The organism is Pseudolabrys sp. Root1462 (assembly GCF_001426945.1).
Taxonomy (GTDB): Bacteria; Pseudomonadota; Alphaproteobacteria; order Rhizobiales; family Xanthobacteraceae; genus Pseudolabrys.
Genome location: NZ_LMFS01000001.1, coordinates 3259004 through 3316674 on the forward strand (window position 1 = coordinate 3259004; position 57671 = coordinate 3316674).

Sequence of the window (57671 nt, forward strand, 5' to 3'; positions counted from 1 at the left end):
GTCATTGCCGGATCGGATTGCGGCTACGGCACCTGGGTCGGACAGGCCGCGGTCGATCCGCAGGTGGTGTTTGCCAAGCTCGCCGCGATGGCGGAAGGCGCGCGGCTGGCGTCGAAGCAGTTCTGGTGACCATTTTTCAGGCGCATGATCTTTCCGAAGACCGATATCCGGTTTTCGGGATCCTGCGTCAGGCCGCAGGGGGAGCGTCATCGCTCATCGCGTCGTTCTTGCGCCAGCGCTTGTAGAATTGCGGCGCGAAGATGAGGAGCGCGATCACCGCCAGCATGGCCAGCGCATAGCGGATGTTGTTGCTTTCGCCTGACAGGGCCTGACGACCGGCATGACCGATCCAAGTATAGGCCACCGTTGATGGCGCCATGAAGATGAGTGTCGCCAGCAGGTAGTGCCAGAACGGAATGCGTGTCAGGCCCAGCATGTAATTGACGATGGTGTAGGGCAGCACCGGCACCAGCCGAACGAAGGCGACGAACTGCCAGCCATCCTGTTCGACGTTGCGCATGACCTTCTGCACGCGCGGGCCGGCGCGCTGCCGCACCCACTCGGCGGCGAGATAGCGCGCGACGAGAAAAGCCAACGCCGCACCGATCGTGCCACCCGCGAGATTGATCAGGCTGCCGGAAACGGGCCCGAACAGCGCGCCGCCGGCGACATCGAAGATGCCGCCCGGTACGCCGGCAATCGTCGCAATGCCGTAAAGCAGGATAAAGCCGACCGGCGCCCAATCGCCTAGGGCCGCGACGCGCGCCTGAATCGCATCGATGCTCGCAACGCCGTCAAACAGCCAATAGAGGAACACGGCCGCCGCGACGATGAGCACGACGATCAAGGCCAAAAACAGCCGTCGGTGATGAGGTGTCATTGGCCTGAGCTTGGGTTCATGAAGATTCAGCGAAGATGCGGCACGACCTACCACAGCCAATTTCAGCGGGTCAATAACACCCTGAATTATAAGTCTTATTCGTGACAGTTCGTACGTCGTCGCGGCCTAATTCTCCTCGATCTGCCGGTCGGCCTCGCTGGAAAGCGACACCTCGGTGAAGTCGAGTTCTTCCTGAATGACAATAAATGCATCGCTGCCGATGCGGCCGGTTCTGCGCATCTCGTCGAGCATTTCACGTTGATGCCGGATCGCCTCGAGCCCGAGGCGATGCTTGTCCTTCAAGATGCTGTCGTCGCCGGCCTGGACGGCGCGAAGCCTGGCCCCGAGCGAATAGCGCCAGTGATCGACGACGGTGCCCGACTGCCCTTCGAGTTGCTCCAGAGCCTTCGACGCCAATGTGGCGCGCGCCTCGTTGATTTCGGCGCGCAAACCGTCTTCGCCTTCGAGCTTGAGAAGCCGGACCAGGGGACCAAGCGTGAGCCCCTGAATGACCAAAGTCGCGAGCACGACCGCGAAGGCCGCGAGCACGATCAGGTCCCGCTGTGGAAACGTGGCCGGCAGCGCGAACGCGGTCGCCAGCGTGACCAGACCTCGCATGCCGGCCCAGCCGATGAGAATGCTCTGGCGCACGGGCACGGGGTCGCTCGCACCGCGAAGCCGGCGGCGGCGATATGAAAGCCAACTGTAGGCAACGGCCCACACCATGCGAACGACGACGACGCAGACGACCACCGCACCGGCGAACCACGCGGCTTCCTTGAGGCGATCGGGCGACATGCCGCCGACGATGCTGCGCGCCTGAAAGCCCATCAGCAGGAAGGCGAGCACGTTCAGCAGAAACACCGCAGCGCTCCACACCGCGAAACTGTGAATGCGCATGCGCGGCGGCGTCGTCAGATTCGCCGTGCGCGCGAGAGTCATGGCGAAGGCGACGAGGCACAGCACCGGGGAAATGCCGAGATGCTCGGCGATGGTCCAGATGCCGAAGGTGGTGACGAATTCGAGCAGGTTGCCACCCAGCGTACCGCTGAAAAGCGGCATGATTCGGCGGGCGAGAAGCGCCATACCAAACCCGAACAGAATGCCGAGCGGCGCTGCCGACAGAACGCGCAGCGCCACTTCGCCGCTCGTTGCATCGCGCGTGTGAAAGCTGAGCGCCGCGCCGAACAGGATCAGCGCCGTGGCGTCGTTCAGCAGGCTTTCGCCTTTCAAGACGATGATCGAGCGGCGCGGCATGCTGACGCTGCGCAGCACCGCGGTGGCCGCCGCGGCATCCGGCGGCGCCACGATCGCGCCCAGCGCAACCGCCGCGTAGATCGGCAGGCCCGCCATGGCGTAGCCGAGCCAGGCAACCGCCGCCGCCGTCAGCAGGACCGCGACAACGGCAAGCGCAAACAGCGGCCGCCAGAAGCGCTTGATGTCGCTCAGCGGAAAATCATAGGCGGCATCGACCAAGGCCGGCGCGATGAACAAAGCGAGCGCCATTTGCGGATCGAGCCCGATGGTGGGCGCGCCGGGCAACATTCCAAGCAGTACGCCGGCGGCGGCGAGCATCGTCGGATAAGGAATGGACAACCGGCGCGACACCCGCAGCAGCGCAATCGCGATGGCGAGCAGCAGGAGAAGGCTCTCGAAGAACGTCATGACGCGGATCCCGAAACGCCGGTCGCAGCGATGGTCGGATCGCCGCCCGGCTGATGGCAGTATATCGCCGGCATCGGCATGCGGGCCTGTCCCGCGAGACGCGTGACGGCTTCCAGATCGAGAAGGACGCCAGACCGCTTGCGGCGCCGGCCGCGGGTCAGGCTTTGGACATTCGGGGAGATGGTGGGCGCGACAGGGATCGAACCTGTGACCCCTACCATGTCAAGGTAGTGCTCTCCCGCTGAGCTACGCGCCCTTTAGAGGCAGTGGTCTTATCGGCTCCGCCGCGGGGTGGCAAGTGGTCAGAACTGGCCAGGCGGGGACCGAAAGTCGGCTGGAACGGCCCTTTGGGGCCGCTCAGGCCGCCAGCATCTTGTGGACCTCGTTGACGAGGTCGCGCAGGTGCACCGGCTTGGACAGCACCTTGGCCTGCTTGGGCGCCGTCGAATCGGCGTTCAGGGCCACGGCGGCAAAACCGGTGATGAACATGATCTTGATATCCGGGTCGAGTTCCGCAGCGCGGCGGGCAAGCTCGATGCCGTCCATTTCCGGCATGACGATGTCGGTCAGCAACAGCTCGAACGGTTCCTCGCGCAGGCGCTGATAAGCCGACAGGCCGTTGTCGTAAGAGGTGACCTCGAAGCCGGCGTTTTGCAGCGCCTTGACCAGAAAGCGCCGCATATCGGTGTCATCTTCGGCCAACAGGATTTTCGACATTGCCCTTCACGTGCCTCGCACCCGCCGGCTCAAGGTAAAGCCGATCCCAGACGCCATAAGACTTGTCCCGGGTAAATAACGGGTGAACCCAAAGCTTCGCTTGGCTTTATCCGTCCGCCCATGGACAATAGATCGTAACAGGCCTGATACCTCCTGAAAGGGCAAAAACACGCCCGAATCGAGGCCCTTCCGGGGTACCGCAGCCCGCCGGTCCACTGACGCCAGATCATTTGGAAATGCCGATCGCCCATGAGTGATTTCCGCCCCGGAGCCGACCACCAGGACCTCGATCCGCCCTTCGATATCGTCGAGCCGGAGACCATCCGCGCACCGGTTTTGTTCAACTCGCCGCACTCGGGCTCGACCTATCCGCATCCGTTCCTGCAAATGTCGCAGCTCGAGATCGGCACGTTGCGGCGCTCGGAAGATTCCTTCGTCGATGAATTGTTCGCCGGTGTGGTGCGGCAGGGCTACCCGCTGATGCACGCGCATTTCCCGCGCTGCTTCGTCGACGTCAACCGCGAGCCTTACGAACTTGACCCGCGCATGTTCGACGGCCGCCTGCCCTCGTTCGCCAACACCCGCTCGATGCGGGTGGCCGGCGGGCTCGGCACCATCGCCCGGGTCGTCGGCGATGCCCAGGAAATCTACGGCCGCCGCATTCCGGTGGACGATGCGCTGACCCGCATCGAGAGCCTGTACAAGCCGTATCACCGCGCGCTGCGCCGCCTGTTCTCCAAACTGCACCGCGATTTCGGCGCCGCCATGCTGATCGACTGCCACTCGATGCCCTCGACCGCGGGCCACCGCGACGAACGGCCCCGGCCGGAATTCGTGATCGGCGACCGCTACGGCACGAGCTGCACCGGCGCGGTCAGCGAGGTGGTCGAGCAGACCTTGCGCGGCATGGGCTACACGGTGAGCCGCAACAAGCCCTACGCCGGCGGCTTCATCACCGAGCATTACGGCAACCCGGCCGCCGGCCTGCATGCCATCCAGGTCGAGATCAACCGCGCGCTGTATATGGACGAGCGCCGCTATCAGAAGACCGCCGGCTTCGACCGGCTGGCCGCGGATCTCGAGGCGCTGGCGGTGCAGCTCGGCGAAATCCCGCTGGACGAGCTGCAACCCTACCGCTCGGCCGCCGAATAACCCACACGCTATGTGAAAGGGTGCCGGCGCTTCCGGGGCCCAAAAAGAAAAAGGGCCGCTCGCGAAGCAAGCGGCCCAAGTCTAGGGAGGAAACGCCCAAGGAGGGCAACGGTATCGCTACCGCATTGCGGTAAGATACGCCGCAGCGCACAAAATGCAAGATCTACAGGCCAATTTCCCATGCAATAGCGCATAACTGGATGTCGGATTCGCAGATTATTCTTTCGGCCATGCGCAAATGTTGCAACTGAGGCCGCCGCACCGCAACAAGATGTCGCCGCTGCCGCACGGTGCGAAATTTCCGATAAACGCGCTGGCGTGGCGACAAAAGCGCGCTATCAGGCTGCGGCAATCGCTATTCGGGGCGTCATGACAGCAATCGATTTCACTTCTTTCGTCGACCGGCTGGCTGCGGTGTCCGGCGAGACCATCATGCCGTTCTTCCGCTCCGCGCTGACGGTGGAGAACAAAAAGGCGGGCGGCTTCGACCCGGTCACCGCCGCCGACCGCGCGGCCGAAGAAGCGATGCGGCAACTCATCCGCAAGACCTTTCCCGAGCACGGCATCCTCGGCGAGGAATACGGCTCGCAGGACACCGACGCGGAGTATGTCTGGGTGCTCGACCCGATCGACGGCACCAAGTCGTTCATTTCCGGCATGGTGGCTTGGGGCACGCTGATAGGATTGATGCGCTTCGGCGAGCCGGTCTACGGCATGATGCATCAGCCCTTCACGCGCGAACTCTTTTCCGGCGACTCCGGCGCCGCGCTGTATCGCGGTCCGACCGGCAACCGCGACCTCCGCGTCCGCGCTTGCGATGCCTTAAGCGACGCGCTGCTGTTCACCACCAGCCCGCTGCTTATGAATGAGGCCGACCGCGCCCGTTTTCGCAATGTCGAGAACAAGGCCAAGCTGTCGCGCTATGGTGGCGACTGTTACGCCTACTGCATGCTGGCCGCGGGACAGATCGATCTGATCGTTGAGACGGAGCTCAAGCCGTACGACATCGTCGCGCTGATCCCTATCATCCACGGCGCAGGCGGCATCATCACCACGTGGGAGGGTGCTCCGGCCCAGGGTGGCGGCCGCGTCGTCGTCGCCGGCGACAAGCGAGTCCATCAGCAGGCGCTGGACCTGCTCAATCGCGGGTGATCCGAACCCCACGCGCCGCCGTATTGAACCTATGGCCGCGCAGACAAGGTTCCCTCGCCTGAAGACCGCCGATCGGAAGCGGTCATTGATCCTCACTCTCATCGCAGCGGCGTCGATTGCGGGCTGTACCTCGTCTGCCGCGACGGCGGCCGGCAGCGAAATTTTCGGGACCTGGCTGCGAGACGACGGCAATGCCCGCGTGCGCGTTGCACCTTGCGGCGAGTCGATCTGCGCCACCAATCTCTGGATTCGCGATCCGAAGCGGCAAGGCGAAAAGATCGGCGATCGTCTCGAATTCAATATCAAGCGCGACGGCAGCGGCTGGCGCGGCAAGGCCTACGATCCGCAACGCAAACTGAATTTCTCGGCAACGTTGTCGGCTGCGGGCGACGCGATGACGACGGAAGGATGCATCGCGGTCGGGCTGATCTGCCGCACGACGAGATGGCAGCGATTACCGCCGGCAACGGCAGCTCAATAGCGCGGCGTGCCCGGCACGAAAGCGTCGAAGGCGGCCCAAAACTGCGCACGGAACTGGTCCTGCTCCTGCAAAATCTCGTGCCGCGCGCCCGGCAGGATGAGATGCCGGCCGGCGAGAAGATACATGCCAAAGTCCTCGATCGCCGGCGTCCACACCACCTGATCGTAGCCCGCGGCGACCAACAGCAGCGGCTGACGGATATGCGCCGGATAGGATGGCTCGCGGAATTGCCGCATCTGCCGCAGCGCCGAATCCGCCCAGGCGATGGTCGGGGCGCCGAGCGCAAGGTCCGGTTCTTCGACGAGGATCGCGGCATTGCGCGCGAAGCGCACGGGATCGGACGTCAGCACATTGCCGATGAAATCTTCCGGCCCGGCCGGTTCGTGCTGGCTGCCCGGCACGTAGCCCGAGCCGCGGCCCATCAAGCGCATGAAGCGCGCCACCGGGCCCACCATGCCGGAAAAACGGCTTGGCGGGAGCGCCAGCATCGGCGCCGACAGCACCACACGTTCGAACCAGCGGCGGCCGTCATGACAGGCGCGGATGGCGATTGCGCCGCCCATCGAATGACCGAGCACGAAGTAAGGTGGCGGGCAGTCCGGCAACACCACCTGTTCCATGATGGTGTCGAGATCCATTGCATACTGCGAGAAATTGCGAACATAGCCCTTGCGTCGGTCGGACAGGGCGCGATCGGACAGGCCCTGCCCGCGCCAGTCGAACGTCGCAACGGCGAAGCCGCGCGCGCGCAGGTCCCGCACCGTTTCAAAATACTTTTCGATGAACTCGGCGCGGCCCTGAAGAATGACGACCGTGCCCTTACGTCCCGGCGGCGGCTCCCAACGACCGAAACGCAGCGAGACTCCGTCCGGCGTTTTGACGACGCCGGCGAGACCGTTCTCGGGCACCGGATTGGCGGGGATGGAAACAAATTTCATGAGGGCTCAAAGGACGCAGAAGCGAATGGCGGCGTTATATCCGTCATCAGCGGGCTTGTCCCCGCTGATCCCTGCGGGACGCGCGCGCCGCCGCGCATTAGCATGGCCTCGTCAGAACGTGGAAGAATCCGTTCTTCCCCGCGGCCTCAACGCTCCATATAAAAAATCCATTATTTTACAGACAGTTGCGGGATGGCGCCGGCCCTATTGCAGGCTCGGAAAGCGCCACCCATATCAGTGAAGCCCAGGCCACTGACGGCTGCGCACGGGGTCACGGTCCGGCCAATCGGCGGACCGCCCGATAGGACTAAACCAAGTCGCTCACAGGAGGACTTAGCTATGCGTACTTTCGATCTCTCTCCCCTTTACCGTTCGACCGTCGGCTTCGACCGGCTTTTCTCGCTGCTCGACGGCCCTGACGCCGCCCCGGGCTATCCGCCCTACAACATCGAGCGTACCGGCGAGAACGATTATCGCGTGACTGTCGCGGTGGCCGGCTTCGGCGAGAACGAGCTTTCGATCGAATCGAAAGAGAACACCCTGACCATCAAGGGCGCCAAGCAGGCGCAGACTGGATCCAGCGGCGAAGTGCTTTATCAGGGCATCGCGGCCCGGGCCTTCGAGCGCGTATTCCAGCTTGCCGACTATGTGACGGTGAAGAACGCTGCCCTTGAGAACGGTCTGCTGCACGTCGATCTCGTGCGCGAGATTCCCGAGGCCAAGAAACCGCGGCAAATTCCGATCGGCAACGCGCAAGCGAAACCCCAAGTGGTCGAGAACAAGGTCGCTGCCTAACGGCAACGGCTGACCTCCAGAATGCAGAAAGCGCCCCGGATGCCCCGGGGCGCTTTTTTGTTGGCAATCGACGGGCGCTTACGATTTCGGCTCCGGCGGCGCGAGGCGCGGGTCGCCGGGCGGCGGCAGGTAATCGTCGCTTACATCCGTGGACGCGCTGGCAGTGGAGTCCGAAGCGGAGGTTGAAGCGGTGGCAGCGTCCTGCGGGGTCGCAGGCGCAGCGGGCTCGGGCGACGGCAAACCGAAACGCGGCGTCGGGCGGATGGGTGTCGGTCCGTCATGAATCGAAGAGATCGGTGGCGGCGGCGGCGCGCTGAGCAGCGCGCGACGCGGCCCCAACGGTTCGGCCGGCGGCGGCCGCGGCGGTTCCGGCACCGATACGCTGAACGGCCGGCGCCGTGGCTCCTGGTGCACGCTCGCTCGCGCGACGGCCTTTGCCTGCGTTTTATATGGCGATTTCGGTCGCTGCTGGCTTTCGGTCCTGGATATCCGCTTCACCGCACCGCGCGGCGGCTCAGCTTGCACGGCATCGTCGTCGAAATCCTCCGGCGCATCGTCACGCAGGCTGGCCCGGCTGTCACGCAGATCGTCGCCAGGCTGCGGCACATGAATGATGCGAGGGCCGCGAGCGTAATAGGGAATGCCGGAGCCGTCAGCGAACACCAGCGTGCTGGCGCTCGACAGCGCCGCAATCAGAAGCGCGCGGGTCAGCGCCTTGGCCAATCAACGCCCCTTCCATCGGCGCGCGAGATGATCCAACGACATCGCGCCCGGACCCTGCGTCACCAGGACGAGGAGCAGTGCCGCCCAATAGAACTGGACGCTCGCCAGCGGATCGGCGGCGACGAAGCCGAGAATCATGGCAGTGATGACGAGCAGGCCGAGCGCGGCAAAGCGCGTGCCGAGGCCAATGACGAGCATGATTGGCAGGACGAATTCGGCGAAGCTGACCGCATAAGCGGCGATGGCCGGCGGCACCGGCAGCAGCGGATATTGCGTGGTGAAGGCGCTAAACGTCTCGGGCCGCACCTGCATCGGCACGATGACCGAGAAGTCGAAGCCCGTGACGTAATACTTGGTCAGTTCGGCGACCTTCACCGGCAACCACAGGCCGTCAACCTTGCTCTGGCCGTCGACGAAAAATACGCGGGCCATCATCAGGCGCAGCAGCAACGCGACCGCCGAATAGGGAACAAACGAACAGGCGCCAACGAAACTGTTCACCAGCATGGTGAGGATGGGGCGCTGCGAGTGCCGCGCGCGCTCGTCCGCGCGGCGGGCGATGGCCGCACTGGCGGCGAGCCCGGCGGCGACCGCGGGCGACTGGCGCACGATGGCGGCCTGCGGAAGGTCCATCGGCGGCGGCGCCATGGAAATCAGCCGGTCGGCGAGCCGCTCCATCGCGGCGGCGCCGCCGGCGCGATCGGCGAGAGCCGTGGTCTTCGCGTTGCCGAGGGACATCGGGCACCTCCAAAATCGGTGGGGACACCATATCGAGGCGCGGGAAACGCGCCGCTGTTTCCCGTTTTCACCATTAAACGGTTAATCGGCTTGGGCTTTTGACAGCTCGGCGCAACGCCATTGCGCAAATTGGCTCGGCCGTGGTCTTGTTCTTGCTCGGGTGAAACCCGGCGCCGCAACAAAACACCAGAGTCGAACGATTCCGACGTGGACCGGTCTTGTGCGGCAGGGCAAAATTTGGCATGGTCTATTAGGACAGCAATGCTGTCCTAATGGTGCCGCTGCGGTGCCTGCTTGGTGAAGCGGGGCAGGCACGGCGGGCGCCCAAACGGGAGCGGCCGCCGGGTCCAAGACCGGGCTCGCGCCTTCTTAAGATCGGTACGCTTTGCCTGCGGGCCCTTGAAGGCTGCAACCGTGCAGCTTGAAACTAGGTGTCGCGGACAAGCCAAACTGTGTTTGCGAAGTGCGCCGGAACGAACCGGCGGGGCAGGACGAAGATGAGCAAGGGCACGAAGAACGCGAAGTTTGGCGGAAGCAAGGTGGAAACACCGTTGCGCGACAAAACGTCGTTCGCCGACAAACCCTTCGTCGGCTCAACGGTCGATCCCGGCGTGCCGGAGGCGATGGGACTCTATGATCCCGCGCGCGACAAGGATTCCTGCGGTGTCGGCTTCGTCGCCAACATCAAGGGCGTGAAGTCGCACGCCATCATCGAAGACGGCCTCAAGATCCTGTGCAACCTCGAGCACCGCGGCGCCACCGGGGCCGACCCGCGCATGGGCGACGGCGCCGGCATCCTGGTGCAGATCCCGCATAAGTTCTTTGCCAAGGAAGCCAAGAAGCTTGGCTTCACGCTGCCGGCGCCCGGTCAATACGCCGTCGGCCAGCTGTTCATGCCGCACGAGTCGAACTGGCAACAGATCATCCGCGACATCTATGAGGACGTGATCGACCGCGAAGGCCTCACCCTGCTCGGCTGGCGCGACGTGCCGAAGGACAATGCTTCGCTCGGTGAATCGGTGAAGCCGACCGAGCCCGTGCACATGCAGGTGTTCATCGGCCAGGGCGGCAAGAAGCTCACCGAAGGCGAGTTCGAGCGCAAGCTGTATATCCTGCGCAAGTCGATCTCGAATGCCATCTATCGCCGGAGAGAGCGGCGCACGTCGAGCTATTACCCGGTGTCGATCTCGTGCCGCACCGTCGTGTACAAGGGCATGTTCCTCGCCGACCAGCTCGGCAGCTACTATCCCGACCTGCACGACCCGGATTTCGAGTCGGCGATCGCGCTGGTGCATCAGCGCTTTTCGACCAACACCTTCCCGACCTGGTCGCTGGCGCACCCCTACCGCTATCTGGCGCACAACGGCGAAATCAACACGCTGCGCGGCAACGTCAACTGGATGGCGGCGCGTCAGGCCTCCGTGTCGTCGCCGCTGTTCGGCAACGACATCAAGCGGCTGTGGCCGATTTCCTACGAAGGCCAGTCCGACACCGCCTGCTTCGACAACGCGCTCGAATTCCTGGTGCAGGGCGGCTACTCGCTCGCGCATGCCATGATGATGATGGTGCCGGAAGCCTGGGCGGGTAACCCGCTGATGGATGAAGAGCGCCGCGCCTTCTACGAATACAATGCCGCGTTGATGGAGCCGTGGGACGGCCCGGCCGCGCTCGCCTTCACCGACGGCCGCCAGATCGGCGCCACGCTCGACCGCAACGGCCTGCGCCCCGCACGCTATTTCCTCACCCGCGACGGCCGCATCATCATGGCGTCCGAAATGGGCGTGCTGCCGATTCCGGAAAAGGACATCGTCAAGAAGTGGCGCCTGCAGCCGGGCAAGATGCTGCTCGTCGATCTCGAGCAGGGCCGCCTCATTCCCGACGAGGAGCTGAAGTCGTCGCTGGCCAAGAGCCATCCCTATCGCGAGTGGCTCGACCGCACGCAGATCGTGCTCGAGGAACTGCCGGGCGCCTCCAGCGGCGCGCCGAAGTCGAACCTGTCGCTGCTCGATCGCCAGCAGATGTTCGGCTACACCCAGGAAGACATCAAGCTGCTGATGACGCCAATGGGCACCACCGGCGAGGAAGCCATCGGCTCGATGGGCAACGACACGCCGATCTCGGCGCTGTCCGACAAGCCGAAGCCCCTGTTCACCTATTTCAAGCAGAACTTCGCGCAGGTCACCAACCCGCCGATCGACCCGATCCGCGAAGAGCTGGTGATGAGCCTCGTCTCGATCATCGGCCCGCGGCCGAACATCCTCGACCATGAGGGCATGTCGAACACGCAGCGTCTCGAGGTGCGCCAGCCGATCCTGAGCAACAGCGATCTGGAAAAGATCCGCTCGATCTCGGAGATGACCGGCGATCACTTCAAGTCGCTGACCTTCGACATCACCTATCCGGCCGATCACGGCCCGGAAGGCATGGACTGGGCGGTCGATGAGCTGTGCGTGCGCGCCGAGGAAGAGGTCAACGGCGGCTGCAACATCCTCATCTTGTCGGACCGCAAGGCCTCGGCCGAGCGCATGCCGATCCCGGTGCTGCTCGCCTGCGCCGCCGTGCATCATCACCTGATCCGCAAGGGCCTGCGCACCTCGGTCGGACTGGTGCTGGAAACCGCCGAGCCGCGCGAAGTGCATCACTTCGCCTGCCTCGCCGGTTACGGTGCCGAAGCGATCAACCCCTATCTCGCCTTCGAGACGCTCACGGCGATGAAGGAACACCTGCCGCAGAAGCTCGACGACTACGAGATCGTCAAGCGCTACATCAAGGCGATCGACAAGGGCCTGCTCAAGGTCATGTCCAAGATGGGCATCTCGACCTACCAGTCCTATTGCGGCGCGCAGATATTCGACGCCGTCGGCCTGAAGAAGGAATTTGTCGACAAGTACTTCACCGGCACCCACACGCAGATCGAAGGCGTCGGCATGCCGGAAATCGCCGAAGAGACCGTGCGCCGCCACCGCGCCGCGTTCTCCGACGCGCCGATCTACCGCACCATGCTCGACGTCGGCGGCGACTATGCCGTGCGCGTGCGTGGCGAGGATCACGTCTGGACCGCCGAGACGGTGAAAGAACTGCAGCATGCCGTGCGCGGCAACTCGCAGGAGCACTACCGCGCCTTCGCCAAGGTCGTGAACGATCAGAACGAGCGGCTGCTCACCATCCGCGGCCTGTTCACCATCAAGTCGGCGGAGGCCGATGGCCGCAAGCCGGTGTCGATCGACGAGGTCGAGCCGGCCAAGGACATCGTCAAGCGCTTCTCGACCGGCGCCATGTCGTTCGGCTCGATTTCGCGCGAGGCGCACACCACGCTTGCCATTGCGATGAACCGCATCGGCGGCAAGTCGAACACTGGGGAAGGCGGCGAGGAATCCGACCGCTTTAAGCCGCTGCCGAACGGCGACTCGATGCGCTCGGCCATCAAGCAGGTGGCGTCGGGCCGTTTCGGCGTGACTACCGAATATCTGGTCAACTCCGACCTGATGCAGATCAAGATGGCGCAAGGCGCCAAGCCCGGCGAAGGCGGCCAGCTGCCCGGTCACAAGGTCGACAAGGTGATCGCCAAGGTGCGCCACTCGACGCCGGGCGTCGGCCTGATCTCGCCGCCGCCGCATCACGACATCTATTCGATCGAAGATCTGGCGCAGCTCATCTTCGACCTCAAGAACGTCAACCCGTCGGGCGACGTTTCCGTGAAGCTGGTCTCAGAAATCGGCGTCGGCACCGTCGCCGCCGGCGTCTCCAAGGCGCGCGCCGATCACGTCACCATTTCGGGCTACGAAGGCGGCACCGGCGCGTCCCCCCTCACCTCGCTCAAGCACGCGGGTAGCCCATGGGAAATCGGCCTCGCCGAAACCCACCAGACGCTGGTCGCCAACCGGCTGCGCTCGCGCATCGCGGTGCAGGTCGACGGCGGCCTGCGCACCGGCCGTGACGTCGTCATCGGCGCGCTGCTGGGCGCCGATGAGTTCGGCTTCGCCACCGCGCCGCTGATCGCGGCCGGCTGCATCATGATGCGCAAGTGTCATCTCAACACCTGCCCGGTCGGCGTTGCGACGCAGGACCCGGTGTTGCGCGCCCGCTTCAAGGGCCAGCCCGAACACGTGATCAACTACTTCTTCTTCGTCGCCGAGGAAGTGCGCGAGATCATGGCCGAGCTCGGCTATCGCAAGATCGACGAGATGGTCGGCCAGATGCAGATGCTCGACCAGCGCCGTCTGGTCGCGCACTGGAAGGCCAAGGGCCTCGACTTCTCCAAGCTGTTCCTGAAGCCGAAGGCCGACGCCAAGACGCCGGTCTATCACTGCGAGAAGCAGGACCACCATCTAGAGAACGTGCTCGACCGCAAGCTGATCGCGGAGTCGCAGGCCGCGCTCGACCGCGGTGCGCCGGTGCGTCTGCAGACGGCGATCAACTCGACCAACCGCTCGGTCGGCGCCATGCTGTCCGGCGAAGTCGCCAAGCGTTACGGCCATGACGGCCTGCCCGACGGCACCATTCACGTGCGTCTGACCGGCACGGCCGGCCAGGCCTTCGGCGCCTGGCTCGCCAAGGGCGTGACCTTCGAACTGGAAGGCGACGCCAACGACTATGTTGGCAAAGGCCTGTCGGGCGGCCGCATCATCATTCGGCCGTCGACCGACTCCGGCGTCGTGCCGGAAGAAGCGATCATCGTCGGCAACACGGTGATGTATGGTGCCATCGCGGGCGAATGCTACTTCCGCGGCGTGGCCGGCGAACGCTTCGCCGTGCGCAACTCCGGCGCCACCGTTGTTGTCGAAGGCACCGGCGACCACGGCTGCGAATATATGACCGGCGGTATTGTCGTCGTACTCGGCCAGACCGGACGCAACTTCGCGGCCGGCATGTCGGGCGGCATCGCCTATGTGCTCGATGAGGACAGCACGTTCCAGAGCCGCTGCAACATGGCGATGGTGTCGCTCGAGCCCGTTCCCGATGAAGAAGCGATTGCCGAAAAGGAATTCGGCATGCAGAACGATCTGGAATCGCACGGCCGCGTCGACGTCATGGCGGATCTCACCACGATGGATGCCGAGCGGCTGAAGAAGCTGATCTCGGACCACGCGCGCTACACCAATTCGGCACGCGCCAAGGCGATCCTCGCCGACTGGCCGCGTTATCGTCCTCTGTTCAAGAAAGTGATGCCGGTCGAATACGCCCGCGCGCTCGCTGAGATGGCAAAGGAAAAGGCCGCGACCATGCAGGCGGCGGAGTAAGATGGGCAAGATTACCGGTTTTCTCGAATTCGAACGTCACGATCGCACGTACGCTCCGGCTGAGGAGCGTATCAAACACTATCGTGAATTCGTGCTGCCGCTTCCCGAGAAGGAAGTGCGTGAGCAGGCGGCGCGCTGCATGGATTGCGGCGTGCCCTATTGCCACGGCACTAGCCGCATCACCGGCCAGCCGACCGGTTGCCCGGTGAACAACCAGATTCCGGACTGGAACGATCTGGTTTATCGCGGCGACTGGGACGATGCCGCGCGCAACCTGCACTCGACCAACAATTTCCCGGAAGTGACGGGCCGCGTCTGCCCGGCGCCGTGCGAAGCGTCCTGCACGCTCAACATCGAAGACACGCCGGTCACCATCAAGACCATCGAGTGCGAGATCGCCGACCGCGCCATCGCGCAAGGCCTCAAGCCCGAGACGCCTGCGCACAAGACCGGCAAGAAGGTCGCCGTCGTCGGTTCCGGTCCGGCCGGCATGGCCTGTGCGCAGCAACTCGCGCGCGCCGGTCACGATGTGCACGTCTTTGAACGCTGGGCCAAGGCCGGCGGGCTGATGCGTTACGGCATCCCGGATTTCAAGATGGAGAAGGTCCACGTCGATCGCCGTGTCACCCAGATGCAGGCGGAAGGAGTCACCTTCCACTATGGCATCCATGTCGGCGTCGATCTGCCCGTCGAGAAGCTGACCGCCGAATATGACGCGGTGGTGCTGGCCGGCGGTTCGGAAAAGCCGCGTGACCTGCCGATCCCGGGTCGCGAGCTCAAGGGCATTCACTTCGCGATGGACTTCCTGCCGCAGCAGAACCGTCGCGTCTCGAGCGAGCCGCTGGGTTCGGTCGAGCCGATTCTGGCGACAGGTAAAAAGGTTGTTGTCATCGGCGGCGGCGACACCGGTTCGGACTGCATCGGCACCTCGATCCGCCAGGGCGCGGTCTCGGTGATCAATTTCGAGATCATGCCGGCGCCGCCCGAGAAGGAAAACAAGGTTCTGACCTGGCCGAACTGGCCGCTGAAGATGCGGACCTCGTCGAGCCATCTGGAAGGCGCCAAGCGCGACTTCGCCGTTGGCACGCTGAAGTTCACTGGCGAAAATGGCCAGGTGAAGAAGCTGCACTGCGCGCGTCTCGACGACAAGTTCAAGCCGGTGCCGGGTTCGGAGTTCGAGATCGAAGCCGATCTGGTGCTGCTGGCCATGGGCTTCGTGCATCCGGTGCATGACGGCATGCTGAAGACGCTCGACGTCGCGCTCGATCCGCGCGGCAATGTCAGCGCCGATACGCTCGGCTATCTCACCTCGGTGCCGAAGGTGTTCGCCGCCGGCGACATGCGTCGCGGCCAGTCGCTGGTCGTGTGGGCGATCCGCGAAGGCCGCCAGTGCGCGCATTCGGTCGACAAGTTCCTGATGGGCTCGACCACCCTACCGCGCTGAGCGGTGCACAACCGGAACAACAAAAAGCCCCGCGAATGCGGGGCTTTTATTTCAGGGCGTGACGCGTGCGGACCCTTACCGCATGAAGCCGAACGGGCCGTTGCGGCCGAACAGGCCGTCATCGCCGCGGCGCGGCGGCGGCTGTTGCGCGATGCCCTGCGGCGGGCGAGGCGCGCGTGGATCGGCGGCCTGCGGTTGACGCGGCTGCGGACGGACCTCAGCGGCGCGCGGCTTCGGCTCAGGCTTCGCCTCGACTGGCTTGGCTTCGGACGATGGTTCAGGCCTCGCAACCGAAATCGGCGCGGCCTCGGGCTTCGCCGCGACCGGCGGTGGTGCGGCCACGACTGGAGGGGAGACCGCGGGCGTCGCCGGCGCTGAGAGAGAAGTTTGCGGCGAGATCGCAGCGGCGGGTTTGGCGGCCGGCGCTTCAACTTTCGGGCGCTCGCTGCCGGGCGGCCAGATGAAATCGTCAGCCCTGCCAGGTGCCGGCGAAATCGCATCGCCTTTCATCAGGACGGCGGTTGCCGAAGCGTCGGCACGTCCGCCGCCGCTGCCGGCGAGTTCGTCATTGTTGCCGCTGATCGTCGTCAAGGGCACGACCGGACCGGCGAGCGGCCGTACCGCCGACTTGCCGTCCGCCGGCATCGCCGGGGTCGGTCCCATTGGCAGCGCGATCGGACCGCGGTTCGCCATCGTGCGGCGGATCTCGCGCTCGACGTAATGCGCCAGTTTGCGCGCCCCATATTTGGTGAAATAGACGCCGTCGGCCGAGCGCAGGCGACGCATCTGGCCTTCATAATCCGGGCCAAAGGTTGTGAACTTGCCGCCTTCGTCGACGAAGCCGTCCCAGACATCGACATACACCGCTCCGGCTTTTTCGGCCCGCGCGCGATAAAGATCGTTGAGGTAGCTCACATCCGCGGTCGACTTGGTGCCGCGGATCGACGGCAGGCCGACCCAGAATACGGGCACACCCTTGCTCTTCAGCGCGGCGATCGTCTCGTCGATGCGGTGCGAATAGACTTTCGCCCATTCGTCCGTGCGGAACTCGATCACGGCGTTACCGCCCCGCTTGTCCGAACGCTTCGGCTCCGGCGCAATGATCGCCTGTTCAGTGTCGGTCTTGGCCTGATCGGTTTGAGCCTGATTGCCTTTGGCCTGATCCGCATTGGGCTGCGCCGATTTGGCAGCATCAGTCTTGGCAGCGTCCGTCTTTGCGGCGTCAGCCTTAGCAGCCTCGGTCTTGGCGGCGTCAGCCTTGGCCTGCTGTTCGGCTTCCTTGGCGACATCCTTCTCGCGCAGGTTCTGGCGATCGCCGACACCAATCATCATCACCACATAGCTCGCCTTTTCGTTGGCGAGCAGATCACGCGCGACGTGCCACCAGTCGAGATCGTTCTTGGCGTCGTAGCGCAGCAGACCGGAGTACGGCTTGTTCTTGCGGACGATCCCGATCTCCGGCGCGTCGGCGAATGCGTCTTCGAGACCGTAAGCGAGCCAATCGGCCATGCTGTCGCCAAGCACGACGATGTTCGTCGTCGGCTCTTGGTCGGGCTTGCTGTCCTTGCGCGCGGCAGGCGCCCGCGACGTTTCGGCCGGCGCCTCTCGTTGCTGATACTGGTGTTGGTATGGATTCGGAATCTCGCGCTCCTCGCGCGAGCGGCCGCCGCCGAAAAGGTTGTCGAAGAAACCGCCGCTGCGCTGGCGCGGCCGGGACAACGACGGATAGCGTTGATCGAAGAATTGCGCCGCCGCCGGGGTCACCGGGGCGAAAGCCGGAACGCCAAAGGTCGCACATTCGGCCAGGACCAGAACGGCCAGCCCGAAACGCCAGTGCTTCAGCCCACTTTTGCGCGCCATGGTGCGGTCCAACGCCGGTATCGGGGCCCTTCGGCCGGCCCCGGAGCATGGGTCAATAGCACGCCAAAAATGTCAACTCGAAGGTCTGGGGCTGGTTAGCGGCCGGTCCGCAGCCGCTCCAGCATGCCGGCCGACGCGAAGCCGTCCGGGACGCGGCCGATCCGGATCTGGAAATCCCGCAGCGCGTCGCGCGTCTTCGGGCCCATGCGGCCATCCGGCTCGCCGACGTCGAAGCCGTGCTGGGAAAGCAGTTGTTGCAGTTCCAGCCGCTCGGCCCGGCTCAGTACCCGCTCATAGCGAGGCCAGTCCTGGACGAACGGCCCGCCGCCACGAAGTCTGTCCGCGAGATGTCCGATGGCGAGCGCATAGGCCTCGGAGGGGTTGTAGCGCATGATCACCCGGAAATTGGCCAGCATCAGAAAGCCGGGACCCTGCACGCCGGCCGGCACCAACAGAAACGCACGATCGTCCGGCCGAGGGAACGCGACCCCGCCCGCCCGCACGATCCCATGCCGCTCCCAGTCGCGGATCGTCATGGAGTGGTCGCGGCCGGCCAGCGTGAAATCGAGATTGGCCGGTACTACAACTTCGTAGCCCCAGGTCTCGCCGGTCTGCCAACCGGCCTTCTTCAGGTTGTTCGCGGTGGAGGCGATCAAATCCGGCATCGAGTCGATGACGTCGCGGCGGCCGTCGTGATCGGCATCGACCGCGTAGCGCTTGAACGCCGTCGGCATGAACTGCGTCGGCCCGAACGCGCCGGCCCAGGAGCCGACGAACTTGTCCAGCTTGACGTCGCCGCGATGCAGGATGTCGAGCGCGGCAATGAACTCATCGCGGAAGTAGCGTTGCCGGCGGCCGATGCAGGCGAGCGTCGCCGTCGAGCGCAGCACCGGCCGGTTGCCGGCAAGCGCGCCATAATCCGTCTCGACGCCCCAGATCGCCGCGATGGTGTAGCGATCGACGCCGTAGGTGCGCTCGGCTTCGTCGAACAGCTTGTCGTACTTCGCCAGAATGGCGCGGCCCTTGGCGATGCGGTCGTCGTTGACGAGGACGTCCAGGTAGTCCCACACCGCCTTAGTGAACTCGGGCTGGCTGTCGAGCAGATCCATGATCCGCAGGTCGGGCGCGAGATGCGCCGTCAGGCGCTCGAAGCTGGCGCGCGACACGCCGCGGCGCGCAGCCAGCGGCCACAGCTTTTCGATGCAGGTGGGAAAATTCGCCGCCGCCGTCTGAATGGCCGCCGCCGTCATCAGCGGATTGCCGGAGGCGCCGTCCTCGCCGCTCCAGCCGGGGCGAGCGTTGGGCATGCGCGCCGAGACTGGAATGGCGCCGGTCCGATCGCCGTCGTTGCCGGCTGACGCCGCAGCAGCAGCGCTCAAGGCCAGAAAACCGGCCAGGAACACCTGCCGGGTGCTTCGCATTGAAATGCGGTTCAGTCTCCTTGCCATGCCCTATGGGAGCCGGAATACCGTTTCGACGAGGTTAACAATCCAGAAGAGTGTCTCATTCCGGACCAGTTGGACACAACTGGACGTTTCCGGAGGGCCATGCTTTTTAGTCGCACCCCTTGGTTCCCCTCCCTTCAGCGAGTTCCTGCCTTTATGAAACCTGTCCGCAAAGCCATTTTCCCTGTCGCCGGTCTGGGAACCCGGTTCCTTCCCGCCACCAAGGCGATGCCGAAGGAGATGCTCCCCGTCGTCGACAGGCCGCTGATCCAGCACGTCGTGGACGAGGCGCATGAAGCCGGGATCGAGCACTGCATCTTCATCACCGGCCGCAACAAGAACATCATCGAAGACCACTTCGACCGCCAATTCGAACTCGAGGTGACGCTGATCGAGCGTGGCAAGAACGCCGATCTCGAACTGCTCAAGGACGACCTGCCGGAAGCCGGCGGCACCAGCTTCACCCGTCAACAATCGCCGCTCGGTCTCGGTCACGCGGTGTGGTGCGCGCGCGATCTCGTCGGCGATGAGCCGTTCGCGGTAATCCTGCCCGACGTGCTGGTGAAGAATCCGAAGGGCTGCCTCGCGCAGATGATGGAAGCGGCCAGGGATCTCGACGACAAGGCCAACATCATCGCCGTCGAAGAAGTGCCGATGGATCGCATCCACATGTACGGCGTGGTCGGCGTCGGCAAGACCAAGGGCAAGGCCTTCGAGGTCACCCAGATGGTCGAGAAGCCGAAGGCCAAGGACGCGCCATCCAACCTGTCGATCACCGGCCGCTACATCCTGCAGCCGGAACTGTTCGAAGTGCTGAGCAGCCAGGCCGCCGGCGCCGGCGGTGAAATCCAGCTGACGGACGCGATGCTCACGCTGGCCAAGTCGCAGCCATTCTACGGCTTCAAGTTCGACGGCCGCAGCTACGATTGTGGCTCCAAGATCGGCTTCCTGACCGCGAATGTCGCCTACGGCCTCGACCGCGAGGACCTCGCCCAGGAATTCCGCAGCGAGATCGAGCGCATCCTTAGCGGCAAGTAACGCCGGCCTCTTCGTCCCGGTTGCGCTGCATTTGCACAGGGTCCGGTTCCCTTATTGACGGGGAGCCGGACTGTCGCAAGACTGTCATGTCGCATTGTTATCCGCACTCGGGACAGGCCGCCGGGCCGATGGGACGATGTCGTGCACAGCGTTGAAGTCCGCTCCGTGACGAAAAGCTGGGGCGTGACGACCGCCGTGGCCGACGTCTCTTTTGCCGTCAAACAAGGCCATCTGACCGTCCTGCTCGGGCCTTCGGGCTGCGGCAAGTCGACGATGCTGCGCATGATCGCCGGCCTAGAAGAACCGACTTCGGGCACCATCGAAATCGGCGGTCGCGATGTCAGCGGATTGACCGGCGCGGCGCGCGGCGTCGCCATGGTGTTTCAGTCCTACGCGCTGTTTCCGCATCTCAGCGTCGCCGACAACATCTCGTTCGGCCTGTCGGTGCGCGGCGCGCCGAAGGCGGAGATCGCGGCGCGGCTTGCCAAGGTCGCCGGCGTACTTGGCCTCGAAGCCTTGCTCGCGCGCAAGCCGGCGCAATTGTCCGGCGGCCAGCAACAGCGCGTCGCGCTCGGCCGCGCGCTGATCGCCGAGGCGCCCGTCTGTCTGCTCGACGAGCCGCTGTCGAACCTCGATGCGCAACTGCGCCAGGATCTGCGCCGTGAAATCCGCGGACTGCAGCAGCGCCTCGGCATCACCATGATCTATGTGACGCACGACCAGACCGAGGCGATGAGCATGGCCGACGAGGTCATCCTGATGCGCGCCGGACGGATCGAGCAGCAAGGCGAACCGGCCGATCTCTACGACCGTCCGGCCACGCTGTTCACCGCGCGCTTCATCGGCGGCGCGCCGATGAGCTTCCTCGACCTCGATGACGGCCGCGACGGCGCCGTGATCGCCGGCACGATGGCGCCGGTCCTGTTCGCCGGCCCCGGCAAGGGCCGCGTGCTGGGCCTGCGTCCGGAAGACGTCACGGTGGATAGCGGCGCCGCGCCGGGCAGTATTCATGCCGTTGTCATGGCGGTCGAATACCTCGGCGGCGAAGCGCTGGTCACCTGCAGGATCGGCGAACGGCCGATCCTCGCCCGGGTGCGGGGCAAGGACGTGCCGGCGGTCGGCGCCGCCGTCGGCGTGCATTGGCAGCCTTCTGCCGCGCACATCTTCGAGGCGAGCAGCGGCCGTCGCGTCGCTGCTGAATTCAGCTCGGTCGTCCGGCCGAAGCTTCAAACCGTCTCACACTAGGGGAGCACTGCCATGAAGGTTCTGGCTCGCATTGCCACGGCGACAGCCGTCGCGCTGGCGCTTGGCGTCTCAGTCGCCTCGGCGACCGAAATCACTTTCTATTATCCGATCGCGGTCGGCGGCCCGATCACCAAGATCGTCGACGGCTACGTCGATGCCTTCCAGAAGAAGCATCCCGAAATCACCGTGAAGCCGGTCTATACCGGCAGCTACCAGGACTCGATCGTCAAGGCGATGACAGCGGCGAAGGCCGGCAACCCGCCGGACATGGCGGTGCTTCTGTCCACCGACATGTTCACGCTGATCGACAACGAGATCATCGAGCCAGTCGATACGATCGCCAACTCGGATGCCGACAAGACGTGGCTCAAATCTTTCTATCCGGCGTTCATGGAAAACAGCCAGGCTCAAGGCCACACCTGGGGCATTCCGTTCCAGCGCTCGACGATCGTGCAGTACTGGAACAAGGATGCCTTCAAGGCCGCCGGTCTCGACCCGGAAAAGGCGCCGGCGACCTGGGAAGAGATGGTCTCGTTCGGCAAGAAGCTGATCAAGAAGGATGCCTCCGGCAACGTGACGCAGTGGGGTGTCGAGATCCCCTCTTCCGGTTTCCCGTACTGGCTGTTCCAGGCACTGACGACGCAGAACGGCGCCATCCTCGCCAACCAGGACGGCACCAAGGTCGCCTATAACGATCCGAAGGTGGTGGAAGCGGCGCAATTTTTCGCCGACCTCAGCATGAAGGACGAAGTGATGCCGAAGGGCATCATCGACTGGGGCACCACGCCGAAGGACTTCTTCGAAGGCAAGACCGCGGTGATGTGGACCACCACCGGCAACCTGACCAACGTCAAGGCCAACGCCAAATTCGCCTTTGGCGTCGCGCCGATGCCGAAGAAGGTGCGCGGCGGCTCGCCGACCGGCGGCGGCAACATCTATATCTTTAAAACCAAGGACAAGGCCAAGCAGGCGGCGGCGATCGAATTCGCCCGCTTCCTGACGACGCCCGAACTTGCCGCCGACTGGGGCATCGCCACCGGCTATGTCGCGACGCGTCCGGATGCCTGGGAAACGCCGGCGATGAAGAAATACGCCAGTGAATTCCCGCCGGCGATCGTCGCCCGCGACCAGCTCAAGGAAGCGGTGGCGGAACTGTCGACGCATGACAATCAGCGCGTCACCAAGGCGCTGAACGACGCCCTGCAGGCGATCCTGACGGGCGGCAAGCCGGCCAAGGCCGCGCTCGATCAGGCGCAAGCCGAAGCGACCCGCATCCTCGGGCCGTTCCAAAACTAAGTCATGCAATTGATACTCCGCTCGTCCCCACGAAAGCGGGGACCCAGCGCGGCGATGGCAAACACAGCCAAAGCACTGGATTCCCGCCTCCGCGGGAATGAGCGGAGATCGATGACCGGTCCGGATAAATGACGAAAGGACGGTTGAACATCCACGTGCAGGGCTGGTTGCTCGCCCTGCCTGCCGTGGTGTTGCTGGCCGCTTTCACCCATATCCCGGCGATCAAGACCGTCATCGACAGTTTCTTCTCGACCCCGCATGGCGCGCGCCCGTCGCGTTTCATTGGTTTGACGCACTATCATTCGCTGGTCGCCGATCCGATCTTCTGGCGCGCGCTGACCAACAATCTGTTGTACGCACTGATCACGGTGCCGCTGGCGATCGCGTTTGCGCTTCTCATGGCCCTGTGGGTGAACGGCAAGATCAGCGGCCGCGCTGGCCTGCGGCTCGCTTTCTTTACGCCGACCATCCTGCCGATGGTGGCCGCGGCCAATATCTGGCTGTTCTTCTACACACAGGACTACGGGCTGCTGAACAAGATCGGCCGCACCTTGGGCTTCGCCAGCGTCAACTGGCTGGGCGATCCGGCAACGGCACTGCCGTCGCTGATGGCGGTGACGATCTGGAAGGAGGCCGGATTCTTCATGATTTTCTATCTGGCAGCGCTGCAGCAGGTGCCGCCCGATCTCTATGAAGCCGCGCGCATGGAGAACGCCAGCCGCTGGCAGGTATTCCGCCGCATCACCTGGCCGATGGTGATGCCGACCACGCTGTTCGTCGGCATCAACGCCCTGATCAACGCCTTCCGTGTTGTCGATCAGGTCATCGCCATGACTGGCGGCGGACCCGACAACGCGACGACGCTGCTTCTGTTCTACATCTATCAGGTCGCGTTCTCGTTCTGGGATCTCGGCTATGCCGCGGCGCTGTCGGCCGTGCTGCTGACCGCGCTCGCCGCCGTGGCGCTGGCGCAATTCTTCCTGCTCGATCGCAAGATTCACTATCGGTGAGGCGATGAAGGCGAACCGCATCAATTCGCTCTCGACGATCGCGGCCTGGGCCTTCGCGCTGCTCTGGGCGCTGCCGCTGCTCTATGCGCTGTGGGCGGCGTTTCACCCGGCGGCCTATGCCACGCGCTTCGAGATCACCGCACCGCTGACCTTCGATAATTTCAGGCACGCCTGGGTCGCGGCGCCGTTTCCGCGCTACTTCCTCAATACCGTGATGCTGGTGCTCGGCATCATGCTGGCGCAATTCGTCATCTGTACGCTGGCGGCATTCGGGCTGGCGCGCTGGAAATTCTACGGCGCCGACGTGCTGTTCGCGCTGATCCTGATCCAGCTCATGGTGACGCCGGACGTCCTCATTCTCGAAAACTACCGGACGCTGCAAAGGCTCGACCTGATCGACACGCTGACCGGCGTCGGCATTCCCTATGTGGCCTCGGCCTTCGGCATCTTCCTGTTGCGGCAGGCGTTCAAGACGATTCCGAAGGAACTCGACGACGCCGCCCGCATGGAAGGCGCCAGCACGCTGCAGACGATCTGGCGCGTTTATCTGCCGCTCGCCAAGCCGATCTATGTCGCCTATGGCCTGGTCTCGGTGAGCTACCACTGGAACAACTTCCTGTGGCCGCTGATCGTCACCAATTCGGTGGAGACGCGGCCGCTCACCGTCGGCCTGCAGACCTTCGCCTCGGTCGATCAGGGCATCGACTGGTCGGTGATCTGCGCCGCGGCTCTGATGACTTCGGCGCCGCTGATGATCGCCTTGCTGGTGTTCCAGCGCGCCTTCATCCAAAGCTTCGTCCGCGCCGGAATTCGCTAGCGTATGGCCCGAAAAGTCCCCCGGATTTCGGATTAGGTCATGCGCAAATATTACTGTTGCAAGCGCAGGCCGAGGAGAAAACTGGTCTCGTTGAAATTGTTGCCGGTGACATTCGAGCGCAGCCAGTCCTGGCGCAGTTCGCCCCTCACCTGCGCCCAGCGGCTGAGCTTGTAGGTCAGCCCGAGCGCGATCATGTAGCGATCGTCGTCGCGATCCGAGCCCTTGTAATCGTCGTTGCCGTAACCGACCTTGACGGTGCCGATCAGCCAGCGGCGAAAGGCGTGGTCGTACTGCAGCTTGATGTCACGCGACAGCACACCGGAGACGCCCGCCACTGCCGATTCCTGGACGCCCGACTCCGCCGTGAGCTTGACGGTGTTGAGTGCGTCGGCATTCCAGATCAGCGACGCGTTGCCGACGACGCCGCTGAGCTTGTCGAGCCGCGGGTCGTCATAAGTGCGCTGCGTGTAGCCGATGCCGGTCTCACCGGTGAGCGCGCGGCTCATCTCGAAGGTCGAGCCGACCAGCACCGTCCAGCCCTTGGAATTGCGCTGGTAGCCGGAAGAGTCGGTGGCCAGGTCGTGCTTGCGCGTATCGACGCCGCCTTCGACATAAGGCGTGACGCCGGGCCGCAGTTCGTAGCCGCCGCGCAGCTTGACGCCGTATTGATCGTAGTTGCGGTCCTCATTGCTCAGCGTCGATCCATCGGTGAGTTTGGAGTCCTGATACGCCATCCGCTCGACATCGCCCTTGAGCGAGACGTCGAAGCGATTGAATTTGTGGCCGACGCCCGCGGAGCCGCCGAAGGTCGTGTAGATCGGCAGCTTGGCGAGGCCGGCCTGCAGATTCGGGCTGCCGGGATTGTCGGTGCCGACCAGCAAGCGGCCGCCGAGGTCGATGCGGGTCGCCCGCGTGACATCGACGCGGCCGTCGATCCTGCCGTTGACGTTTGGGCGGCTCAGCGTCGGATCGCTGTCGGGCGAATAGCCGGTGTAGCTGCCGCGCAGGTCGGCCTTCAGTTCATGGCGCGACCAGTTCGATTGCGCGCGCAACTCCGGTTGCACGGAATAAAGCGAGGCGCCCTTGGCGTTCGCGCTCTGGCCGGGATTGGTGTCGTAGCCGCCGATCAGCTCGACCGCGGGATAGAGCGCGAAGCCGCCGGCATGAACACCGTGCTGCGCATAGGGATCGTCGTCTTCCTCGCGCTTGCGCTTCTTCGGCGGCTTGCGGATCGGCCCGATCTCGACAGGCGGCGCGCCGTTGGTCGAGGCCATCGCGCTCTTGGCCGCAGAAGAATTGACGGCTGTGGTGTTGCCCGCCGAAGGGATCGGCATTTGATAGGGCGAGATCGCGACGGGCGGCGGCTGATCCGGCGATGTCGCCTGCGCCCGCGCCGCGACGCCCGGCTTTTTCGCCGCCAGCGCCCGCGCCTTGGCCTTGGCGTTCCGACTGTTGGTCGAGTCGAAGCCCGTCTCGCCGGCGGCCGACGGCGGCTCGGTGAAGGTCGGCGTCTGGTTGAGTTGCGCCTGCTGCTGCGGTCCGAATTTCTGGAAGGTTTGCGGCTTGCGCGGAATGGCGGCTTTCGGCGCGAACGGATCGACCGAATCCGGCGTCACGATCTGGCCGAACGCGGTACCGCAGCCGAGCGCGATCACGCAGGCGGCCGTCATCAGGCCGACCAGCGGGCGCAAGCCGGTGGATATCGCACGGCGGGAGCGCAACACGTCCAGACGCAGGCCTCCTGGAGCCGGCCGTAACGGGAGCGCGCACGCGCACCCGCCCGCGGAGCCGGCGGGAAGTGGTTAACGGACGTTAAAGCGCTATGGTTAACGAGGTGTTGAGACGCCGGGCTGCGGGTTAAACCCAGCCCTGCAACTCGCGGGCGACGACGTCGCGGATCACGGCCATGCCCTCGGACGAGTCGTTGAGGCAGGGAATGGCCGCGAAGTTCTCGCCGCCATGTTCCTTGAAGATGCCGGCGTTCTCCATGGCGATCTCCTCCAGCGTCTCCAGGCAGTCCGACGAGAAGCCCGGCGTGATGATGGCGAGGTTCTTGACGCCCTTCTTGGCCAGCGCCTCGACCGTCTTGTCGGTGTAGGGCTTGAGCCACTCGGCCGGGCCGAAGCGCGACTGGAACGTCAGCATCAGTTGCTGCTCGTCCATGTTCAGCCGCGCGCGCAACAGCCGCGCGGTCTTGTGACACTGGCAGTAATACGGATCGCCCTTGCGCAAATACTCCTCGGGCATGCCGTGGAACGAGGCGAGGATGACATCCGGCTTGAACGGCAGCTTCGCCAGCGACGCCTGCAGCGATGTCGCCAGCGCGTCGATGTAGACCGGGTTGTCGAAGTAAGCCGGCGCGATGCGCACCGCCGGCTGCCAGCGCATCTGCATCAGCGCCTCGAACGCCTTGTCGGCGACGGTGGCGGTCGTCGCGGCGGCGTATTGCGGATAGAGCGGCACGATCAGGATGCGGTCGCAGCCTTGCGCCTGCAGCGCATCGAGCCGCGACTTGATCGACGGATTGCCGTAGCGCATGGCCCAGTCGAAAATGACGCGCGTATCGCCGCTCATGTCGGCGGCAAGCTTGTCGGACTGCGAGCGCGTGATCGTCTTGAGGAAAGACTCGTTGCGCTCCTTGTTCCAGATCTTGTCGTAGTCCCTGCCCTTCCGCGCCGGCCGGAAGGTGAGAATGATGAGGTTGAGCACCAGCCACCACTTGATCCGGTTTTCCTCGATGACACGGCGGTCGGAGAGGAACTCGCCGAGATAGCGGCGCATCGACCAGTAGTCGGTGGCATCCGGCGTGCCGAGATTGACCAGCAGGACGCCGACGCGGCGCGGCGGTACCTTCGGGTGGTCCGGCGGCAGGTGGGGATTGGGGGCGTCGGTCATAGGTGGTTATGAGCGGCAAATGGCGGCTGCGGTCAAGCGGCCGGACCGCCCTAGCCGACCGGCCGCTCGTCGGCGATGACCTTGCCGTCATTGGGCAGCGAACCCGGCGGCATGAGCTGGACCTCGCCGCGCAGCTTGGTCACCGATTGCAGCGTCGTCGCGAGGGCGTCTGCCAGCGCGGCGTTCGTGCCGGCGACCTCCGCCATCAGCGTCATGGTATCCTGCTCGGCCGCGCGGCCGACCACCAGCCGCAGGCGCAATATCTCGGGATGGCGCGACCCGACCTCGGCAACCTGCCGCGGATGCACGAACATGCCCTTGACCTTCGCGGTCTGGTCGGCGCGGCCCATCCAGCCCTTGATGCGGCGGTTTGTCCGCCCGCAGGCTGATATTCCCGGCAGAATGGCGGACAGGTCTCCGGTGGCCAGCCGGATCATCGGGTAGTCCGGGTTGAACGAGGTGACCACGACCTCGCCCACTTCACCTTCCGTGACCGGATCGCCCGTCCCGGGGCGCACGATCTCGAGAAAGACGTGCTCGTTGACGATCATGCCGTCCATCGCTTCGCTTTCGTACGCGATGACGCCGAGTTCGGCGGTAGCGTAGCACTGCCGTGCCTGCACGCCGCGTGAGCGCAATTCCTCACGCAGCGAACCAGGCAACGCCGCACCGGATACCAGGCCGCGTTTGATCGAGGACGCATCCTTGCCGGTCTTCTGCGCGGTATCGAGCAGGATCTTGAGGAAGTCCGGCGTGCCGATATACGCTGACGGCCGGTAATGCGCGATCGCTTCGATCTGTTGTTCGGTATTGCCGACGCCGCCGGGAATGACGGCACAGCCAAGCTTGTGCGCGCCGGATTCAAGAATGAAGCCGCCCGGCGTCAGGTGATAGGCGAAGGAATTATGCACGATGTCGCCGTCGCGCATGCCGGCGGCGAAGCAGGCGCGTGCCGCGCCCCACCAGTCGTCGCCATGACCTTCCGGCTCGAAGATCGGACCCGGCGACATCAAGAGCCGCTTGGCCTTTCCTGGTGGCGTGACGTTGAGGCCGCCGAACGGCGGATGCTCCTTCTGCAGCGCAGCGATATCGGATTTGCGCAGCACCGGCAGTTTCGCCAGCGTCTCGCGCGACATGACCCACTTGGCATCGACGCCGGCGAGATGCTTCGCCCAGCCCGGTGCTTTCATCGCATGAGCGACGATGCCATGGAGTCCGGCGAACTGCTCGCGCTCGCGGAGCGTCGGCTCGCGGGTTTCGAGGGAGTCGTAATGGGAGGGCATGGATTGCTTCCTTCACCCTCCCCCATTGCGGGGAGGGTAAGAGAGGGTCACGTCAGCCACCGTTTCCGCCGGCGATAATGCTTGCCCTCGCGGAACGACTTGCGGCGGCCCTCGGAAATGCCGAGGTAGAATTCCTTGACGTCGGCGTTCTCGGACAGCGACTTGGCGTCACCATCCATCACCACGCGGCCGTTCTCGAGGATGTAGCCGTAATTGGCGTAGCGCAGCGCCATGTTGGTGTTCTGCTCGGCGAGCAGGAACGACACACCCTCTTTCGCATTCAGATCCTTCACGATCTCGAAGATTTCCTCGACGACCTGCGGCGCCAGCCCCATCGACGGTTCGTCGAGCAGGATCATCTTGGGCTTCGCCATCATCGCGCGCCCCACCGCGCACATCTGCTGTTCGCCGCCCGAGGTGTAGCCCGCCATCGAGCCTCGGCGCTCGCGCAGCCGAGGAAAGTAATCATAGACCAGCTCCATGTCACGCTTGATCGCGGCTTTGCCATCGCGGCGCGTGAACGCGCCGGTCAGCAGGTTCTCCTCAATCGAGAGATGGCCAAAGCAGTGGCGGCCCTCCATCACCTGGATACAGCCGCGCCGCACCAGGTCGTTCGGCGACATGTCCTGCACCTCGGCGCCGTCGAAGATGATCGAGCCCTTGGTGACGTCGCCGCGTTCGGCATGCAGCAGGTTGGAGATCGCCTTTAGCGTCGTGGTCTTGCCGGCGCCGTTGGCGCCAAGCAGGGCGACGATGCCGCCCCTGGCCACATCGAGCGACACGCCCTTCAGCACCAGGATGACGTGATCGTAGATCACCTCGATGTTGTTGACCGAGAGGATTTTCTCGGTCGCGATCGCGGGTGCTGTGTTTGCGGCGAGGGACATGGGATTTTTCCGAGAGGAGCCCTCATCCTGAGGCGGCGCGATAGCGCCGTCTCGAAGATGAGGGCGTTACTCAGTGGCCTCGTCCTTCGAGACACGCTGACGGCGCGGCTTAAGGACGAGGATCGGTCTTGTTACGACGCCTTGTCGCAGGCTTCGGTGCGCCTCGGCCAGCTACCGGCCTTGTCGGTGTACTCCTTGGCAGCCGCGTTCAGCAGCGGGCTGACCTTGTCCATGTTCGGCTTGATGTCGCCCGAGACCTTGACGTACTTCGAGCCGTCCCATTCCTGCATGTAAGTCGCGAAATGGCCGTTGTGGTCCGCGCAGGTCAGCTTGACCGGCCCTGCGAAGCCTTCAAGGCCCATCTCCTTGTAGCGCGCTGCATCGATATTGAGCGTTTCGAGACCGCGACGCATGTCCTCACCGGTGATGACCTTCTTGCCCGTGAGCTTCTGCGCGTTGCGGATGCCTTCGGCGATCAGCATCGAGTTGTAGATACCGCGGTTGTAGAGAACCTTGCCGATGTGGCTCTTGTCGGTCTGCGTCAGGTTCTTGTCGGTGACGAACTTCTTGATGTCGGCGATCGCCGGGAAGTTGTCACCCACGGCGTGCCAGTTGAGCGCCTTGAAACCCTTGCTTTGCGGGCCACCGGCCGCGGCGTCATCCTCGCTCGGCCACCAGATGGAGACGAACTTGTCCATCGGATAACCGATCTTGACGGCTTCCTTCACCGCAGTTGGCTGCAGCGCGCCCCAGCCATACATGACCATGTAATCCGGCCGGTCGCGGCGGACATTGAGCCACTGCGACGACTGGTTCTGCATTTCGGTCGCGGCAACGGGGTAGAGCTTGAGGTTGAAGCCGTAATCCTTCGCCATCTGTTCGAGCAGCGGGATCGGCTCCTTGCCGAAGCCGGCGTCGAGATAGATATAGCCGATGGTCTTGCCCTTCAGCTTATCCATGCCGCCTTCCTTGCCCCCGATATAAGTCAGGATCATCGAGGCGCCGTCCCAGTAAGTCGCCGGCGGGTTGAAGATCCATGGGAAGGTATCGCCGATCGCGGCTGCGGACAGGCCATAAGCCATCGACAGCACCGGGACCTTGTCGACGGAGGCACGCGGGATCAGCGGCAGCGTGATGCCGGTCGACCATGGATTGATGACCACCGGCTTCTTGTCCTTCACGGCCTCGTAGCATTCGAGGCCCTTCTTGGTGTCGTAACCGGTCTCGCATTCTTCGAGCGCCAGCTTGACCCCGCCGATGCCGCCGTCGCGCTGATTCAGCATCTCAAGGTAATCGCGCATGCCTTCCGCGATGTAGATGCCTGAACCCGAGAATGGACCGGTGCGGTAGGTGAACAGCGGCACATAGATCGACTCCTGCGCCGTCGCCGGTAGCGACGTTGCAACTGTGCCCGCCACGAGCGCAGCCGCGATCATTGTCGTCTTGACGTTCTTCAAGCCAAGCATGGCCTTTCTCTCCCTCTGGTTTCACGCCGTTTTTTATGGCGTGCCCGCCCGCAGGCGGATTTTTGGTTCTCAGTCTGCACTCTCAATATGGGAATGGCCAGACCCTCAGCTTCTGCTTGCCGATCTGCCAGAGACGGGCGAGGCCCGCCGGTTCGATAATCAGGAACAGGATGATCAGCGCGCCGACGGTCATGAAGGTCAGGTGTTCGACGGTGGCGGGCGTGATCTGCAGGCCGACCATGGCAACCACGCCTTTGAGAATGATCGGCATGCCGTAAATGAGCGCCGCTCCGAAGAACGAGCCGACAAGGCTGCCAAGACCGCCGATGATGACCATGAACAGGATGAAGAACGACTGATCGATGCCGAACACCGCCGGCTCGGCGCTGCCGTACCAGAAGAAAACCATCAGTGCGCCGGCGACGCCGCAGTAATAGGACGACACCGCAAAGGCCAGGAGCTTGGTCCGGTACAGACGGATGCCCATGAGCTCGGCCGCAAGGTCCATATCGCGCACCGCCATCCAGCTCCGGCCAATACGGCCATGCACCAGGTTGGACGCGATCACCGTGAGCAGGGTGACGACAGACAGAATGACGAGATAGCGCACTTCCGGCTGCGCCGTCGGCCCGGTTACCGGAATGCCGAGCAGCGTACGGGTCGGCACCTCGATGGCACCGGATGTGTTGTTGTTGACCAGCCACGGGATGCGCACGAAGGCCCAGTCCAGAAAGAACTGCGCGGACAACGTCGCAACCGCCAGATAGAACCCCTTGATGCGCAGCGACGGCAGACCGAACAGGATGCCGATGCCGCACGAGAAGAAGCCGGACACCAGAACCCAGATGATGATGTTCACGTCCGGGAAGACTGTCGTCAGCTTGTAACAGGCGAAGGCGCCGACACCCATGAAGCCACCCGTACCGAGCGACAGGAGGCCGGTGTAGCCGGTGAGGATGTTCAGACCGATCGCCGCCAGCGAGAACACCAGCAGCGGCACCATAACCGCGCTGATGAAGAAGTCGGAGCCGAACAGCGGCACGCCGACAAAGGCCGCGATGAGGATCACGGCAAGGCCAATGCGATCCTGGCGGATTGGAAAGATCGCCTGGTCGGCGACGTAGCTCGTTTTGAACTGGCCTGCCTCGCGGTAGAGCATATGTCAGATCACTTCCTCAGATGACATGAAGACCATTGATGGGGCCCTCCCCGGGAGACTCCGGATGTCGCTTCATCGTCCCCTCATATTCTCTCGATGATCTTTTCGCCGAACAGGCCTTGCGGCCGGTACAGCAGGAACAGAAGGGCAATGACGTAAGCCAGCCAGCTCTCGATGCCGGAGCCGAGCAGCGGACCCCAGTAGAACTCCCCGATTTTCTCGCCGACCCCGATGATCAGGCCACCGACGATAGCCCCCGGGATCGAGGTGAAGCCGCCGAGGATCAGCACTGGCAGCGCCTTCAACGCGATGATCTGCAACGAGAACGACACCTCGGAGCGCGCGCCCCACATGATGCCGGTGGTCAGCGCGACGACGCCGGCGGCGAACCAGACAATGACCCAGATCTGATTGAGCGAAATGCCGACCGAAAGCGCGGCCTTGTGACTGTCGGCGACGGCGCGCAATGCCCTGCCGATGCGGGTGCGCTGAAAGAAGAAGCTCAAGGCACCGACCATCACCGACACGATCAGCACCGCGGCAATGTCGATCTTTTGCATGCTGACGAAACCGCCGGCCATTTTGAACTCGACGGCACCACTCGGCAGATTGAGTTCGCCGGCGATCATCCGCTTCGGGTTGCCGCCGAATACGAACTCGCCGAAGCCGATGAGGAAATAGGTCAGCCCGAATGTCGCCATGAACAGGATGATGTCTGGCTGGTTGACCAGCGGGCGCAGCATCACGCGTTCAACGGCGAAGGCGAGACCGAACATCACCACCAGCGACAGCGCCAGCGCCAGATAGGCGGCGAGCCAGCCGGACGGCACGCCCCATTGCCGCAGCAGGTCGTAAATGCCGACCAAGGTCAGCGCCGCGAACACCACCATGATGCCTTGCGCGAAATTGAAGACACCCGACGCCTTGAAGATCAGCACGAAGCCAAGCGCGATCAGGGCATAGAGCATGCCGGCGACCAGACCTTCCCACAGCGTCTGCACCAGCAGATCCGGGGCGCCGCCCATCTGCATGAAGGGATCGATGAAGACTTTGTAGAGGATATCCATCATCCGACCTTCAATGCGACACGCCGAGATAAGCGTCGATCACCGCCTGGTTCTTCATCACCTCCGCCGGCGTGCCATCGGCGATCTTGAGGCCGTGATCGAGCACGACGACGCGATCGGACAGGTCCATGACCACGCCCATGTCGTGCTCGATCAGGGCGATCGTCGTGCCGTAGTAATCGTTGACGTCAAGGATGAAGCGCGACATGTCCTCCTTCTCTTCTAGGTTCATGCCGGCCATCGGCTCGTCGAGCAGCAGCAGTTCTGGCTCCATGGCGAGCGCACGGCCGAGTTCGACGCGCTTCTGCAGGCCGTAAGGCAGACGGCCGACCGGCGTGCGGCGGATCTCCTGGATCTTGAGGAAGTCGATGATCTCCTCGACGAAGTGCCGATGCTCGACCTCCTCCCGCATCGCCGGGCCGAAGCGGAGCAGGTGCCAGAACATCGAGCGCTTCATTTTCAGCGTGCGGCCGGCCATGATGTTGTCGAGCGCCGACATGCCGCGGAACAGCGCCACGTTCTGAAAGGTGCGGGCGATGCCGCCGGCGGCCGCCTCATAGGGCCGCATCTTGGCGCGGGTCCGGCCCTTGAAGGTGATGCGGCCCTGCTGCGGATGATAGAATCCGTTGATGACGTTGAGCATCGAGGTCTTGCCGGCGCCGTTCGGGCCGATGATGGCGCGGATCTCGCCCTGGCGGATGTCGAACGACACGCCGTTGATCGCCTTGACGCCGCCGAACGCCAGCGACACGTCCTCGACCGAGAGCAGCACGTCGCCCGTCCGGGACTTCGGCGTGTCGTCGGGGGCTCTCATGCCGCCTTCTCCATCGCCGGCGGCGACTCGATCTGCATGTCACGGATTTTGACGCGGGCGCTGAGCGTTCCCTTGCGGCCATCCTCGAAGGTGACTTCAGTCGAAATGTCGGCCTCGTGCGAGCCGTCGTAGAGCGCGTTGATCAGCGGGGCGTAGCGCTCGGCGACGAAGCCGCGGCGCACCTTCTGGGTGCGCGTCACCTCGCCGTCGTCGGCATCGAGTTCCTTGTGCAGGATAAGGAAGCGCTTGATCTGCGCCCCACGCATCATCTTGTCGGCGGCGAGCGACCTGTTCACTTCGGCGACGTTCTTCTGCAGCATGTCGTAGACTTGGGGATGGCCGGCCAGTTCCTGATAGGAGCCGTACACGACGTTGTTGCGCTCGGCCCAGGAGCCCACGGCCGTGAGGTCGATATTGAGCATCACCGTCACGAAGTCGCGCCCGTCGCCATAGGCCACCGCCTCGCGGATATTGGGGAAGAACTTGAGCTTGTTCTCGATGTATTTCGGCGCGAACAGCGTGCCGTCCTTGAGCTTGCCGACATCCTTGGCGCGGTCGATGATCTTGAGCTGGCCGGTCTTGTCGTCGAAGAAACCCGCATCGCCGGTCTTCACATAGCCGTCCGGTGTCATCACCTCGGCGGTCTTGGCCGCGTCCTTGAAATAGCCGGTGAACATGCCGGGCGACTTGAACAGCACTTCGCCGTTGTCGGCGATGCGGATGTCGACGTGCGGCGCCGCCGGCCCGACCGTGTCGGAATGGATGGCGCCGTCCGGCTGGCAGGTGACGTAAAGGAAGGCTTCGGTCTGGCCATAGAGCTGCTTCAGATTGAGGCCGATCGAGCGATAGAAGGCGAATAGGTCCGGCCCGATGGCCTCGCCCGCGGTGTAAGCCACGCGCACGCGCGAGAAGCCGAGCACGTTCTTGAGTGGTCCGTAAATCAGGACATTGCCGATGGCATAGAGGATGCGGCCCGTGAGCGGCACTTTCTCGCCGTTGAGGATGCGCTCGCCGTATTGCCGCGCCACGCCGATGAAATAGTGGAAGATCTTGCGCTTCAAGGCGCTGGCGTCTTCCATGCGGATCATCACGCGCGTCAGCAGCCCCTCCAGCGTGCGCGGCGGCGCAAAGTAGAAGCTCGGGCCGATCTCGCGCAGGTCGGCCATTGCGGTGTCGGCGTTTTCCGGGCACGCCATGCAGAAGCCCGCGACCAGGCCTTGCGCGAAATTGAGGTAGTGGTCGCCGACCCAGGCGAGCGGCAGGTAAGCGAGCGCGACATCGTTCTCGTCGAGATGATCGAATTTCACCGTATCAGTCGCGGCGGCGATCGAGCGCTCGCCCGACAGCACCACGCCCTTCGAGGCACCGGTCGTGCCGGAGGTGTAGAGAATGATCGAGGGATCCGACCCCTTGGTTACGGCGATTTCGTTATCGAGCCATTCGCCGAGCCTGGCATCGTCCGCCAGCGCCTTGCGTCCCTCGCCGATCAAGTCCTCCATCGCGCGAAGGCGGTTGTGATCGTAATCGCGCAGGCCGCGCGGCTCGTCGTAAAGCATCCATTCGAGCTTCGGCAGACGATCCTGCACCGAATGGATCTTGTCGATTTGCTCCTGATCCTCGACCGCGGCGAAACGCGCTTCGGCATGCGCCAGCACGAATGCCAATTCTTCGGCGACGGCATCGGCGTAAACCGGCACCGGTATGGCGCCGAGGCTCTGCGCCGCCAGGATCGACCAGTATAATTTCGGCCGGTTGGCGCCGATGATGGCGATGGTTTCGCCGCGCTTCAAACCGAGCCGCGACAGTCCGACTGCGTAGGCGCGGACGATCTCATTCGTCTCCGCCCAGGTCCAGCTCTGCCAGATGCCGAGATCCTTGTGGCGCATGGCAGGCCGCGTCCCGAAGTCGCGGGCATTGCGCAAAAGCAGCTTTGGAAACGTATCCGCGCGCGCGGCGGCCGAATTCGCCACAGCCGGTCCTCCCAAGAGCCGCGCGTTCAAGGTCGCGCCGGCCGCATTTCCCCTCGCCGCTCTTTCAGCGGCTCCGATCGCCATCGATATGAAAACACCGCCCGTTGCCGGTCAAGCCTTCGGCGTCCGGTAGTCGGCTGCGGCGGGTGCGTAACCCGTTCCGCTGCCTTGCGAAGTTCTCAGTTTCGACGTGCCTCTTTGCAGTGCAGTGTGGAGTGAAATGGCCTTGGGGCAACAGGCCGCTTGACAGACAAGACCCCGCCTTGTTGGCTATGTGAGCCGGGCTGTTGCCCTTTTCTATCGCGTCGCACCATTGGCGTGCACCGCCGCGGAACCGGCAAGCTCACATGACGTGTTCAGGCGCCGTAACGCGCAAGTCGTTCCGTAGCCAGAACGGTGATGCCGCCGTGCTCGATGCGCAGCAGACCCTTCTTCTCCAAAGTCTGCAAACTCTTGTTCGCCATCTGCCGCGACAATCCCGAGAGCAGGCCAACCTCCTCCTGCGAGATTTCCAGATGTGGCACCGGATCGTGATAGAGCACCGGATTGAACAGCCACGCGATGCTGCGCGCCAGCCGCGCCGTCGCATCGAGACTACGGTCGTATTCGACAAAGGCGATGAACTGGCCGAGACGCTCGTTGAGTTGGCGCACCAGAAAGCGATTAAAGCCGACGCTGTTCTCGTACAGCCAGACGAAGGTCGCGCGCTCCATCAGTGCCAGACGGGTGTCTCGCAGGGCGACCAGATCGTATTGACGGAGCTCGTTCTTGAGGACGCTGCCTTCGCCGAACCAGCCGCCAGTGCGCATGCCGGCCAACGTGATGGCTTTGCCCGACAGCGAAATCGCCGCGATCTTCAGCAATCCTTCCGAGACGCCGGTCCAGGCGTCGAAACGATCGCCGCGATGAAAAACATAGGCGCCCTTGGTGTACGACTTCTCGACGATGCCGCGCCGAGCGCGCTCGAATTCCGGCTCGGCCAGTTCATGCGACCAGAACGCGATGCGCCGCAGTTGATCGGCTGAAATCACGAGCGACGTCCTTAAGACCGCTGGCCCTCGGCCAGCGTCGCCCACAGTATGGCCTCGATCAGGGCATCAACCAAGCGCATGCGGCAGACTGCCACCGCACTATTCCGCTGCCTTGAGGAATGCTGCGGCACCGGAGCGGAACTGATCCCACAGGCCCTTCTCCTCGGCCCTGGCAACCTTGAGGCTGCGCGCCTTCACCGGACCGTACCCGCGGATCTTCTCTGGAATGGATGCGATCGCCACGGCGGCGGGATAGTTGGCCGGCGTCAGATCGGCGACAAGATCGTCAAGCTTGGCCAGGTATTCGCGCACCAGCGCGCGTTCCGTCTTGCGCTCTTCGGTATAGCCGAACGGATCGAGCGGCGTACCGCGCAGGAATTTGAATTTGGCCAGGACACCGAACGCCTTCAGCATCCAAGGGCCGAACGACATCTTCTTCGGTTCGCCGGTCGAAGGATCATGCTTGGCCAGAATCGGCGGCGCGAGATGGAATTCGAAGCGCAGATTGCCCGGCGCGAACTGACCCTTTACGCGCTCGATGAAGCCGGTGTCGGTGTACAGACGTGCGACTTCGTACTCGTCCTTGTAAGCCATCAGCTTGAACAGATAGCGCGCCACCGCTTCCGACAGCGCGGTTTGCCCGGCTGTCTTTGCGGCTTCGGCGGCTGCGACCTTGTCGACCGCGGCGCGATAGCGCGCGGCATAACCCGCGCTCTGATAAGCGGTCAGGAAGGCGACACGGCGATCGACGGTCTCGGCGAAACTTTGCGAGAACTTCAGCGAGTCATTGGCTTCGTCCGCCGGCGGCGCGACCAGCTTCTCGAGTGCGGCCGGATCGACCGCGGCGCGGCGGCCATAGCGGAAGGCCTGGATGTTCATCTTGACGGCTTCGCCGTTCATCTCGATCGCCTTTTCGACCGCTTCCGGCGACAGCGGCAGCGCGCCGTTCTGATAGGCGTAGCCGAGCATGAACATGTTGGCGCCGATCGAATTGCCGAGCAGCGCCGTGGCGAGCCGCGAGGCATCGATGAAGTGGCTGTTATCCTGACCCGCAGCGGCCGTAATTGCGCGTTTGAGCCGCTCGGTCGGCAGCGAAAAGTCGGCGTCGCGCGTAAAGTCACCGGGCAGGAATTCTGCGGTGTTGACGATCATCCGCGTGTTGCCCGGCTTGGCCGCGCTCAGCACCTTCTTGTTGCCGGCGACGACGATGTCGCCGCCCAGTACCAGATCGGCCTGGGCCGCGGCGACGCGGATTGCGTGGATATCGTCCGGGTTATTGGCGATGCGGATGTGGCTGTAGACCGCGCCGCCCTTTTGGGCGAGGCCGGCCATGTCGATGATGCCGACGCCCTTGCCTTCCAGATGCGCCGCCATGCCGAGGATGGCGCCGATGGTGACAATGCCGGTGCCGCCAACGCCGGTGACGATGATGCCGTACGGGTGATTGATGAGAGGCACTGAGGGCGACGGCAGCGTCGGCCAGTCGGCCGGCTCATGAATTGCATCGGCCTTCTTCGGCTTGGCGCCGTGCACCGTGACGAAGGACGGGCAGAAGCCCTTCACACAGGAGAAGTCCTTGTTGCAACTCGACTGGTCGATGGTGCGCTTGCGCCCCCATTCGGTGGCGAGCGGCTGCACGGTGACGCAGTTTGACTTCACGCCGCAATCGCCGCAGCCTTCGCAGACGAGATCGTTGATGACGACGCGCTTGTCCGGATCGGGGAAGGTGCCGCGCTTGCGGCGACGGCGCTTCTCGGCGGCGCAGGTCTGATCGTAGATCAGGACCGTGGTGCCCGGCACATCCGCCAGCTCTTTCTGCAGCAGGTCGAGTTCGTCGCGGTGATGCACCGTCAGACCTTTCGGCCACGGCGTGTCTTTCGGATATTTCCACGGCTCGTCGGATACGACGACGACGCGCTTGGCGCCTTCGGCCGCGACCTGCGCCGCGATTTGCGGCACGGTCAGGCCGCCTTCGTGGTGCTGGCCACCGGTCATCGCGACGGCGTCATTATAGAGAATCTTGTAGGTCATGTTCACGCCGGAGGCGATCGCGGCGCGAATGGCCAGGTAGCCGGAGTGATTGTAGGTGCCGTCGCCGAGGTTCTGGAACACGTGATCGCGTTTCGAGAACGGCGCCTCGCCGATCCAGTTGACACCCTCGCCGCCCATTTGCGTGAAGCCGAGCGTCTTGCGGTCCATCCACTGCGCCATGTAATGGCAGCCGATGCCGGCATAAGCGCGCGAGCCTTCCGGCACCCGCGTCGAGGTGTTGTGCGGGCAGCCTGAGCAGAAATACGGAATACGCAGCGCGACGTCGGTCGCCTCGGCGAGCGCGCGCTGTGCGCCCTTCAGCCGCGCGACATGCGCCGCGATCTCGTCATTGGCGCCCACGTGCTTGAGAATGCGCTCGCCGATGCAGATCGCGACATCGTTGGAATCGAGCGCGCCCTTGACCGGGAACAGCCAATTGCCGCTCTCGTCCTTCTTGCCGATGCAGATCGGCTGGCTCGGCATGCCGTAGAGTTCTTCGCGCACCTGCACTTCGATCAGCGAGCGCTTTTCCTCGACCACGATGACGAGGTCGAGACCGCGGGCGAACTCGACCAGCTCCTGGCGCGGGATCGGCCACGGACAGCCGATCTTGAACAAGCGGATGCCGAGGTCGTTGCACTTGATCTCGTCGATGCCGAGCTCATCGAAGGCCTGGCGCACGTCGAGATAGGACTTGCCGGTGGAGATGATGCCGATCTTCGGTGTGCGACCGCCGGTCGTGATCATCTTGTTGATCTTGTTGGCGTGCACGAAGGCGAGCATGGCGTCGCGCTTGTAGTCGTGCAGCCGCGCTTCCTGGCCAAGGATAGTGTCGGCCAAGCGGATGTTGAGCCCGCCTTCCGGCATCGGAAAATCGGTCGGCGTCACGATTTGCAGGCGCTCGAGGCTGCCGTCGATCACGCCGGTCGATTCGACGGTCTCGTGCATGCACTTGAGCGCGGCCCAGGCACCGGTGTAGCGCGACATCGCCCAGCCGAGTTGGGCGTAATCGACGATCTCCTGGACGCCGGCCGGGTTCAGGATCGGGATCATCACGTCCACGAAATGGAATTCGGACTGGTGGGCGGTGGTCGAGGATTCGGCGGTGTGGTCATCGCCCATCAGCGCCAGGACGCCGCCGTGCTTCGACGAGCCGGCAAGATTGGCGTGGCGGAAGACGTCGCCGGAGCGGTCGACGCCGGGGCCCTTGCCGTACCAGAGCCCGAACACGCCGTCGTGCCGGCCTTCGCCGCGTAATTCGGCCTGTTGCGTGCCCCACAGTGCGGTGGCGGCGAGTTCCTCGTTGAGGCCGGGCAGGAACTTGACGTCGGCGGCGGCGAGCTGCCGGCCGGCGCGCATGAACTGCTGGTCGAGGCCGCCGAGCGGTGAGCCACGATAGCCGGTCAGATAGCCTGCCGTGTTGAGACCGGCGCGGCGATCGCGCTCCTTCTGCATCAGGATGGCGCGGATTATGGCCTGATAGCCGGTGACCAGGACATGGGTCTGGTTCAGATCGTATTTGTCGTCGAGGCTGACCGGTCGGAGCGTCATTGAATAGCCTCCCGCCGGGCCCAGGGCCCACGCCACTTTATTGCCTGCACGAAACGATCCCAGCCTCGCCCGGTATTCATATAGGCACTTGATCGGCGAGGCAAAACCGGCCGGAAAAGCCTACCCCCCGAAAATTGCGGGTCAATTTCGTTTTGATGGTGACCACGAGAAGGAAATTTCCGGCGGGCGCCGCGCGGCGCATCTTTGCGCCCTGAGCGCCCCGCTTTAGGCCGCGCGCGGCCGGACGACCCAGATCCCGAGCAGAATCGACAGCGCGACCGCCATGGGGATGAGCGCGAAAACGCTGGGCCCGGCTGCCACGGCGGCCGTCGCCGCCCAGGCCACCGAGGAGAAGGCCTCGGCGAAGGTGGCAATGCGCGACGAGGTGTGGCGGCGCCGGAACTGGCTGCGTCGGGCCTGGGCGCGAAAGCAGATCTGGATGAAGGTGGCGGCCGCGCTCGCGGCCACGATGCCGAGCGCCATGACGACGGCGGCGTAAACGGATTCGAACGCCATGACGGCGGCCAATGGCCCGAACACGAGCGCAACGCCGCCGAGCACGGCCTCGATCTTGGCCGTGAGCACTCGCGCGGGGGTGACCGGGGCCGCGGCAATCAGGTCCGGCGCGTCCTCACCGGAGATCGACAGCCAGGCAAGACCACCGGCCAGCTGCCCGGCCGCCATGACCACCACCGGAATGAGAACGACGAAGGCATCGGTGCCGTGGCGGAAGGTGACATAGAGCAGAACGGCCGGCGGCAGCAGATAGAGAATCTGCATCAAGGTTTGCGAGATCAACCAGGGATCGCGCCACAGCAGCAGCCATTCCTTGCGGCGCAACGCGCTGGCCGGCGAACGCGGCCGGAAACGCAGCGAGCCGCGCCGCTGGCGTACGGCGGCGGCCGAAACTCCTGCGGCGGCCAGTGCGTGTTCGCCAAAGCGCCCCGAGAACAGCAAGATAGCGCCGGCGAGGATGATCAGGCCGCCGAGCGCAACAGCGATCAAGGCCATTCTGTCGCCCAATATGGCGTATGCCGGCAACCACATGAAACTGCCCGCTTCGGGCACGCGCTCCAGCAGCCACGGCGAATGCAGCGCCGCCATGCGCGACAGCGTACCGCCGGAAAAGATCGCCAGAATCTGCAGCCCGATGACGAAGCCGGCGCCGATCACCGCGGCGACGATCTGCGCGATCAGCCGCGTACGGCGCGCGCCGATGAGCCGAAACAGCCCGACGGTCAACGCCAGCGCAACGGCGGTCGCCGTCGCCGCCATCGCGGCCACCACGCCATAGGCCGCGAGCCAACGAGGGCCGCCGTGCCAGACCAGCACATTGATGAAGGGCGAGGCCAGCAGCAGCGCCATCATCGCCGCCCCGCCGGCGATCCGCGCCATGCGCACCGCGAACACTTTGCGGGCCGAGACCGGCGACGTGAGAATGAGATCGAGGTCGGAGCGCGTGTAGAAAATGCGCGTCACCGATTCCATGGCCTGCGACAGCAGCAGGGCCCATGACAGCAGCAGCGTGCTGGATATCGTGAGCAGAATCAGCGGGTCGGCGCCGATGTCGATGGTTGCATAGTTCTTCACAACCCAATTGGCGAAGGCGTGCATGGCGACGACGAAGACGACAATCGCCAGGATGGCGTTGCGCCGCCGTCGGCGACCGCCCGCCGTCATCAGCGACGTCAGGTCGCGCCAGCCGAGCCTGAACTCGTGGCCGGCAAGCCAGGTCAATGTCGCGGGCGTCGTCACGCCGCCGCGTCCGCGACCAGCGCGAGGAAGGTATCCTCCAGACTGGCGACGCCCGTCCCGGTCTTGACCCGCAATTCCTCGAGCGTGCCCTCCGCGATCAGCCGGCCGTTGGCGATGACGCCGATGCGGTCGGCCATGCGCTCGGCAACTTCGAGGATGTGCGTCGTCATGATGACGGTGCCGCCCTGGGCGACGCGCTCGCGCAGCACGTTCTTGACGAGCCGCGCCGAGCCGGCGTCGAGGCCGGTCAAGGGCTCGTCGAGGATGATCAGCTTGGGGTCGTGCACCAGAGCGCCGGCCAGCGCCACCTTCTGCCGCATGCCCTTGGAGAAACCTTCGCAGCGCGTGTGCGCCTGATCTTCGAGACCGAGCCAGCCGATGAGATCGCGGGCGCGGGCCTGCGCGGCGGCGGCGCCGATGCGCCAGAGTCCGGCGACGAATTCGAGATATTCGTAAGGCGTCAGTTTCTCGTAAATCATCGGCTCGTCGGATAGCCACGCGGTGATCTGCTTGGCGTCTTCCGGCCGCGCCAGCGCATCAATGCCGTCGATCGTGATGGTGCCGCCGTCGGGGCGCAGCAGCCCGACCACCATGCGCAAGGTCGTGGTCTTGCCGGCGCCGTTGGGGCCGAGCAGGCAGTAGAACTCGCCGCCGTAAATGGTGAGGTCGAGGCCATCGACCGCCGGCCGCTCGAAATCCTTGCGCAGCCCGCGCGTTGCGAGCGAGACAGGCCGAGACGCGTGCATGAGTTCCGCCAATTCTGGAGACGAGCCCAAATTCTAACTAACGCGCCAAGCGTTGCGGCAGCGTAAAGAGCAACGAAGCGAATCCGCCGTCATGGTTGAGACGCCGTTAGCCATTTCCGCCCTTGGTCGCGCCGAGCTTGCCGGCGGTGTGCAGGATATAAGACAGCACCTCGGCGACGGCGCGATACAGCTTTTCCGGGATTTCCTGATCGAGCGGCAGCTTCGCCAGCGCGGCCGCGAGCTGCGGATTTTCCACGAGCGGCACGCCGTGATGCCGCGCGATCTCGGTCAAGCGATGAGCCAATTCGCCCTGCCCGATCGCGATGACGCGCGGCGCGGCGACCTTGTCGTATTCGAGCGCGACGGCAAGCGGCGGTTTGTGCGGGTTATCTTCGGTCATGACGCGCGGTTCACGAACTGGCCCTGCGGCGCCACGGCCTTCGGCGCTTCGTGGCTCAGGCAATGCAGATCGCCGGGCTGGAGATGAGCCCGGGTCAGGCCGATTTGCAGAAGCGCGATGTGTTCCTGCAACGCGACGGCGCTGGCCGGCTTGTCGGCCACCATGGTGACGCTGGTCTTGTCGCCGATCTGCGACACTCGCGCCCGCACTGCGCCGAGCGGCTCGATATCGACGGCGAAGCGGACGCTCCACACCGGTTCCTGCGGCTGACCGCGCTCGCGCGGCATCTCGCGTTCGATCTGCAACTGCATGACGGCCGTGCCCTGCGGCGTGACCAGCGGGATATCGAACACCAGCCGCTGCGTGTGATCGTCCGGGGGATGCGACGGCTGCTGCGACGCCGGCAACGATGCAATCTGCAACATCACATGGCGGGCGATCGCCGCATCTGTCTGCGACAGCACCGTGGTCGCCGCCTGACGCAGGCTCGTATCGACGATCGAAGCCGGTACCGGCGGCTGCGCTACCGGCAGCGAACCTCGGAACGGCGGCAGCGGCGGCGCCACGTGCAAATCGGCCGGCGCAGTTTCGATGCCGAGATAACTTTGCAAAGCACCGCGCAGCGCCTGCAATGCGGACTTGATATTGTCGCTCGCCGCGACGTCGGCCGGCAATTTGCCACTCGCCAGCATGGCCTCGAGGAACATCCCGGAGCGCGCCACCGCCTGCTGCAGCGTCGCCCCGTTCAGTCCACTGGCCGGCAGCCGCAGGTTCATGAGCGCTTGCGCGGCATCGCGCACCGATTGCGGCAGGTCCGGCCTGGCTAGCAGAGCCTCGAGATCGGCGAGCAGCGGCGCCAGTCCGTTCTGCCGGGTCGCCGCGGTGGCGAGCGCCTCGGTCAGCGCCGCCATCAGCGGATCGACGATCGCTGCATCGACAGCGTCCGCAGTCTGGACCACCGCCCCCGCCACGCCGTGTCCGCCGCCATGTCCGACGACGGCAGCCGGCTCCGGACGCGTGCCGGCGGGCGCATAGGACAGGCCGGGCTGCACGGGCGGAATGGCCGCCATTCTGGGCCCCCATGATTCGGCAGTGTTTATATTCTAGCCGATATCGCGGCCCGGCGCGCGCGGCGCCGGGATAACCCGGGTCCCGCCGCTGTTTGTGGCCGCCTAGCGCGCGTTGCGCCGGCCCTCACCCGGACCCCATTGCCAGAAATCCTGGCCTTCCTGACGCATGAATTTGGCGAGCACCATCATGTGCACTTCCGACGCGCCATCGACGAGCTTGGCCGAACGCGCGTAGCGATAGATCCACTCGACGATGGTGTCTTTCGAAAAGCCGCGCGCGCCCTGCAACTGGATCGCGACGTCGGCGGCTTGATGCAGCGCGTTGGCGACGTGCACCTTGGCCATCGACACTTCCTTGCGGGCGCGGCCGCCCTGATCCAGCATCCAGGCGGCGTGCATGGTGAGCAGGCGCGCGATCTGGATCTGCTGGGCGACTTCACCCAGCTTGATCTGCACGCTCTCGCGGTCGGCGAGCTTGATGCCAAAGCCCTCGCGGTTCGCGACGTAATCCTGCGCGATCTCGACGCAGCGCTTGGCGAAACCGGTCCAGCGCATGCAGTGCGTCAGCCGCGCCGGCCCGAGCCGTACCTGCATCAGGCGCAGGCCTTCGCCTTCGCCGAGCAGGATGTTTTCTTCGGGAATTTCGAGACCGTCGAACTCCAGCTCGCAATGGCCGCCATGTTCTTCCGGGCCCATGATCTCGATGCGGCGCACGATGCGCCAGCCCGGCTGGTCCTTGTGGAACATGAAGGCGGTGAGCCCCTTGCGCGCATCATCCGATGTGCGCGCCATCAGGATGAAATGCGATGCGCCGTCGGCGCCGGTGATGAACCACTTGCGGCCGTGGACTACGTATTTGTTGCCCTTCTTCTCGGCCCGCGTTCTGATCATGGTGGGATCGGAACCGCCGCCAGGCGCCGGCTCGGTCATGGCGAATGACGAGCGCACCTTGCCGGCGACGATCGGCGCCAGCCACTTGTCCTTCTGCTCCTTGGTGCCGACGAGGCGCAGCATGTTCATGTTGCCGTCGTCCGGCGCCATGCAGTTGATGGCGAGCGGACCGAAGATCGAGCGCGCCGCTTCCTCGTAGATCGCGGCCCAGGCGACCATCGGCAATTCCATGCCGCCGTATTCCTTCGGGCTTTGCGGCGCCCACAGGCCGAGCGCGCGAGCCTTCTCCCGCACCGGCTCCAGCCGCTCATGCGGAATGTTCTCATAGTCGGCAAAGTTCGCCGGATCCTTCTCCAGCGGCAGCACATCCTTGTCGATGAAGGCGCGGACCTTGAGACGCAACTCTTCGTGTTCGGGAGAGAGATTGAAGTCCATGATTCAGCCCTTGATCTGGATGACCTGCCCGCCGTCGGCGACGATGGTCGCGCCGGTGATGTAGGCACCGGCATCGGATGCCAGCAACAACAACGCGCCGTCGAGATCACCCGGATTACCGAAGCGGCCCATCGGAATCTCGCGCTTGATGGCGGCGCCTTTGTCGCCATTGAGATAGTCGTCGTTCATTTCGGTGACGAACCAGCCGGGCGCGATGGCATTGACGCGGATACCCTTGAACGAAAGCTCGACGGCCAGCGCCTTGGTGAGTTGCACCACGCCCGCCTTGGCCGTGGCATAGGATGCTCCGCCCTTCGCTACCATCAGCCCCAGCACCGAGGCGATGTTGACGATCGAACCTTGCTTGCCGGCGGCGAGCATGCGCCGCGCCGCTTCCTGCGCCCAGTAAAACACGGCATCGAGATTAGTCGACATCATGCGGCGCCAGTCCTCCGGCGTCAGTTCGACCGCCCGGCCGCCATGGGCGATGCCGGCATTGTTGACGAGGATGGTCACGGTACCGAGTGCTTTTTCCGCAGCGTCGAATGCCGCAATCATCGCATCGCGGTCGGTGACATCGGCTTCGATGGCGGCGACCTTGGCGCCTGACTTCTCCAACTCCGCCTTGAAGGCCTCAAGCCGGTCAAGGCGGCGCGCCACCAGCGCCACCGCGGCGCCGTTGTCGGCCAGCGCGCGAGCGAACTGCCGGCCGAGGCCCGACGAGGCGCCGGTCACCAGCGCGACCCGGCGGGCCAGGTTGAACATGTCGGCGGCTTTCATGGATGTTTCCTCTCGGGCGCCTTGTCTTTTCCCTACCGCCCATAAAACGCGTGCGGCAGCGCGGTGGCAAGCCCCGGCCAGAACCACAACACGAGGAGCGCGAAAAGCTGAATCAGCACGAACGGAATGACGCCGACATAGATGTGCCGCGTCGTGATCTCCGGCGGCGCCACGCCGCGCAGATAGAACAAGGTGGGTCCGAGCGGGGGGTGCAGGTAGGATGTCTGCAGGTTGACCGCCATCATGATGCCGAGCCAGACCGGATCGATGCCGGGCAGCTTCAGCAGCGCCGGCGCGACGATCGGCACCACGACAAAGACGATCTCGAAGGCGTCCATCACGAAGCCGAGCAGAAAGATCACCAGCATCACGACCAGCACCGCGCCACCGGTGCCGCCGGGCAGATGCATCAGGGCGCGCGACACCATGTCGTCGCCGCCGAGCGCACGGAATACCAGACTGAACAGTGTGGCGCCGATCAGGATCAGGAAGATCATCGCCGTGATCTGCGTCGTCTTCTCCGCCACCGGACGCAGCAGTGCGCGGATCGGCGTGCGTCGCCAAGCCAGCAGGATGGCGCCGACCGCGCCGACCGACGCGGCTTCAGTTGGCGTGGCGATGCCGAACAAGATCGAGCCGAGCACGGCAACGATCAGCACAACCGGCGCCAGCAGCGCCTCAATCAGGCTGCCGATCGGCGTGGCGGTCGCCGTCACGGCCGGCGCGCTTTGCGGCTTCAGCCAGGCTATGAGCGCGATGTAAGCGAGATAGAGGACGACGAGCAGCAGCCCGGGCCCCAGCGCACCGGCGAACAGGTCGCCGACGGAGACGACATTTGGCGCGAACGTGCCTTGTGCCAGTTGGGCGGCCTGATAGGCGATGTTGAGTTGATCGCCGAGGACTACCAGCACCGTGGAAGGCGGCACGATCTGCGCCAAGGTGGCTGACGCCGCCACCGTACCGGCAGCGAGCCGCGGATCGTAGCCGTGGCGCAGCATCGCCGGCAGCATGATGAGGCCCATGGTGACCGCGGTCGCGCCGACAATGCCGGTCGACGCCGCGAGCAACGCGCCGACCAGCACCACGGCAAAGCCGAGGCCGCCGCGCAGCCGGCCGAACAGCCGGCCGACGCGTTCGAGCAGGTCCTCGGCGATGCGCGATTGCTCGAGCATCACACCCATGAACACGAACATCGGCAGCGCCATCAGCACGTCATTGGTCATGACGCCGTAGATGCGCTGCGGCAGCGCACCGAGAATGGCGAAGTTCATCAGGCCGAGCGCGTCGCCGAGAAACGCGAAGGCGAGCGAGATGCCGGCCAGCGTCAGTGCCACGGGATAGCCGACCATCAGCGCGGCGATGGCGGCGACGACGAGCAGGATGGAAAGAATTTCAGCAGCCGACATGCTGACCCTCTCGCCGCCGCTTTTGGCGAAGCACCGCGAGGCTGCGGATCGCCTGCGCGATGCCCTGCAGCGCCATGAGCATCGCGAAAACCGGCACCAGCGTCTTCAACACGAACACCAGCGGCAGGCCGCTGGTCTCCTGCGAGCGTTCCAGCACCGCCCAGGAATTCGCGGCGAAAGGCAGCGACAGGTAAAACAGCAGCAGCGCAAACGGCAGCAGCAGCAGCAGGCTGCCGATGAGATCGATCCAGGCGCGCGTTCGCGGCGATGCTTCGGCGTAGAAGATATCGACCCGGACATGGCCGCCGGCGCTCAGCGTCCAGGCCGCGGCCATCAGGAACAACGTGGCATGGCCGTAGATGACGGACTCGCTCAGCCAGATCGAGCCGAAGCCGATCAGGTAACGCGCCACCACGAGAACGAATTGCAGCAGAACGATGGCGAGCACGAGCCACGCCACGGCGCGGCCGATACGGCCCGTCAAACTATCGATTGCGTCGGCGATGCGGTTCATGATGGCATGATGACATAGCAGCCGGCTTCGCGCTAAACGACCCCGGCATGGAAATGTGTTGAGTATGCCCACCTCTGACGAAAATCTGCTGCGGCGCGCCTTCGACGTTGCCGACCGCGCGCTGGAGCGCGGCAATCACCCCTTCGGCGCCGTGCTGGCAGGACCGGACGGCGAAGTGTTGCTGGAAGCGGAAAACGGCTACCTGCCGGACGGCGACATGACCGGCCACGCCGAGCGGCTGCTCGCGACCGCAGCCTGCAAGGCGTTCGAGCCGGAGGAACTGGCCGAGTGCACCCTTTATTCCTCGGCCGAGCCCTGCGCGATGTGCGCCGGCGCAATCTACTGGGCCGGTATCGGCCGCGTCGTCTACGGCCTGTCGGAAGCCAAACTGAAGGAGATCACGGGCGATCACCCGGAGAACCCGACGCTGTCGCTGCCCTGCCGCACGGTGTTCGCCGCCGGCCGGCGCCCGACCGAAGTCGTCGGCCCGCTGCTCGAGGACGAAGCGGCGGAACTGCATGACGGTGTGTGGGACTGAAGCTTTTCCAGGCGAAGTGGAAGCCGGTTCGCCGTCCGGCAGCGCGCCAATCAAGTCATGGGCGCTTTCGCGCGCCGTAGCGGCGCGTTAGACTGCCGCCATGGCCCATGACCACGATCACGACCACGATCACCACCACGCCCATGATCACGATCACTCCGAGCTGTCGGAAACGCAGTTGCGCGTCCGCGCGCTGGAAACGATCCTGACCGAGAAGGGTTACGTCGATCCAAAGGCTCTCGACGCCATCGTCGAGATGTACGAGACCAAGATCGGCCCGCGCAACGGCGCCGCCGTCGTCGCCAAGGCTTGGACCGATCCGGCGTTCAAGCAGGCGCTGCTCGCCGATGCGACCAAAGCCATCAACGCGCTCGGCCACTTCGCGCGCACCGGCGATCACCTGATCGCGGTCGAGAACACACCGCAGCGCCACAACATGGTCGTCTGCACCTTGTGCTCCTGTTACCCATGGGAAATGCTCGGCCTGCCGCCGGTCTGGTACAAGGCGGCGCCTTATCGCTCGCGCGCCGTCAAGGATCCGCGGGGTGTGCTCGCCGACTTCGGCGTCGCGCTAGCGAAGGGCACCGAGATCCGCGTCTGGGACTCGACGGCGGAGACGCGCTTTCTGGTGCTGCCGATGCGTCCCGCCGGCACCGACGGCTGGAGTGAGGACAAGCTCGCCGAACTCGTCACCCGCGATTCCATGATCGGCACCGGCTTGCCGAAGAACCCCACGGATATGAAGTCATGAACGGCGTTCATGACATGGGCGGCATGGACGGCTTCGGTAAAGTCGAGCCGGAGGCCAACGAACCGACGTTTCACGAGCGCTGGGAAGGCCGCGTCATGGCGATGGTGCGGGCGATAGGCGCCAATGGCGGCGTTAACATCGACTCGCAACGCTTTGCTCGCGAGTCGCTGCCGCCGGAGGTCTATCTGGCGAGCTCGTATTACCAGAAGTGGTTTCTCGCCATCGAGAACCAATTGGTCGAACGCAAGATGGTCGGCGCCGACGAGGTCGAGGCCGGCCACGCGCTGCACACGAGCCCGCCGCTGATGCGCGGCCCGTTTACGCCCAACGACGTCATGCGCTGCGCGACGCGCGGCAGCTTCGCTCGCGAACCGCAGGGCCCGGCGGCGTTCAAGCCGGGCGACAAGGTGCGCGCAAAGAACATCAACCCGGTGACGCATACGCGGCTGCCGCGCTACGTGCGCGGCCACAGCGGCGTCGTCGAACGCATCAATGGCTGCCACGTCTTCCCCGACACCAACGCGCACGGCAAGGGCGATCATCCGCAGTGGCTCTACACGGTGGTGTTCGACGCCCGCGAATTGTGGGGCGATGACGCCGACCCGGCGCTGAAGGTGTCGATCGACGCCTTCGAGCCGTATCTGGAGAAACTCTGATGGACAACGCCGCGGCCCTGAACGCCGCCCGGGCCGTGCCGGGCGTGCCGCAGGACAATGACGGCCCCGTCTTCAAGGAGCCATGGCAGGCGCAGGCCTTTGCCATCGCTCTGGCGCTGCACGAGCGCGGCGTGTTCACGTGGAACGAATGGGCGGCCACCTTGAGCGACGAGATCAAGCGCGCACAGGCGGCCGGCGATCCCGACACCGGCGAGACTTACTACCTGCACTGGCTGGCGACTTTGGAACGGCTGGTCGCGGAAAAAGGCGTCGCCTCGCGCGAGACGATTGACCAGTATCGCGACGCCTGGGATCACGCCTGCGATCGCACGCCGCACGGCAAGCCGATCGAACTAACGCCCGCCGATTTCCACCACTAGGGCGCGGACCAGATCAGGCGCCGGCATTTCGCGGATGCGCGTCACGCCGCGCCCGGCCCACAGCGAGATGTAATCCGCCAGACCTTTCTTGCCCGACTCGGTGCGCATCGCGCGGGTGAGATCGTTCTGCTGGCGGAACGGCAACACCGGCACGCCTTCGCAGTCATCGATGAAGCGATTGCGCAAGCCGCGCGCCGCACGACCGGAAAACACGCGGGTGATGACGGTCGTATCCTTGCGCGCGCGCAGCGCCTCACGATACGGCTCGGGGACGCCGCTCTCCGGGCAGAGCAGAAAAGCAGTGCCGAGTTGCGCGGCCTGAGCGCCGGCTTCGAACGCACGCGTGATATCGGCGCCGTCCATCAACCCGCCTGACGCAAACACCGGCAGTCCGGTAGCGGCGACGACGCCGCGCACCAGCTCATAGGTCGGCACCATCGACTCTTCGGCGCTGCGCAAGAAGGTGCCGCGATGCGCGCCGGCTTCTTCGCCCTGCGCGGCGATGGCATTGACGCCGGCGGCTGCGAGCACCTTCGCCTCCTCTACCGTTGTCGCCGTGCCGCACACCGGAATGCCGGCCTTCTGCACGCGCGCGATTTGCTCAGCGCTCGGCACGCCGAAAGTGAACGAGAATAATGCGGGCTTCGCTTCGATCACGGCCTCGATCTGCTCGTCCAAGGGCGAGACCGGATTGGGCGGCAGCTTCGGAGGGGCGAGGCCGAGCCGCTCATGCGCCTTGCTCACCACAGCCAGCATCGGGCCCGGCTCGACGACGCGGTCGGGCTCGTAGCCGCCGGCGAACAGATTGAGCGCGATGGGCATGGACGTCAGCGACCGGAGTTCCCGCGCGGTGTCGAGGATCTGCTGCGGCGCGAGATAGGCCGCACCGAAGGAGCCGAGCGCGCCGGCGTTCGACACCGCGGCGACCAGCGCCGGTGAGCCCGCCCCGCCGGCCATCGGGCCGAGCACGACGGGATGTTCGACGCCAAGACTCTTGAGGAAATCGACCGGCATGAGACGCTCCTTCGCCACCTAGCTACTGGCGCGTTGCAAGCCGCGCCATTCTTGTTTGACGATGGTAGCCTCAAACGCCGGCGATAGTAGCGAAAACCTCAAACTCCGATCATGCGTTCGCTGACCATGTAGCCGGTGAGCAGGAGCACGCCGAAGGCGACGATGAGCACGGCGGCCGCGGCCTCGAAGCCGCGCAGCAGCAGCATGCCGCCGCCGGATTTCGACGCCGCAATGCGGCCGGCGAAGCCGCGGGCGATAACCGCCAGCGTAGCGATGATCGACACCGTGATCGCGGTTCCAAGTCCCATGACGAAAGTCGAGGCGACGCCGACCCAGAACAGTCCCTGCGCCAGTGCGAACACCAGCACGATGATCGCGCCCGAACACGGCCGCAGGCCGACGGCGAAAACCGCAGCTAGACCGCGGCGCAGCCAGTGCTTGCCGGTCAGTTCGCTCGGTTCTGGCGCATGGGCGTGACCCCAGGCATGGCCTTCATCGTCGTGATCGTGGTCGTGATGATGGCCATGCGCGCAGGCTGCCGTGTGCACGTGACCGTGCGCGTGATCGTGATCGTGCGCATGATCATGAGCGTGATGAGAATGAGAATGCGCATGGCCATCATCGTGGCCGCCGGCATGTGCGTGGGCGAGCGCCGGCTGTGGCTGCGGCATCAAGAGTTTCAGGAACGCCTTGCCCTTCACCCAGGTGAGCCGCAGGCCGATGACGACGATCAGCGCGTAGCTCACGGTTTCGACGACGCGCACGGTGTCGCCCATGACCTTCGAGGTGGCCCCCAAGAGCACCGCGGCAATGGCGACAATGGCGATCGCCGTGAAGGACTGCAGCACCGCCGAGACGAAGGACAGCGCAATGCCGCGCTTCCAGGTTTCGTTGTTGGCGACGAGGTAAGACGAGATCACCGCCTTGCCGTGGCCGGGGCCCGCGGCATGAAACACGCCATAGGCGAATGAAATTCCCATCAGGCCGATAGCCGCGGTTCCGTCGGCCTTGGCGGCCCGGATGGCGCCGGACAGCATGCGATAGAACGTCGCCTGCTGCATCAGGATCCAGCCGGCCAAGCCACCGACCGGCGCCGGCGGTCCGCCGGCCGACATGCCGAACGGCGCGGCCGAAGCCGCATCGACGGTGGCAGCAATCAGCGCGACGGCGGCGATAAACAGAAGCGGCTGCGAGACACGGAAGCGCGGCGGCAAACTTGGCATCGATGATATCCCCGGATCGCCGCCCCGCGATGGTGGAAGGTCAAGGACAGTGGACGAGTATCTTGTTGGCGAACTCGGCGCCGATGGCCATCGAGACATTGGGCTGATCGGCCGGGATCATGCTCAGCGCCTTGCCTTCGGCGAACGTCATCTCACGCGGCAACACCACATCCATCTTGCAATGCGCGGGCGCGCCGACGAGACGGACCGGATCCTTCTTGGCGAATTCGAAATCGACGAAGATCGACGGATCGTACACATCGACGCGCAATTCCTGCGCCTTGATCGGTTGTTCGACCGGCAGCGTGAAGTGCAGCGTCAGCACCGCATCCTTCCAGTCGAGGTAATAGCCGGGCGCCGGATCCTTGAGCTTCACCTTCTTGCCGTCGGCGGTGACGTAAGTGAAGTAGTCATATTCCTTCAGCGACTCGACATTGACCTTGGCGAGCGGCTCGAGCTCTTCGCGGGTGAACTGGCCCTTCACCTTGCTCTCATAGCCCTGCGTGGCGAAGGCCGAGAACATGTCGTCAAAGGCCCATGCGTGGCGGATGCCGGTGACGGTGCCGTCCGGCGCATAGACCACTTCGGTGGTCATGGTCACCCAGACATGGGGATGCGCCACGGCCGGCGCCGAGAACGAAAGCGCCGCCGCCACAGCCGAAATCGCGAGATAAAGTCGAGCCAGGGTCATGTCCACCGAACCGTTCGGAGCTGTGCACCATTAGCACAGTCTGCGGCGGAAACGGGGCGGCGCCGCCTAAAGGTTACTGCGCCGCCTGGCAGGCGGTCGGACACGCGTCGCGCTTTTCCAGCTCGATCTGCACCGTGGTGTGTCCGATCTTGAAGCGATGTTCGAGTTCATGAGCGACCTGGTGCAGGAAGGCGTCGCCCGGATGCCCGGCGGGTGTGACGATGTGACAGGTCAGGGCCGTTTCGGTGGTGCTCATGGCCCAGATATGCAGGTCGTGCAGGCCCCCGACCTCGGGCAGGCTTTCGAGGTATTCACGCACGGCGGCCAGATCGATTTCGCGCGGCGCGGCGTTGAGCGCCAGCCGCAGCGAGTCGCGGAGCAGCCGCCAGGTACCGACAAGGATCACCACCGAGATCAGCAGGCTGACCGCCGGGTCGAGCCATTGCCAGCCGGTCAGCCAGATGCCGAGGCCGGCGAGGATGACCGCGACCGACACCGCAGCATCCGCCACCATGTGCAGGAACGCGCCGTGCATGTTGAGATCGGATTTGCTGCCGCGGCTGAGCAGCCAGGCCGAAGCGCCATTGACGGCAACGCCGAGCGCCGCCAGCAGCATCACCGTGCCACCGGCCACTGGCTCCGGCTCGGCGAAGCGGGCAATCGCCTCCCAGGCAATGATGGCAACGGCAGCGACCAGCAGCAGCGCATTGGCGAGCGCGGCCAGAATCGAGGCGGCGCGCATCTGGTACGTGAAGCCGCTCGACGGCCGCCACGAGGCCATCGCAAAGGCGCCCCAAGCCAGGATCAGCCCCATGACGTCGCTGAGGTTGTGACCGGCGTCGGCGATCAGCGCCAGCGAATTGGCCCATATGCCAAAGACGAATTGCGCGACGACCAGCGCGACATTGAGGCCGGTGGCGAGCGCGAAGGTGCGGCCGAAATTCGTCGGCGTGTGCGCATGGCCGCCGAGACCGTGCGCATGGCCATGGTCGTGATCGTGGGAATGCGAATGTCCGCCGTGCATGAGGTTCACCTAACAGGTGACCGGGCGAATACTAGAACGTGATAGTGTTTCGTTGTCGTCCCGGGTGAGCACCCGCGAGGTTCACACCCCCGCCGCACCACCGTCGGCGCGCGGGTCATGACCGCCTTCGCTGCTGCCGTCCGGATGCAGCACGACCGCACCGGCGTGGCCCATGGTGTCGGAGTAATCGGCGCCGAGCACCTCGACATCATGGCCGGCTGACATCAGGCGATCGATGAGCCTTTCATCGAAACGCTTTTCAAGCCGGAGGTTCATGTGCGACGAGCCCCAGGTGCGGCCGAGCAACCAGCGCGGCGCGTCGAGCGCGGTCTCGAGCTTCTGTTTGTATGTAATGTGGCGCGTGAAGATCGCGCTCTGCGTCTGCGGCTGACCCTCGCCGCCCATGGTGCCGTAAGCCATGACGCGGCCATCCTTGAGCACCGCGAGCGCCGGATTGAGCGTGTGGAACGGGCGGCGGCCCGGCTCCAGCGCGTTGAGCGCCTTGTCGTCGAGCGAGAAACTCGACCCGCGGTTCTGCATCAGCACGCCGGTCTTGGGCAGCACGCAACCGGAGCCGAACTCCCAGTAGATCGACTGAATGTAGGAGACGACGAGGCCGGAAGCATCTGCCGCGCCCATCCAGATCGTATCGCCGCGCGCCGACGGATCGGGCCAGGGCGCCGCCTTTTTCGGATCGATCTTCGTCGCTTCGCCATCGAGGAACGGCGCGTCGAGGAAGCGCGCCAGCGGACCCTCGATACGATCGGGATCGGTGACGACGCGGTCGCGCACCAGGAAGGCGCGCTTGGTCGCTTCGATGAGGCCGTGGATATGCTCAAAGCTTTCGCCGTCGGTGACGCGCAGGCGGTCGAACAAAGCGAGGATGATGAGCGAGGCCAAACCCTGGGTCGGCGGCGGCGCGTTGTAGAGGGTGCCGGCGCCGATCTTGACGCTGAGCGGCTGGGTGACGAGGGCCTCGTATTTCTCGATATCGGCTCGCGTGACCGGCGAGCCGATACGCTCCAGATCGGCGGCAATCTCNGCGATAGAAATCGGCGAGCCCGGCATTGGCGAGTTGATCGAGCGTCGCGGCGAAAGCGGGTTGCTTGAGGACCGCGCCTTCGTCCGGCACCTTGCCGTCGATCAGGAAGACATCGCGGAAACCCGGCGCCTTCTCCAACTCGGCCAGCTTGTCGCGGGTAAGCTGCGCCTGGCTGCGCGTCACCTTGTAACCCTCGCGCGCGTGCTTGATCGCGGCCGAGAGCAGCAGATCGAGCGGCAGCTTGCCGCGATAGGCGCGCGCCGCATCGAACGCGCGTTGCCAGCCGGCAACCGCGCCGGGCACGGTGAGCGCGGCGAGCGGCCCGCGCGCCGGAATGTCGTGGTGGCCAGCATCGCGGTAGAAGCGGATGGTGGCTTTGGCGCCGGCGCGGCCCGCGCCCATGATGGCGCGCACTTTCCCCGACGGCTCGCGGATCAGCCAGAAGCCGTCGCCGCCGATGTGGTTCATGTGCGGATAGACGGCGGCGATCGAGGCGGCCATGGCGAGCATCGCCTCGATGGCGTTGCCGCCCTCTTCAAGAATGGCGCGGCCATCCTCGACAGCGGCTTGATGCGGCGCGGCGACAACGCCGCGGCGGTGACCGGCGGTGTGGAGGTTCATGCCGCGTCCGCCAGTCCACGTTTCTTCAGGAGCGCATCAACCGAAGGCAGCTTGCCGCGGAAGGCCTTGTAGGCTTCGGCGGGGTCGCGCAGGTTGCCGGCGCTGTAGATGAAGTCATGCAGCCGCTGCGCCATCGCCGGATCGAAGGCATCGCCGGTTTCCTCGAAGGCCTCGAAGGCGTCGGCATCGAGCACCTCGGACCACATGTAGGAGTAGTAGCCCGCGGCGTAGCCGTCGCCGGAGAACAGATGCTGGAAGTGCGGCAGGCGGTGCCGCATCACGATCTCGGCCAGCATGTCGATCGCCTTGAGCCGGTCGTTCTCGAATCGGGTGACATCGAGATTGTCCGCTGCGCCTTTGGCGTGAATGTCGAGATCGACCAGCGCGCAGGAGGTGTATTCGATGGTGGCGAAGCCCTGATTGAAGGTGCGCGTCGCCAGCACCTTGTCGAGCAGCGCCTTCGGCATCGGCGCCCCGGTCTTGGCGTGACGCGCGTATTTCTCGAGGATCGCCGGCACTTCCAGCCAATGCTCGTAAAGCTGCGACGGCAGCTCGACGAAATCGCGCGCCACCCCCGTGCCCGATAGCATCGGATACGTGACGTTCGACAACAGGCCGTGCAGGCCGTGGCCGAATTCATGGAACAAGGTGCGGGCGTCGTCGAACGACAACAGTGCCGGCTCGCCCGGCGCAGGCTTGGAGAAATTGCAGACGTTGAGAACGACCGGCCGGGTATCGCCTGTGAGACGCTGCTGATCGCGCAGCGACGTCATCCAGGCGCCGGAATGCTTCGAGGCGCGGGCGAAGTAGTCGCCGATGAACAGGCCGACATGGTTGCCGCCCGCATCGGTCACGTCCCAGGCGCGGGCGTCGGGGTGATAGAGGGGCACGCTGACCGGCTTGAAGTTCAGGCCGAACAATCGGTGCGCGGTGTCGAACGAGGC

The 57671-nt window shown here is 64.7% G+C and carries 49 protein-coding genes, 1 tRNA gene and 1 pseudogene (2 of these 51 running past the window's edge); 16 read left to right on the plus strand and 35 right to left on the minus strand.

The features are described 5' to 3' along the window. A protein-coding gene (locus ASD45_RS15790; protein ID WP_056912354.1) for a cobalamin-independent methionine synthase II family protein crosses the window boundary here: on the plus strand, positions 1-129 show its 3' portion. It extends 1014 nt beyond the left edge of the window; 129 of the gene's 1143 nt are visible here — the last part of the coding sequence; the start codon falls outside the window, past its left edge; the stop codon is at positions 127-129. 58 nt (positions 130-187) lie between these two features. On the opposite strand, the gene ASD45_RS15795 is transcribed toward ASD45_RS15790, so the two are convergent. From ASD45_RS15795 to ASD45_RS15810, 4 genes are all read right to left on the minus strand, one after another. After that, the gene (locus tag ASD45_RS15795; RefSeq protein ID WP_082540878.1) at positions 188-880 is read right to left on the minus strand and encodes a TVP38/TMEM64 family protein; all 693 of its coding nucleotides are present in this window, start codon (positions 878-880) and stop codon (positions 188-190) included. 126 nt (positions 881-1006) lie between these two features. Beyond that, positions 1007-2545, minus strand: a complete 1539-nt coding sequence (locus ASD45_RS15800) for a cation:proton antiporter (RefSeq protein ID WP_056912356.1) — start codon at positions 2543-2545, stop codon at positions 1007-1009. Between the two features lie 181 nt (positions 2546-2726). Next, a tRNA-Val gene (locus ASD45_RS15805) sits at positions 2727-2801 on the minus strand. Between the two features lie 101 nt (positions 2802-2902). Beyond that, entirely contained in the window at positions 2903-3262 is a 360-nt protein-coding gene (locus ASD45_RS15810; RefSeq protein WP_056912357.1) for a response regulator, read from the minus strand. A 249-nt stretch (positions 3263-3511) separates the two neighbouring features. Here ASD45_RS15810 and ASD45_RS15815 point away from each other — a divergent pair, with 249 nt between their 5' ends. The 3 genes from ASD45_RS15815 to ASD45_RS15825 all read left to right on the plus strand — a co-directional run bounded on the left by ASD45_RS15815 (position 3512) and on the right by ASD45_RS15825 (position 6047). Next, entirely contained in the window at positions 3512-4414 is a 903-nt protein-coding gene (locus ASD45_RS15815) for an N-formylglutamate amidohydrolase (protein ID WP_056912358.1), read from the plus strand. A 369-nt stretch (positions 4415-4783) separates the two neighbouring features. Beyond that, a complete protein-coding gene (gene hisN, locus ASD45_RS15820; protein ID WP_056912359.1) occupies positions 4784-5566 on the plus strand; it encodes a histidinol-phosphatase in 783 nt (260 codons plus the stop codon). 85 nt (positions 5567-5651) lie between these two features. Next, positions 5652-6047 (plus strand): DUF2147 domain-containing protein, encoded by a 396-nt coding sequence (locus ASD45_RS15825; RefSeq protein ID WP_244485401.1) that lies wholly within the window; start codon positions 5652-5654, stop codon positions 6045-6047. Here the strand turns inward: ASD45_RS15825 and ASD45_RS15830 are convergent. Then, entirely contained in the window at positions 6041-6985 is a 945-nt protein-coding gene (locus ASD45_RS15830) for an alpha/beta hydrolase (protein WP_056912361.1), read from the minus strand. The genes ASD45_RS15825 and ASD45_RS15830 overlap by 7 nt on opposite strands. A gap of 339 nt (positions 6986-7324) precedes the next feature. On the opposite strand from ASD45_RS15830, the gene ASD45_RS15835 reads away from it, so the two are divergent. Further along, a complete protein-coding gene (locus ASD45_RS15835; protein ID WP_056912362.1) occupies positions 7325-7780 on the plus strand; it encodes an Hsp20 family protein in 456 nt (151 codons plus the stop codon). A gap of 78 nt (positions 7781-7858) precedes the next feature. Here ASD45_RS15835 and ASD45_RS15840 read toward each other — a convergent pair whose 3' ends face one another. Together ASD45_RS15840 and ASD45_RS15845 are read right to left on the minus strand one after the other, a co-directional pair. Beyond that, positions 7859-8503, minus strand: a complete 645-nt coding sequence (locus ASD45_RS15840) for a hypothetical protein (protein ID WP_056912363.1) — start codon at positions 8501-8503, stop codon at positions 7859-7861. After that, entirely contained in the window at positions 8504-9241 is a 738-nt protein-coding gene (locus tag ASD45_RS15845) for a DoxX family protein (protein WP_056912364.1), read from the minus strand. A 551-nt stretch (positions 9242-9792) separates the two neighbouring features. Between ASD45_RS15845 and gltB the strand changes: the two genes are divergently transcribed. Both gltB and ASD45_RS15855 read left to right on the plus strand, forming a co-directional pair. After that, the gene (gltB, locus tag ASD45_RS15850) at positions 9793-14481 is read left to right on the plus strand and encodes a glutamate synthase large subunit (protein WP_244485403.1); all 4689 of its coding nucleotides are present in this window, start codon (positions 9793-9795) and stop codon (positions 14479-14481) included. Position 14482: 1 nt separating this feature from the next. After that, positions 14483-15925 (plus strand): glutamate synthase subunit beta, encoded by a 1443-nt coding sequence (locus ASD45_RS15855; protein ID WP_056912365.1) that lies wholly within the window; start codon positions 14483-14485, stop codon positions 15923-15925. Positions 15926-16000: 75 nt separating this feature from the next. Here ASD45_RS15855 and ASD45_RS15860 read toward each other — a convergent pair whose 3' ends face one another. Beyond that, positions 16001-17785 carry a DUF459 domain-containing protein gene (locus tag ASD45_RS15860; protein ID WP_056912366.1) on the minus strand — a complete coding sequence of 595 codons (1785 nt, stop codon included), beginning with the start codon at positions 17783-17785 and terminating at the stop codon, positions 16001-16003. Positions 17786-17880: 95 nt separating this feature from the next. Then, positions 17881-19206, minus strand: a complete 1326-nt coding sequence (locus tag ASD45_RS15865) for a lytic murein transglycosylase (protein ID WP_244485405.1) — start codon at positions 19204-19206, stop codon at positions 17881-17883. Positions 19207-19386: 180 nt separating this feature from the next. Between ASD45_RS15865 and galU the strand changes: the two genes are divergently transcribed. From galU to ASD45_RS15890, 5 genes are all read left to right on the plus strand, one after another. After that, a complete protein-coding gene (gene galU / locus ASD45_RS15870) occupies positions 19387-20268 on the plus strand; it encodes a UTP--glucose-1-phosphate uridylyltransferase GalU (RefSeq protein ID WP_056912368.1) in 882 nt (293 codons plus the stop codon). Between the two features lie 165 nt (positions 20269-20433). Next, a complete protein-coding gene (locus tag ASD45_RS15875) occupies positions 20434-21513 on the plus strand; it encodes an ABC transporter ATP-binding protein (protein WP_348271232.1) in 1080 nt (359 codons plus the stop codon). Positions 21514-21525: 12 nt separating this feature from the next. Beyond that, a complete protein-coding gene (locus ASD45_RS15880) occupies positions 21526-22809 on the plus strand; it encodes an ABC transporter substrate-binding protein (protein ID WP_056912370.1) in 1284 nt (427 codons plus the stop codon). A gap of 128 nt (positions 22810-22937) precedes the next feature. Beyond that, complete coding sequence (locus tag ASD45_RS15885) at positions 22938-23819, plus strand: sugar ABC transporter permease (protein ID WP_056912371.1); 882 nt, start codon at positions 22938-22940, stop codon at positions 23817-23819. Positions 23820-23823: 4 nt separating this feature from the next. After that, a complete protein-coding gene (locus ASD45_RS15890) occupies positions 23824-24636 on the plus strand; it encodes a carbohydrate ABC transporter permease (protein ID WP_056912372.1) in 813 nt (270 codons plus the stop codon). Positions 24637-24686: 50 nt separating this feature from the next. Here the strand turns inward: ASD45_RS15890 and ASD45_RS15895 are convergent, their stop codons facing one another. From ASD45_RS15895 to ASD45_RS15985, 19 genes are all read right to left on the minus strand, one after another. Continuing rightward, positions 24687-26360 carry an outer membrane beta-barrel protein gene (locus ASD45_RS15895; protein WP_156380886.1) on the minus strand — a complete coding sequence of 558 codons (1674 nt, stop codon included), beginning with the start codon at positions 26358-26360 and terminating at the stop codon, positions 24687-24689. A 133-nt stretch (positions 26361-26493) separates the two neighbouring features. Continuing rightward, positions 26494-27531 carry a ferrochelatase gene (hemH, locus tag ASD45_RS15900; RefSeq protein ID WP_056912374.1) on the minus strand — a complete coding sequence of 346 codons (1038 nt, stop codon included), beginning with the start codon at positions 27529-27531 and terminating at the stop codon, positions 26494-26496. Between the two features lie 50 nt (positions 27532-27581). Continuing rightward, the gene (locus ASD45_RS15905) at positions 27582-28814 is read right to left on the minus strand and encodes an AMP-binding protein (protein WP_056912375.1); all 1233 of its coding nucleotides are present in this window, start codon (positions 28812-28814) and stop codon (positions 27582-27584) included. A 47-nt stretch (positions 28815-28861) separates the two neighbouring features. Further along, on the minus strand, positions 28862-29701 hold the full coding sequence (locus ASD45_RS15910; RefSeq protein ID WP_056912376.1) for an ABC transporter ATP-binding protein: 840 nt from the start codon (positions 29699-29701) through the stop codon (positions 28862-28864). Positions 29702-29832: 131 nt separating this feature from the next. Next, positions 29833-31167 (minus strand): ABC transporter substrate-binding protein, encoded by a 1335-nt coding sequence (locus ASD45_RS15915; RefSeq protein WP_056912377.1) that lies wholly within the window; start codon positions 31165-31167, stop codon positions 29833-29835. Positions 31168-31249: 82 nt separating this feature from the next. Beyond that, positions 31250-32326 carry a branched-chain amino acid ABC transporter permease gene (locus tag ASD45_RS15920; RefSeq protein ID WP_056912378.1) on the minus strand — a complete coding sequence of 359 codons (1077 nt, stop codon included), beginning with the start codon at positions 32324-32326 and terminating at the stop codon, positions 31250-31252. A gap of 83 nt (positions 32327-32409) precedes the next feature. Next, positions 32410-33393, minus strand: coding sequence for a branched-chain amino acid ABC transporter permease (locus ASD45_RS15925; RefSeq protein WP_200949681.1), 984 nt, complete (start codon positions 33391-33393; stop codon positions 32410-32412). Between the two features lie 10 nt (positions 33394-33403). Then, positions 33404-34207 (minus strand): ABC transporter ATP-binding protein, encoded by an 804-nt coding sequence (locus tag ASD45_RS15930; RefSeq protein ID WP_056912379.1) that lies wholly within the window; start codon positions 34205-34207, stop codon positions 33404-33406. Further along, complete coding sequence (locus ASD45_RS15935; protein ID WP_056912380.1) at positions 34204-36177, minus strand: AMP-binding protein; 1974 nt, start codon at positions 36175-36177, stop codon at positions 34204-34206. Before ASD45_RS15935 ends, ASD45_RS15930 begins: the two co-directional genes overlap by 4 nt. A gap of 356 nt (positions 36178-36533) precedes the next feature. Continuing rightward, positions 36534-37208, minus strand: coding sequence for a Crp/Fnr family transcriptional regulator (locus ASD45_RS15940; RefSeq protein WP_056912381.1), 675 nt, complete (start codon positions 37206-37208; stop codon positions 36534-36536). Positions 37209-37307: 99 nt separating this feature from the next. Continuing rightward, positions 37308-40790, minus strand: coding sequence for an indolepyruvate ferredoxin oxidoreductase family protein (locus ASD45_RS15945; RefSeq protein WP_056912382.1), 3483 nt, complete (start codon positions 40788-40790; stop codon positions 37308-37310). A 225-nt stretch (positions 40791-41015) separates the two neighbouring features. Further along, entirely contained in the window at positions 41016-42545 is a 1530-nt protein-coding gene (locus ASD45_RS15950) for a hypothetical protein (RefSeq protein WP_056912383.1), read from the minus strand. Further along, positions 42542-43291 (minus strand): ABC transporter ATP-binding protein, encoded by a 750-nt coding sequence (locus ASD45_RS15955; RefSeq protein ID WP_056912823.1) that lies wholly within the window; start codon positions 43289-43291, stop codon positions 42542-42544. The genes ASD45_RS15950 and ASD45_RS15955 overlap by 4 nt, the downstream gene beginning before the upstream one ends. Positions 43292-43397: 106 nt before the next feature. Continuing rightward, positions 43398-43691 (minus strand): EscU/YscU/HrcU family type III secretion system export apparatus switch protein, encoded by a 294-nt coding sequence (locus ASD45_RS15960; protein WP_056912384.1) that lies wholly within the window; start codon positions 43689-43691, stop codon positions 43398-43400. Then, entirely contained in the window at positions 43688-44761 is a 1074-nt protein-coding gene (locus ASD45_RS15965; protein ID WP_056912385.1) for a flagellar hook-length control protein FliK, read from the minus strand. Before ASD45_RS15965 ends, ASD45_RS15960 begins: the two co-directional genes overlap by 4 nt. Before the next feature lie 102 nt (positions 44762-44863). Next, positions 44864-46087, minus strand: a complete 1224-nt coding sequence (locus ASD45_RS15970; RefSeq protein WP_056912386.1) for an acyl-CoA dehydrogenase family protein — start codon at positions 46085-46087, stop codon at positions 44864-44866. Positions 46088-46090: 3 nt separating this feature from the next. After that, entirely contained in the window at positions 46091-46867 is a 777-nt protein-coding gene (locus tag ASD45_RS15975; protein ID WP_056912387.1) for an SDR family NAD(P)-dependent oxidoreductase, read from the minus strand. A 32-nt stretch (positions 46868-46899) separates the two neighbouring features. After that, on the minus strand, positions 46900-48273 hold the full coding sequence (locus ASD45_RS15980) for a TRAP transporter large permease subunit (RefSeq protein WP_056912388.1): 1374 nt from the start codon (positions 48271-48273) through the stop codon (positions 46900-46902). Next, the gene (locus tag ASD45_RS15985; RefSeq protein WP_056912389.1) at positions 48260-48787 is read right to left on the minus strand and encodes a TRAP transporter small permease subunit; all 528 of its coding nucleotides are present in this window, start codon (positions 48785-48787) and stop codon (positions 48260-48262) included. Before ASD45_RS15985 ends, ASD45_RS15980 begins: the two co-directional genes overlap by 14 nt. Before the next feature lie 64 nt (positions 48788-48851). Between ASD45_RS15985 and ASD45_RS15990 the strand changes: the two genes are divergently transcribed. From ASD45_RS15990 to ASD45_RS16005, 4 genes are all read left to right on the plus strand, one after another. Then, complete coding sequence (locus tag ASD45_RS15990; RefSeq protein ID WP_056912390.1) at positions 48852-49325, plus strand: nucleoside deaminase; 474 nt, start codon at positions 48852-48854, stop codon at positions 49323-49325. 100 nt (positions 49326-49425) lie between these two features. Beyond that, positions 49426-50076, plus strand: a complete 651-nt coding sequence (nthA, locus tag ASD45_RS15995) for a nitrile hydratase subunit alpha (RefSeq protein ID WP_056912391.1) — start codon at positions 49426-49428, stop codon at positions 50074-50076. Further along, the gene (gene nthB / locus ASD45_RS16000) at positions 50073-50732 is read left to right on the plus strand and encodes a nitrile hydratase subunit beta (protein WP_056912392.1); all 660 of its coding nucleotides are present in this window, start codon (positions 50073-50075) and stop codon (positions 50730-50732) included. The genes nthA and nthB overlap by 4 nt, the downstream gene beginning before the upstream one ends. After that, the gene (locus tag ASD45_RS16005) at positions 50732-51112 is read left to right on the plus strand and encodes a nitrile hydratase accessory protein (RefSeq protein ID WP_056912393.1); all 381 of its coding nucleotides are present in this window, start codon (positions 50732-50734) and stop codon (positions 51110-51112) included. Before nthB ends, ASD45_RS16005 begins: the two co-directional genes overlap by 1 nt. On the opposite strand, the gene ASD45_RS16010 is transcribed toward ASD45_RS16005, so the two are convergent. The 7 genes and pseudogenes from ASD45_RS16010 to ASD45_RS16035 form a co-directional block, all read right to left on the minus strand. Next, positions 51086-52126: a nitronate monooxygenase gene (locus tag ASD45_RS16010; RefSeq protein WP_056912824.1), complete on the minus strand. Its 1041-nt coding sequence runs from the start codon at positions 52124-52126 to the stop codon at positions 51086-51088. The genes ASD45_RS16005 and ASD45_RS16010 overlap by 27 nt on opposite strands. A 98-nt stretch (positions 52127-52224) precedes the next feature. Continuing rightward, on the minus strand, positions 52225-53349 hold the full coding sequence (locus ASD45_RS16015; RefSeq protein ID WP_056912394.1) for a nickel/cobalt transporter: 1125 nt from the start codon (positions 53347-53349) through the stop codon (positions 52225-52227). A 40-nt stretch (positions 53350-53389) separates the two neighbouring features. Then, on the minus strand, positions 53390-54040 hold the full coding sequence (locus ASD45_RS16020; RefSeq protein ID WP_056912395.1) for a DUF1007 family protein: 651 nt from the start codon (positions 54038-54040) through the stop codon (positions 53390-53392). Positions 54041-54113: 73 nt separating this feature from the next. Further along, positions 54114-55064, minus strand: a complete 951-nt coding sequence (locus ASD45_RS16025) for a cation diffusion facilitator family transporter (RefSeq protein ID WP_056912396.1) — start codon at positions 55062-55064, stop codon at positions 54114-54116. A gap of 81 nt (positions 55065-55145) precedes the next feature. After that, on the minus strand, positions 55146-56105 hold a 960-nt coding region (locus ASD45_RS24060), incomplete at its 5' end, for a gamma-glutamyltransferase (protein WP_244485407.1). Between the two features lies 1 nt (position 56106). Then, a pseudogene (locus ASD45_RS24065) lies at positions 56107-56727 on the minus strand (gamma-glutamyltransferase); the annotation flags it as partial. Next, positions 56724-57671 carry the 3' portion of a M3 family metallopeptidase gene (locus ASD45_RS16035; protein WP_056912397.1) on the minus strand. It continues 1101 nt past the right edge of the window, so only the last 948 of its 2049 coding nucleotides appear in the window; its start codon lies beyond the right edge, outside the window — the gene reads right to left on this strand; it ends in the stop codon at positions 56724-56726. The gene ASD45_RS16035 and the pseudogene ASD45_RS24065, both read right to left, overlap by 4 nt.

Coding starts and splice junctions, on each gene's coding strand:
- ASD45_RS15795 (WP_082540878.1), bottom strand. CDS start 880: ATGACACCTCATCACCGACGGCTGTTTTTGGCCTTGATCGTCGTGCTC.
- ASD45_RS15800 (WP_056912356.1), bottom strand. CDS start 2,545: ATGACGTTCTTCGAGAGCCTTCTCCTGCTGCTCGCCATCGCGATTGCG.
- ASD45_RS15810 (WP_056912357.1), bottom strand. CDS start 3,262: ATGTCGAAAATCCTGTTGGCCGAAGATGACACCGATATGCGGCGCTTT.
- ASD45_RS15815 (WP_056912358.1), top strand. CDS start 3,512: ATGAGTGATTTCCGCCCCGGAGCCGACCACCAGGACCTCGATCCGCCC.
- hisN (WP_056912359.1), top strand. CDS start 4,784: ATGACAGCAATCGATTTCACTTCTTTCGTCGACCGGCTGGCTGCGGTG.
- ASD45_RS15830 (WP_056912361.1), bottom strand. CDS start 6,985: ATGAAATTTGTTTCCATCCCCGCCAATCCGGTGCCCGAGAACGGTCTC.
- ASD45_RS15835 (WP_056912362.1), top strand. CDS start 7,325: ATGCGTACTTTCGATCTCTCTCCCCTTTACCGTTCGACCGTCGGCTTC.
- ASD45_RS15845 (WP_056912364.1), bottom strand. CDS start 9,241: ATGTCCCTCGGCAACGCGAAGACCACGGCTCTCGCCGATCGCGCCGGC.
- ASD45_RS15855 (WP_056912365.1), top strand. CDS start 14,483: ATGGGCAAGATTACCGGTTTTCTCGAATTCGAACGTCACGATCGCACG.
- ASD45_RS15860 (WP_056912366.1), bottom strand. CDS start 17,785: ATGGCGCGCAAAAGTGGGCTGAAGCACTGGCGTTTCGGGCTGGCCGTT.
- ASD45_RS15865 (WP_244485405.1), bottom strand. CDS start 19,206: ATGCGAAGCACCCGGCAGGTGTTCCTGGCCGGTTTTCTGGCCTTGAGC.
- galU (WP_056912368.1), top strand. CDS start 19,387: ATGAAACCTGTCCGCAAAGCCATTTTCCCTGTCGCCGGTCTGGGAACC.
- ASD45_RS15880 (WP_056912370.1), top strand. CDS start 21,526: ATGAAGGTTCTGGCTCGCATTGCCACGGCGACAGCCGTCGCGCTGGCG.
- ASD45_RS15885 (WP_056912371.1), top strand. CDS start 22,938: ATGACGAAAGGACGGTTGAACATCCACGTGCAGGGCTGGTTGCTCGCC.
- ASD45_RS15890 (WP_056912372.1), top strand. CDS start 23,824: ATGAAGGCGAACCGCATCAATTCGCTCTCGACGATCGCGGCCTGGGCC.
- hemH (WP_056912374.1), bottom strand. CDS start 27,531: ATGACCGACGCCCCCAATCCCCACCTGCCGCCGGACCACCCGAAGGTA.
- ASD45_RS15905 (WP_056912375.1), bottom strand. CDS start 28,814: ATGCCCTCCCATTACGACTCCCTCGAAACCCGCGAGCCGACGCTCCGC.
- ASD45_RS15910 (WP_056912376.1), bottom strand. CDS start 29,701: ATGTCCCTCGCCGCAAACACAGCACCCGCGATCGCGACCGAGAAAATC.
- ASD45_RS15915 (WP_056912377.1), bottom strand. CDS start 31,167: ATGCTTGGCTTGAAGAACGTCAAGACGACAATGATCGCGGCTGCGCTC.
- ASD45_RS15920 (WP_056912378.1), bottom strand. CDS start 32,326: ATGCTCTACCGCGAGGCAGGCCAGTTCAAAACGAGCTACGTCGCCGAC.
- ASD45_RS15925 (WP_200949681.1), bottom strand. CDS start 33,393: ATGGATATCCTCTACAAAGTCTTCATCGATCCCTTCATGCAGATGGGC.
- ASD45_RS15930 (WP_056912379.1), bottom strand. CDS start 34,207: ATGAGAGCCCCCGACGACACGCCGAAGTCCCGGACGGGCGACGTGCTG.
- ASD45_RS15945 (WP_056912382.1), bottom strand. CDS start 40,790: ATGACGCTCCGACCGGTCAGCCTCGACGACAAATACGATCTGAACCAG.
- ASD45_RS15955 (WP_056912823.1), bottom strand. CDS start 43,291: ATGCACGCGTCTCGGCCTGTCTCGCTCGCAACGCGCGGGCTGCGCAAG.
- ASD45_RS15960 (WP_056912384.1), bottom strand. CDS start 43,691: ATGACCGAAGATAACCCGCACAAACCGCCGCTTGCCGTCGCGCTCGAA.
- ASD45_RS15965 (WP_056912385.1), bottom strand. CDS start 44,761: ATGGCGGCCATTCCGCCCGTGCAGCCCGGCCTGTCCTATGCGCCCGCC.
- ASD45_RS15970 (WP_056912386.1), bottom strand. CDS start 46,087: ATGGACTTCAATCTCTCTCCCGAACACGAAGAGTTGCGTCTCAAGGTC.
- ASD45_RS15975 (WP_056912387.1), bottom strand. CDS start 46,867: ATGAAAGCCGCCGACATGTTCAACCTGGCCCGCCGGGTCGCGCTGGTG.
- ASD45_RS15980 (WP_056912388.1), bottom strand. CDS start 48,273: ATGTCGGCTGCTGAAATTCTTTCCATCCTGCTCGTCGTCGCCGCCATC.
- ASD45_RS15985 (WP_056912389.1), bottom strand. CDS start 48,787: ATGAACCGCATCGCCGACGCAATCGATAGTTTGACGGGCCGTATCGGC.
- ASD45_RS15990 (WP_056912390.1), top strand. CDS start 48,852: ATGCCCACCTCTGACGAAAATCTGCTGCGGCGCGCCTTCGACGTTGCC.
- nthA (WP_056912391.1), top strand. CDS start 49,426: ATGGCCCATGACCACGATCACGACCACGATCACCACCACGCCCATGAT.
- nthB (WP_056912392.1), top strand. CDS start 50,073: ATGAACGGCGTTCATGACATGGGCGGCATGGACGGCTTCGGTAAAGTC.
- ASD45_RS16005 (WP_056912393.1), top strand. CDS start 50,732: ATGGACAACGCCGCGGCCCTGAACGCCGCCCGGGCCGTGCCGGGCGTG.
- ASD45_RS16010 (WP_056912824.1), bottom strand. CDS start 52,126: ATGCCGGTCGATTTCCTCAAGAGTCTTGGCGTCGAACATCCCGTCGTG.
- ASD45_RS16015 (WP_056912394.1), bottom strand. CDS start 53,349: ATGCCAAGTTTGCCGCCGCGCTTCCGTGTCTCGCAGCCGCTTCTGTTT.
- ASD45_RS16020 (WP_056912395.1), bottom strand. CDS start 54,040: ATGACCCTGGCTCGACTTTATCTCGCGATTTCGGCTGTGGCGGCGGCG.
- ASD45_RS16025 (WP_056912396.1), bottom strand. CDS start 55,064: ATGCACGGCGGACATTCGCATTCCCACGATCACGACCATGGCCATGCG.